This is a genomic window from Arthrobacter sp. UYEF20 (assembly GCF_040546335.1).
Taxonomy (GTDB): domain Bacteria; phylum Actinomycetota; class Actinomycetes; order Actinomycetales; family Micrococcaceae; genus Arthrobacter.
This window is the reverse complement of the sequence record NZ_JBEPNP010000020.1, coordinates 1-53,883: the sequence shown is the minus strand read 5'-3', so window position 1 is coordinate 53,883 and position 53,883 is coordinate 1. Positions and strand designations below refer to the sequence as shown.

At 67.7% G+C, this 53,883-nt stretch carries 57 protein-coding genes and 3 pseudogenes (1 of these 60 only partly in view); 29 read left to right on the top strand and 31 right to left on the bottom strand.

Going from position 1 to position 53,883, the window contains the following annotated elements:
• Positions 1–749: the 5' portion of a DUF445 domain-containing protein gene (locus ABIB26_RS18945; RefSeq protein WP_354246632.1), read on the bottom strand. It extends 556 nt beyond the left edge of the window; the window shows 749 of its 1,305 coding nt (coding positions 1–749); the start codon lies at positions 747–749; its stop codon lies off the left edge, out of view.
• A 51-nt stretch (positions 750–800) separates the two neighbouring features.
• Here ABIB26_RS18945 and ABIB26_RS18940 point away from each other — a divergent pair, with 51 nt between their 5' ends.
• On the top strand, positions 801–1,700 hold the full coding sequence (locus ABIB26_RS18940; RefSeq protein WP_354246629.1) for a glycerophosphodiester phosphodiesterase: 900 nt from the start codon (positions 801–803) through the stop codon (positions 1,698–1,700).
• Between the two features lie 46 nt (positions 1,701–1,746).
• Here the strand turns inward: ABIB26_RS18940 and ABIB26_RS18935 are convergent, their stop codons facing one another.
• Together ABIB26_RS18935 and ABIB26_RS18930 are read right to left on the bottom strand one after the other, a co-directional pair.
• On the bottom strand, positions 1,747–2,439 hold the full coding sequence (locus ABIB26_RS18935) for an efflux permease Rv1217c-related protein (protein ID WP_354246627.1): 693 nt from the start codon (positions 2,437–2,439) through the stop codon (positions 1,747–1,749).
• Positions 2,440–2,497: 58 nt separating this feature from the next.
• Positions 2,498–2,959: pseudogene (locus ABIB26_RS18930) on the bottom strand (ATP-binding cassette domain-containing protein); the annotation flags it as partial.
• Between the two features lie 116 nt (positions 2,960–3,075).
• Between ABIB26_RS18930 and ABIB26_RS18925 the strand changes: the two are divergent.
• The 4 genes from ABIB26_RS18925 to ABIB26_RS18910 all read left to right on the top strand — a co-directional run bounded on the left by ABIB26_RS18925 (position 3,076) and on the right by ABIB26_RS18910 (position 5,242).
• Positions 3,076–3,558 (top strand): DoxX family protein, encoded by a 483-nt coding sequence (locus ABIB26_RS18925; protein ID WP_354246624.1) that lies wholly within the window; start codon positions 3,076–3,078, stop codon positions 3,556–3,558.
• Complete coding sequence (locus ABIB26_RS18920; RefSeq protein ID WP_354246622.1) at positions 3,555–4,319, top strand: AzlC family ABC transporter permease; 765 nt, start codon at positions 3,555–3,557, stop codon at positions 4,317–4,319. Before ABIB26_RS18925 ends, ABIB26_RS18920 begins: the two co-directional genes overlap by 4 nt.
• Positions 4,316–4,627: an AzlD domain-containing protein gene (locus tag ABIB26_RS18915; protein ID WP_354246619.1), complete on the top strand. Its 312-nt coding sequence runs from the start codon at positions 4,316–4,318 to the stop codon at positions 4,625–4,627. The genes ABIB26_RS18920 and ABIB26_RS18915 overlap by 4 nt, the downstream gene beginning before the upstream one ends.
• A gap of 423 nt (positions 4,628–5,050) precedes the next feature.
• A complete protein-coding gene (locus ABIB26_RS18910; protein ID WP_354246618.1) occupies positions 5,051–5,242 on the top strand; it encodes a hypothetical protein in 192 nt (63 codons plus the stop codon).
• A gap of 43 nt (positions 5,243–5,285) precedes the next feature.
• Here the strand turns inward: ABIB26_RS18910 and ABIB26_RS18905 are convergent.
• A pseudogene (locus ABIB26_RS18905) lies at positions 5,286–5,393 on the bottom strand (DUF1232 domain-containing protein); the annotation flags it as partial.
• Between the two features lie 10 nt (positions 5,394–5,403).
• Positions 5,404–6,036 carry a TetR/AcrR family transcriptional regulator gene (locus ABIB26_RS18900; protein WP_354246617.1) on the bottom strand — a complete coding sequence of 211 codons (633 nt, stop codon included), beginning with the start codon at positions 6,034–6,036 and terminating at the stop codon, positions 5,404–5,406.
• Positions 6,037–6,192: 156 nt separating this feature from the next.
• On the opposite strand from ABIB26_RS18900, the gene ABIB26_RS18895 reads away from it, so the two are divergent.
• Together ABIB26_RS18895 and ABIB26_RS18890 are read left to right on the top strand one after the other, a co-directional pair.
• Positions 6,193–6,558, top strand: a complete 366-nt coding sequence (locus ABIB26_RS18895; protein ID WP_354246616.1) for a thiamine-binding protein — start codon at positions 6,193–6,195, stop codon at positions 6,556–6,558.
• A 69-nt stretch (positions 6,559–6,627) separates the two neighbouring features.
• On the top strand, positions 6,628–7,305 hold the full coding sequence (locus tag ABIB26_RS18890; protein WP_354246614.1) for an O-methyltransferase: 678 nt from the start codon (positions 6,628–6,630) through the stop codon (positions 7,303–7,305).
• A 134-nt stretch (positions 7,306–7,439) separates the two neighbouring features.
• Here the strand turns inward: ABIB26_RS18890 and ABIB26_RS18885 are convergent, their stop codons facing one another.
• From ABIB26_RS18885 to ABIB26_RS18860, 6 genes are all read right to left on the bottom strand, one after another.
• Complete coding sequence (locus ABIB26_RS18885) at positions 7,440–8,441, bottom strand: zinc-dependent alcohol dehydrogenase family protein (RefSeq protein WP_354246611.1); 1,002 nt, start codon at positions 8,439–8,441, stop codon at positions 7,440–7,442.
• A 73-nt stretch (positions 8,442–8,514) separates the two neighbouring features.
• Positions 8,515–9,459, bottom strand: a complete 945-nt coding sequence (locus ABIB26_RS18880) for a universal stress protein (protein ID WP_354246609.1) — start codon at positions 9,457–9,459, stop codon at positions 8,515–8,517.
• Positions 9,460–9,537: 78 nt separating this feature from the next.
• Positions 9,538–10,695, bottom strand: a complete 1,158-nt coding sequence (locus tag ABIB26_RS18875; protein ID WP_354246607.1) for a YihY/virulence factor BrkB family protein — start codon at positions 10,693–10,695, stop codon at positions 9,538–9,540.
• 81 nt (positions 10,696–10,776) lie between these two features.
• Positions 10,777–11,373 (bottom strand): DUF3618 domain-containing protein, encoded by a 597-nt coding sequence (locus ABIB26_RS18870; RefSeq protein ID WP_354246605.1) that lies wholly within the window; start codon positions 11,371–11,373, stop codon positions 10,777–10,779.
• A gap of 17 nt (positions 11,374–11,390) precedes the next feature.
• Positions 11,391–11,804: a phage holin family protein gene (locus tag ABIB26_RS18865; protein WP_354246604.1), complete on the bottom strand. Its 414-nt coding sequence runs from the start codon at positions 11,802–11,804 to the stop codon at positions 11,391–11,393.
• Positions 11,801–12,727, bottom strand: a complete 927-nt coding sequence (locus ABIB26_RS18860) for a hypothetical protein (RefSeq protein WP_354246601.1) — start codon at positions 12,725–12,727, stop codon at positions 11,801–11,803. Before ABIB26_RS18860 ends, ABIB26_RS18865 begins: the two co-directional genes overlap by 4 nt.
• Before the next feature lie 214 nt (positions 12,728–12,941).
• On the opposite strand from ABIB26_RS18860, the gene ABIB26_RS18855 reads away from it, so the two are divergent.
• Positions 12,942–13,850, top strand: a complete 909-nt coding sequence (locus ABIB26_RS18855; RefSeq protein ID WP_354246598.1) for a spermidine synthase — start codon at positions 12,942–12,944, stop codon at positions 13,848–13,850.
• A gap of 28 nt (positions 13,851–13,878) precedes the next feature.
• Here ABIB26_RS18855 and ABIB26_RS18850 read toward each other — a convergent pair whose 3' ends face one another.
• Positions 13,879–14,796, bottom strand: a complete 918-nt coding sequence (locus ABIB26_RS18850; protein ID WP_354246595.1) for a LysR family transcriptional regulator — start codon at positions 14,794–14,796, stop codon at positions 13,879–13,881.
• 139 nt (positions 14,797–14,935) lie between these two features.
• Between ABIB26_RS18850 and ABIB26_RS18845 the strand changes: the two genes are divergently transcribed.
• Positions 14,936–15,685, top strand: a complete 750-nt coding sequence (locus tag ABIB26_RS18845) for a 3-hydroxybutyrate dehydrogenase (protein WP_354246592.1) — start codon at positions 14,936–14,938, stop codon at positions 15,683–15,685.
• 109 nt (positions 15,686–15,794) lie between these two features.
• Here the strand turns inward: ABIB26_RS18845 and ABIB26_RS18840 are convergent, their stop codons facing one another.
• Entirely contained in the window at positions 15,795–17,294 is a 1,500-nt protein-coding gene (locus ABIB26_RS18840) for an amino acid permease (RefSeq protein ID WP_354246589.1), read from the bottom strand.
• Between the two features lie 207 nt (positions 17,295–17,501).
• Between ABIB26_RS18840 and ABIB26_RS18835 the strand changes: the two genes are divergently transcribed.
• Genes ABIB26_RS18835 through ABIB26_RS18825 form a run of 3 tightly spaced genes read left to right on the top strand, consistent with a single transcriptional unit; the run spans position 17,502 to position 19,125 of the window.
• Positions 17,502–17,930: a hypothetical protein gene (locus ABIB26_RS18835; RefSeq protein ID WP_354246586.1), complete on the top strand. Its 429-nt coding sequence runs from the start codon at positions 17,502–17,504 to the stop codon at positions 17,928–17,930.
• A complete protein-coding gene (locus ABIB26_RS18830; protein WP_354246584.1) occupies positions 17,924–18,157 on the top strand; it encodes a helix-turn-helix transcriptional regulator in 234 nt (77 codons plus the stop codon). Before ABIB26_RS18835 ends, ABIB26_RS18830 begins: the two co-directional genes overlap by 7 nt.
• Positions 18,154–19,125: an NAD(P)-dependent alcohol dehydrogenase gene (locus ABIB26_RS18825; protein WP_354246582.1), complete on the top strand. Its 972-nt coding sequence runs from the start codon at positions 18,154–18,156 to the stop codon at positions 19,123–19,125. Before ABIB26_RS18830 ends, ABIB26_RS18825 begins: the two co-directional genes overlap by 4 nt.
• 42 nt (positions 19,126–19,167) lie before the next feature.
• On the opposite strand, the gene ABIB26_RS18820 is transcribed toward ABIB26_RS18825, so the two are convergent.
• Together ABIB26_RS18820 and ABIB26_RS18815 are read right to left on the bottom strand one after the other, a co-directional pair.
• Positions 19,168–19,695 carry a tetratricopeptide repeat protein gene (locus ABIB26_RS18820; RefSeq protein ID WP_354246579.1) on the bottom strand — a complete coding sequence of 176 codons (528 nt, stop codon included), beginning with the start codon at positions 19,693–19,695 and terminating at the stop codon, positions 19,168–19,170.
• Between the two features lie 57 nt (positions 19,696–19,752).
• Complete coding sequence (locus ABIB26_RS18815) at positions 19,753–20,718, bottom strand: SDR family oxidoreductase (protein WP_354246577.1); 966 nt, start codon at positions 20,716–20,718, stop codon at positions 19,753–19,755.
• Between the two features lie 283 nt (positions 20,719–21,001).
• Here ABIB26_RS18815 and ABIB26_RS18810 point away from each other — a divergent pair, with 283 nt between their 5' ends.
• The 4 genes from ABIB26_RS18810 (at position 21,002) to ABIB26_RS18795 (ending at position 25,724) form a co-directional block, all read left to right on the top strand.
• Positions 21,002–21,787, top strand: coding sequence for an IclR family transcriptional regulator (locus ABIB26_RS18810; protein WP_354246709.1), 786 nt, complete (start codon positions 21,002–21,004; stop codon positions 21,785–21,787).
• Positions 21,788–21,997: 210 nt separating this feature from the next.
• On the top strand, positions 21,998–23,734 hold the full coding sequence (gene hutU / locus ABIB26_RS18805; RefSeq protein ID WP_354246575.1) for a urocanate hydratase: 1,737 nt from the start codon (positions 21,998–22,000) through the stop codon (positions 23,732–23,734).
• Between the two features lie 10 nt (positions 23,735–23,744).
• Positions 23,745–25,337, top strand: coding sequence for a histidine ammonia-lyase (hutH, locus tag ABIB26_RS18800; protein WP_354246573.1), 1,593 nt, complete (start codon positions 23,745–23,747; stop codon positions 25,335–25,337).
• A 150-nt stretch (positions 25,338–25,487) separates the two neighbouring features.
• Positions 25,488–25,724 carry a hypothetical protein gene (locus tag ABIB26_RS18795; protein WP_354246570.1) on the top strand — a complete coding sequence of 79 codons (237 nt, stop codon included), beginning with the start codon at positions 25,488–25,490 and terminating at the stop codon, positions 25,722–25,724.
• A 162-nt stretch (positions 25,725–25,886) separates the two neighbouring features.
• Here ABIB26_RS18795 and hutG read toward each other — a convergent pair whose 3' ends face one another.
• Both hutG and ABIB26_RS18785 read right to left on the bottom strand, forming a co-directional pair.
• Positions 25,887–26,861 carry a formimidoylglutamase gene (gene hutG / locus ABIB26_RS18790; protein ID WP_354246567.1) on the bottom strand — a complete coding sequence of 325 codons (975 nt, stop codon included), beginning with the start codon at positions 26,859–26,861 and terminating at the stop codon, positions 25,887–25,889.
• 162 nt (positions 26,862–27,023) lie between these two features.
• On the bottom strand, positions 27,024–28,469 hold the full coding sequence (locus tag ABIB26_RS18785) for an NCS2 family permease (protein ID WP_354246566.1): 1,446 nt from the start codon (positions 28,467–28,469) through the stop codon (positions 27,024–27,026).
• Between the two features lie 110 nt (positions 28,470–28,579).
• On the opposite strand from ABIB26_RS18785, the gene ABIB26_RS18780 reads away from it, so the two are divergent.
• Entirely contained in the window at positions 28,580–29,215 is a 636-nt protein-coding gene (locus ABIB26_RS18780; RefSeq protein ID WP_354246563.1) for a copper resistance CopC family protein, read from the top strand.
• A 5-nt stretch (positions 29,216–29,220) separates the two neighbouring features.
• On the opposite strand, the gene ABIB26_RS18775 is transcribed toward ABIB26_RS18780, so the two are convergent.
• Complete coding sequence (locus tag ABIB26_RS18775) at positions 29,221–29,850, bottom strand: FAD-dependent monooxygenase (RefSeq protein WP_354246561.1); 630 nt, start codon at positions 29,848–29,850, stop codon at positions 29,221–29,223.
• A gap of 525 nt (positions 29,851–30,375) precedes the next feature.
• Between ABIB26_RS18775 and ABIB26_RS18770 the strand changes: the two genes are divergently transcribed.
• From ABIB26_RS18770 to ABIB26_RS18745, 6 genes are all read left to right on the top strand, one after another.
• A complete protein-coding gene (locus ABIB26_RS18770; RefSeq protein ID WP_354246559.1) occupies positions 30,376–31,410 on the top strand; it encodes a universal stress protein in 1,035 nt (344 codons plus the stop codon).
• 58 nt (positions 31,411–31,468) lie between these two features.
• Positions 31,469–34,204, top strand: a complete 2,736-nt coding sequence (locus ABIB26_RS18765) for a PEP/pyruvate-binding domain-containing protein (RefSeq protein WP_502913711.1) — start codon at positions 31,469–31,471, stop codon at positions 34,202–34,204.
• Positions 34,205–34,282: 78 nt separating this feature from the next.
• Positions 34,283–35,002 carry a hypothetical protein gene (locus tag ABIB26_RS18760; RefSeq protein WP_354246556.1) on the top strand — a complete coding sequence of 240 codons (720 nt, stop codon included), beginning with the start codon at positions 34,283–34,285 and terminating at the stop codon, positions 35,000–35,002.
• A gap of 136 nt (positions 35,003–35,138) precedes the next feature.
• On the top strand, positions 35,139–36,269 hold the full coding sequence (locus tag ABIB26_RS18755) for a LolA family protein (RefSeq protein WP_354246553.1): 1,131 nt from the start codon (positions 35,139–35,141) through the stop codon (positions 36,267–36,269).
• A 42-nt stretch (positions 36,270–36,311) separates the two neighbouring features.
• Positions 36,312–37,343 carry an ABC transporter ATP-binding protein gene (locus tag ABIB26_RS18750; protein WP_354246550.1) on the top strand — a complete coding sequence of 344 codons (1,032 nt, stop codon included), beginning with the start codon at positions 36,312–36,314 and terminating at the stop codon, positions 37,341–37,343.
• Positions 37,333–38,202 (top strand): ABC transporter permease, encoded by an 870-nt coding sequence (locus ABIB26_RS18745; RefSeq protein WP_502913710.1) that lies wholly within the window; start codon positions 37,333–37,335, stop codon positions 38,200–38,202. Before ABIB26_RS18750 ends, ABIB26_RS18745 begins: the two co-directional genes overlap by 11 nt.
• Here the strand turns inward: ABIB26_RS18745 and ABIB26_RS18740 are convergent.
• Genes ABIB26_RS18740 through ABIB26_RS18730 form a run of 3 tightly spaced genes read right to left on the bottom strand, consistent with a single transcriptional unit; the run spans position 38,166 to position 41,678 of the window.
• Positions 38,166–39,038 carry an enoyl-CoA hydratase/isomerase family protein gene (locus ABIB26_RS18740; protein WP_354246547.1) on the bottom strand — a complete coding sequence of 291 codons (873 nt, stop codon included), beginning with the start codon at positions 39,036–39,038 and terminating at the stop codon, positions 38,166–38,168. The two genes, ABIB26_RS18745 and ABIB26_RS18740, sit on opposite strands and share 37 nt — an antisense overlap.
• On the bottom strand, positions 39,035–40,252 hold the full coding sequence (locus ABIB26_RS18735; protein ID WP_354246545.1) for a CaiB/BaiF CoA transferase family protein: 1,218 nt from the start codon (positions 40,250–40,252) through the stop codon (positions 39,035–39,037). The genes ABIB26_RS18740 and ABIB26_RS18735 overlap by 4 nt, the downstream gene beginning before the upstream one ends.
• Before the next feature lie 46 nt (positions 40,253–40,298).
• Complete coding sequence (locus ABIB26_RS18730) at positions 40,299–41,678, bottom strand: SLC13 family permease (RefSeq protein ID WP_354246543.1); 1,380 nt, start codon at positions 41,676–41,678, stop codon at positions 40,299–40,301.
• A 123-nt stretch (positions 41,679–41,801) separates the two neighbouring features.
• Between ABIB26_RS18730 and ABIB26_RS18725 the strand changes: the two genes are divergently transcribed.
• The 3 genes from ABIB26_RS18725 (at position 41,802) to ABIB26_RS18715 (ending at position 44,802) form a co-directional block, all read left to right on the top strand.
• On the top strand, positions 41,802–42,572 hold the full coding sequence (locus ABIB26_RS18725; protein ID WP_354246540.1) for an IclR family transcriptional regulator: 771 nt from the start codon (positions 41,802–41,804) through the stop codon (positions 42,570–42,572).
• Positions 42,573–42,712: 140 nt separating this feature from the next.
• Positions 42,713–43,417: a TetR/AcrR family transcriptional regulator gene (locus ABIB26_RS18720; protein WP_354246537.1), complete on the top strand. Its 705-nt coding sequence runs from the start codon at positions 42,713–42,715 to the stop codon at positions 43,415–43,417.
• 128 nt (positions 43,418–43,545) lie between these two features.
• Positions 43,546–44,802, top strand: coding sequence for an acyl-CoA dehydrogenase family protein (locus ABIB26_RS18715; RefSeq protein ID WP_354246534.1), 1,257 nt, complete (start codon positions 43,546–43,548; stop codon positions 44,800–44,802).
• 142 nt (positions 44,803–44,944) lie between these two features.
• Here the strand turns inward: ABIB26_RS18715 and ABIB26_RS18710 are convergent, their stop codons facing one another.
• The 10 genes from ABIB26_RS18710 to ABIB26_RS18665 all read right to left on the bottom strand — a co-directional run bounded on the left by ABIB26_RS18710 (position 44,945) and on the right by ABIB26_RS18665 (position 51,834).
• Entirely contained in the window at positions 44,945–45,502 is a 558-nt protein-coding gene (locus tag ABIB26_RS18710; RefSeq protein WP_354246531.1) for a catalase-related domain-containing protein, read from the bottom strand.
• A gap of 138 nt (positions 45,503–45,640) precedes the next feature.
• The gene (locus tag ABIB26_RS18705) at positions 45,641–46,135 is read right to left on the bottom strand and encodes an SgcJ/EcaC family oxidoreductase (protein ID WP_354246528.1); all 495 of its coding nucleotides are present in this window, start codon (positions 46,133–46,135) and stop codon (positions 45,641–45,643) included.
• Positions 46,132–46,701 carry a MarR family winged helix-turn-helix transcriptional regulator gene (locus ABIB26_RS18700; RefSeq protein WP_354246525.1) on the bottom strand — a complete coding sequence of 190 codons (570 nt, stop codon included), beginning with the start codon at positions 46,699–46,701 and terminating at the stop codon, positions 46,132–46,134. The genes ABIB26_RS18705 and ABIB26_RS18700 overlap by 4 nt, the downstream gene beginning before the upstream one ends.
• A gap of 247 nt (positions 46,702–46,948) precedes the next feature.
• Positions 46,949–47,602 (bottom strand): LysE family translocator, encoded by a 654-nt coding sequence (locus ABIB26_RS18695; protein WP_354246522.1) that lies wholly within the window; start codon positions 47,600–47,602, stop codon positions 46,949–46,951.
• Positions 47,603–47,798: 196 nt separating this feature from the next.
• Positions 47,799–48,563 (bottom strand): DUF899 domain-containing protein, encoded by a 765-nt coding sequence (locus tag ABIB26_RS18690; protein ID WP_354246520.1) that lies wholly within the window; start codon positions 48,561–48,563, stop codon positions 47,799–47,801.
• Between the two features lie 58 nt (positions 48,564–48,621).
• Entirely contained in the window at positions 48,622–49,188 is a 567-nt protein-coding gene (locus tag ABIB26_RS18685) for a copper chaperone (protein ID WP_354246518.1), read from the bottom strand.
• Between the two features lie 429 nt (positions 49,189–49,617).
• Positions 49,618–50,034: an SRPBCC family protein gene (locus ABIB26_RS18680; protein WP_354246516.1), complete on the bottom strand. Its 417-nt coding sequence runs from the start codon at positions 50,032–50,034 to the stop codon at positions 49,618–49,620.
• Positions 50,031–50,387 (bottom strand): ArsR/SmtB family transcription factor, encoded by a 357-nt coding sequence (locus ABIB26_RS18675; RefSeq protein WP_354246513.1) that lies wholly within the window; start codon positions 50,385–50,387, stop codon positions 50,031–50,033. The genes ABIB26_RS18680 and ABIB26_RS18675 overlap by 4 nt, the downstream gene beginning before the upstream one ends.
• Positions 50,388–50,641: 254 nt before the next feature.
• Positions 50,642–51,223: a dihydrofolate reductase family protein gene (locus tag ABIB26_RS18670; RefSeq protein ID WP_354246511.1), complete on the bottom strand. Its 582-nt coding sequence runs from the start codon at positions 51,221–51,223 to the stop codon at positions 50,642–50,644.
• Between the two features lie 179 nt (positions 51,224–51,402).
• Complete coding sequence (locus ABIB26_RS18665; protein WP_354246508.1) at positions 51,403–51,834, bottom strand: SRPBCC domain-containing protein; 432 nt, start codon at positions 51,832–51,834, stop codon at positions 51,403–51,405.
• A gap of 437 nt (positions 51,835–52,271) precedes the next feature.
• On the opposite strand from ABIB26_RS18665, the gene ABIB26_RS18660 reads away from it, so the two are divergent.
• The 3 genes and pseudogenes from ABIB26_RS18660 to ABIB26_RS18650 all read left to right on the top strand — a co-directional run.
• Positions 52,272–52,505: a sigma-70 region 4 domain-containing protein gene (locus ABIB26_RS18660; protein ID WP_354246505.1), complete on the top strand. Its 234-nt coding sequence runs from the start codon at positions 52,272–52,274 to the stop codon at positions 52,503–52,505.
• A gap of 5 nt (positions 52,506–52,510) precedes the next feature.
• Complete coding sequence (locus ABIB26_RS18655) at positions 52,511–52,936, top strand: Clp protease N-terminal domain-containing protein (RefSeq protein WP_354246502.1); 426 nt, start codon at positions 52,511–52,513, stop codon at positions 52,934–52,936.
• Between the two features lie 169 nt (positions 52,937–53,105).
• Positions 53,106–53,790: pseudogene (locus ABIB26_RS18650) on the top strand (AAA family ATPase); the annotation flags it as partial.
• Positions 53,791–53,883 lie beyond the last annotated feature (93 nt).

The following is a 53,883-nucleotide window of genomic DNA, read 5'->3' as shown; positions in this document are numbered from 1 at the left end:
TCGCCCACGAGCCCGTCCACGAACGACGGCACCCACGTCGGGGAACGGTCGGTGACCAGTCTGTTGACCGTCTCCTGGTTGTCCCGCACCCAGTCCACCGTGCGGTCCACCAGCAGGTCCACCAGTGCGTGGTGGTGGCCGTCGTCGAAGATCCGCTCGGCGAGCCGGCCTACCGGCGGTCCCCATGGCGGTGTGAGCAGGTGCTTGCGGACCATGGACTCGATCACCGCCTGGACGTCGTCGTCGTTGAGGACCTTGAACGCGCCGCGGATGACGGCGGCACCTTCCTTGGCGACGCGCTCGGCACCGCCGGGCCCGGACAGCCAGGCGCCCGCCTTGCGGGCGATGTCCATGGAGGCCAGCTTCTCCTGGACCACCTGTTCGGAGAGGAAGTTGGTCTCCACGAATTCGCCCAGCGAGGCGCCGATCTGGTCCTTGCGGCGCGGAATGATGGCGGTGTGCGGGATCTTGAGACCCATCGGGTACTTGAACAGGGCCGTGACGGCGAACCAGTCGGCGAGGGCGCCCACCATGCCGCCCTCGGCTGCCGCCCGGACGTATTCGAGCCACGGATACTGCTTCTGCAGGGCGAAGGCCGCCACGAAGATGACGGCCATGACGATCAGCAGCGACACCGCCAGCCGCTTCATCTTCCGCAGCGCCACGGCCTTCTCGGCGTCTGCCGCGCTGAGCCGGTGTTCGGCGGCGGCGGACCCGGGCCGGGAGGATCGATCAGTGTTCACCTGCATGTGCCCAGCCTAGCCGGGCTTGAGGCAGGCCCGGTCCGCTAACGTGGCACCATGACGACTGACGAGTCACGCGCCGCCCGTCCGCTGGTCTACGCGCACCGGGGCTCCAGCGAAGCCTTCGCCGAGCACACCCGCGCCGCCTACCTGCAGGCCATTGCCGAGGGCGCGGACGGTGTCGAGTGCGACGTGCACCTGACCCGTGACCAGCACGCCGTGCTGTTGCACGACGCCAACCTGGACCGCACCTCGGATGGCACCGGGCCCGTCGCGGACCGGACCCTGCAGGAGCTCCGCCGGCTGGATTTCTCCTCCTGGCGGGGCGCCAGGATACCCGCCGAATACGGTGGTGTATCGACCCAGTTCCTGACCCTTCCCGAGCTGCTGGACATCCTCCGGGAGGTGGGCCGGGAGATCGGCCTCGCGATCGAGCTCAAGCACCCGAGCCCCTACCAGCTCAAGCTCGAGGACCGCGTCCTCGAGGTCCTGAGGGCCGAGGGGTGGAATCCCGCCACCTCGATGCTGGGCAACATCAAGGTGTCCTTCATGAGCTTCAGCCCGGACGCGGTGAAACACCTGCTCAAGACCGTCCCGGCGGAGGCCGTCTGCCAGCTCATCGACGACGTCGACGTGGAGGAAATCCGCGAAGAACTCGGCCTCGGGGCACTCACCGGCGGTGCGCTGGCCAACGTCATGAAGGCGGCCCAGGCCGAGGGCGTGCGGATCCTGGACGACTGCGAGGTCGGCATGGCCGGACCCGGCATCGACTACGTCCGCCAGCACTCGCGGACCGTCCGGCGCTGGCTCGCCTCCGGACGCCGGTTCCGGGTCTGGACCGTGGACTCGGACAACGACGTCGCCCTCTGCCAGGGTCTGGGCATCCAAGAGATCACCACGAACAGGCCCGCGCAGGTCCTCGCCCAGCTCTCGGCGGGCAGCCAGCGGCTTCGCTGAGCGTCCGCACCTGTGCGCCGGCTTCCCTGAGCGCCGGCACCCGGGCTCAGGCGGCGAGGTCCCGGCGCCGCCAGCCGAGGTAGCCGAGGGCGGCAAGCACCGCAGCGGCTGCCGTGAGACCGGCCAGCTCACCCATCGAGCCGGACCCCACGGGGAGCAGCGGGGAATGCCGGAACGGGGAAAGGTCCATCAGCCATTGGGGTGCGTTCCAGAGCACGCCGAATTCACCGAGTGCGACGAAGGCGAACAGCAGCCCCCACACAGCGCCGGCGAATCTCGGCGCCCAACCGAACACGGTCAGGGGGGCGCTCGTCATGACCCAGGCCGCCGGGATCTGGGCCAGGGCAGCCGCCGTGGACCTGCCCAGCTGGTCGCCGTCGAGGAGGACGGAGGCGGCTCCGGCTCCGATTGACAGCCCTGCGAGCAGCATCAGGGCGCTGACTCCCGCCAGGGCAGCCGCATAGTGGCTGCTCGCCCAGCGGACGCGGGTGGTTGCGGTGCCGAGGAGAGCTTCGGTATGGCCTGCGGCCTCCTCGCTGCGCAGGTGGTTCGCTGCGGACACGCCATAGACGGCTGCGAGGAGCCCCATGATGCTGATCTCGGCGGCCAGGAAAGCATCGTTAAGGGCCTGCCGCCCGCCCAGCTGCGTGATCAGGTCCTGGGCAGTGGGGGAACTCAGAAGCTCCGCCACGTTCCCTACCAGCGAGCCGATCAGCACGCCGAAGAGCACGAACGCCACGGCCCAGGCAACCCAGATCCGCAGCTGCAAGCGGACCGCCAGGTCCCAGACACCGGACGAGGAGGAAGCGTTCGGCGTCGGTGACGAGCGCGGCGACGAGCGCCACCTTTTGCCGGTTGCCCTTGGAGTAGGTGCGCGATTTCTTGCCCTGATCCAACTCGAAGAGCTCCAGCAGCCGGTCCCGCCGGGCCCGGTCCTGGCCGCCCTGCAGCCGGCCGAGCAAATCGATCACCTCGCCGCCGGTCAGGTTCGGCCAGAGGGCGACGTCACCGGGGACGTAGGCGAGCCGGCGGTGCAGCGACGCCACCTCGCGCCAGGGGTCCATCCCCAGCACCCGGATGGAGCCCGCATTGGCATGCAGCAGCCCCAGAAGCAGCCGCAGGGTGGTCGACTTCCCGGCCCCGTTGGGGCCGAGGAAACCGTGCACCTCGCCGGCGACGACTTCGAAATCCAGGCCGTCGAGGGCAGTCACGGTTCCGAAACGCTTTACGACGCCGGTCATCTCCACCACACTGCTCATAGTCAACAAGGTACGCCGCATTGGGGCGCAGGACCCCGGCCCTAAGACCCGGCTCAGACCCGTCCGTGGAGCACCCGCGGTTTCAGCGGGGTCCGTGGCTGTGATTGAGTTGTTCCATGCCATTTCGCTGGTCCGGCCGGGCCACCCAGACGCTTGCCGCGGCTGCCCTGAGCGCGTTGCTGCTGGCCAGCGCCGGAAAGCACTTCCGGGAGCCGGAGTTCTTTGACCAGGTGGTTCCGGACTTCCTTTGCCGCGACGACTCCGGTGCCAGGCCCAACGGTCCGCTCGCCGTGCTGTCCCGGCAGGAATGGGTTGCCGTCAGCGGGCTGCTGGAAGCCGGCGCCGCCGTCGGACTCCTGATCCCAGCCACGCGCCCGGCGACGGCCGGCTGCGTCACCGCCCTGTTCACGCTCTTTCTGGCCGGGCACGTCGACGCCCTGCGCCGGGCCTACGGACCGGACGGCACGCCCCGCCAGCGCCGGGTCCACGCCCTGCGCCTCCCGCTGCAGGCACCGCTGATGGCCTGGGCCTGGAGCCTCACGAAGCCGGGCGCCGGCCAACCGGCCCAGCCGGAAACCGTCCCGGGGCGGCGGCCATGAAGTTCCTGCAGTCCCCGGCCGTGCGGGTGGGACTCTCGATCAGCATCGCCACGGGCCTCTACGGCGTGTCTTTTGGAGCCTTGTCGGTCACCTCGGGGCTCGACTTCTGGCAGACCATGGCCCTGAGCCTGCTGCTCTTCAGCGGCGGTTCGCAGTTCGCCTTCATCGGCGTGGTGGCCGGAGGCGGCTCCGGCGTCGCCGCGATGGGGGCCGCCACGCTGCTGGGCATGCGCAACGGGATTTACGGCATGCAGATCAACGCCCTGCTCCGGCCGCGCGGCTGGCTCAGGTTCGCCGCCGCCCACGTGACGATCGACGAGTCCACCGCCACCAGCACCGGGCAGACGGATCCGATCGAACAGAGCCGCGGCTTCTGGACGGCAGGCCTCGGCATCTTCGTGCTGTGGAACCTGTTCACCGCGGTCGGCGCGCTCGCGGGAGCCGCGCTGGGCGACCCCAAGCAGTGGGGTCTCGACGGCGCCGCGGTGGCGGCGTTCCTGGGCCTGCTCTGGCCGCGGCTGAAAGGCCGCGAACCGGTGGCGATCGCCGTCGTGTGCGCGCTGGCCACGGTGCTCGCCGTCCCGTTCGTGCCCGCCGGGGTGCCGATCCTGGTGGCCGCCGTGGTGGCAGCGGGAATCGGCTGGCTGAGCCACGGCCGCAGTGACGAAGGCCTGGAACCGGATGTGGATCCCTATGCGGCGCATCACCCCGCCCACCCCTCGTCCCGTCCCTCTTCCCGTCCCTCAGGGGATACCCCATGAGCCTGTGGCTGTGGCTGCTCCTCGCCTGCCTGCTGGGCTATGCCTGGAAACTGCTCGGCTATCTGGTTCCCGCCAGCCTGCTCCGCGATCCCCGGATGTCCAGGATCGCCGGCACCATGACCATCGGGCTGCTGGCATCCCTGACCATCGTGAACGCGGTGGCAACGGGCCAGTCGTTGGCGCTGGACGCCCGGCTCGGGGCGCTGGCGGCGGCCGGCGTCGCCTTGTGTTTCCGGGCGCCGTTCCTTGTGGTGGTCCTCGCCGGGGCCGGCGCCGCCGCCGGGCTTCGGCTGCTGGGCTGGGGCTAGCGGGCATTTTCGTTAGTTCGTCGGGGTCAGGTCCAGACGGTGGGGTGGCCGGGCTCAAGGACATGCCCCGCGCCGGGGCCGGGGAATGGACATATTCCGATCATGCCCTGTCCCCGGCGCGAGGAATGGGCATGTCCTCCCGGAGAGTAGCCGATCCCCGCAGCGGAGCCACCCTCAAATGCCCCCGGGATACGGACGGTGATGCCCCGCGCCGGGGTCGGCGGATGGACATATTCCGGTTCTGTCCGGACCCGGGCGCGAGGAATGGGCATGTCCTCCCGACCCGAAGAGGTCCGGGCCACTAAACCCCCGACGAACTAACGAAAATGACCACTAGCAGGGCGGCCGCATACCGCCGTCGTACCGGGCCGTAACGGTCTTTAGTCCCTACTGACCCCGGATGCCCCATGGGAGCATTCGGTTATGAGCGACAACGACGTGCCGGAGCGGGGTGCAGCCGGCAAGGGGCAGCACCCCAAGCCGCACGAGCCTTATGTCCCCCCGGGAGCTGAGTCCACCCGGGAACTGCGCGAGATGGCACGCCGCCGGCGCGAGGCCGAGGAGAAGCTGCAGCACCATCTCCAGGAAGCCAAAGAGAAGCCGGCGGAGGACTAAAGCGGAGAATCCGGCTTTCGGAACGCAGGACCAGGGCCATCACGACGACATCGCCGGCGTAGCCGATCACGGGCAGGACGTCCGGCACGGGGTCGATCGGTGACAGCAGGTACGCAGCATACCGCCGACAATTCCGCCGATGGTCTCCCACACCACCGGCGCTAGCCGAGCACGGCGTCGAACGCCGTGCCGGACAGCGGCCCCTGCGGCGGCAGCGGCCGGTGCGGCCGTTCCGTGCGGATGGCGTCCTCGACCAGGGCCACGGGGCGGCGCCAGGCGTCCGAGCCGGCCTCCATGGTGTCCACGACGCCGATCAGCATGGCCAGGAGCCGGATCAGGTCCGTCATCGAAATGTCGCTGCGCAGGGTTCCCTGGCCCTGTCCGCGGCCGAGCAGCACGGCTACGGATTCGATCAGGTCACCGGTGATGCCGGTCAACAGGCCACGCCGGCCGGCGACGGCGCCGAGCAGGTTGGCCTCCTCGCTGGCGACACCCATCAGCGCGTCGATCACGCGGAAGAGGCCCTCGGCAGCATCCGGGTTGGCCAGGGCCTCCTCGATGACCGGATCCACCAGCCGTCCGAGCTGCCGGTGCAATGCTGCGAGGACCAGTTCTTCCTTGTCCGCAAAGTTCCGGAACAGGGTGGCCGGGCCCACCCCGGCGGTCACGGCGATGGTCTGCAGCGGGACTTCCGGGCCGTGCTCGCGGAAGCATTGCCGGGCCGCCGTGATGATCTTGTCCACATTGCGCGCGGCGTCCGCACGGAGCGGCCTGCCTTCTATAACCCGGTTCATTTGCTTAGGGTAGCAACGCAAAGGTTGAGTAAACCTGTTACCGACGCGTAGTGCCCAAGATGTCGATTGGCGGACCGAAACGGGCCCCGAGACGGTTCCGAAACCGGTCCCGGAACGGGTGCCGAAGGTCTCCTGGCGGCATGAAAGACTGGGACCATGTTGCTTGCATTTTCTGTCGCCCCCTCCGGCCGGCCCGCGCCCGGCGCCCCGTCCGGCCCAACAGATTCCTCTGCCGCGGCGGATGAGGCCTCGGTGCACGACGCCGTCGCCGAGGCGGTGCGGATCGTCCGGGAGTCCGGGCTGCCCAACCATACCGATTCGATGTTCACCACTCTCGAAGGCGATTGGGATGAGGTCTTCGCGGTGGTGAAGCGCGCCACGGAGGCCGTCGGACGCTACGGCAGCCGCGTCTCGCTCGTCATCAAGGCGGACATCCGCCCGGGCTACTCGGGCGAACTTACCGGCAAGCTGGAACGTCTCGAAGCTGCGATCGGCGAGGCCATGGCACCCGGCCAGGGCTAGAACACCGGACGTTGGGAGGTTCCGGGCCGGACGCTACCGCCCGGCCCGGCCAGCTGGAAGACTGGGGGCATGATCGAGCATCAGCCCACCGCCCGCTGGATCGCCGTCGAGGACTTCCTGTCCGGCGTCGTGGTCCATCCGGACAGCTCCCTGCAACGCGCCGTGACCACCGCCCTTGAAGCGGGCCTGCCACCCATCGAGGTGACGCCCAATGCCGGTAAGCTGCTCAAGCTGCTGGTCCAGCTCTCCGGCGCCCGCCGCGTGCTGGAGATCGGTACGCTGGCCGGCTTCAGCACCATCTGGATGGCCCAGGGACTACCCGACGGCGGCAAGCTGGTCACCTGCGAATTCCTTCCCCAGCATGCCGACGTGGCCCGCGCAAACGTCGACGACGCCGGACTCGGCCACAAGGTGGAGATCCGCGTCGGCGCGGCGCTGGACACTCTGCAGGCACTCCAGGACGAGGGTGCCGAGCCGTTCGATTTCGTCTTCATCGACGCGGACAAAGAAAACGACGCGCAATACCTTGACTGGTCCATCAGGCTCGGCCGGCCCGGCACCACGGTGGTCATGGACAACGTGGTCTGGGAAGGCGCCGTGCTGGACCCGGCCCTCGATACCGTCAACGCGCCCGGCATCATCAGTGCGCTGCAGATGATGGGCGAGGACCCGCGGCTGGACGCAACCGTGATCCAGACGGTGGGCTCGAAGGGTTGGGACGGCTTCGCCCTGGCGCTCGTCCGGTAGACCGTGCGTCCGCATCCGGGGTTCTGCGCGGCTGCCCGGCGACCGGCACCGGCCGGCCGCCCAGCCCAACTGACTCGCAGTTGTTGTCGTTTTCGGCGCCCAAAACGACAACGAGTGCCAGCTACTTCACGCCGTCAGGTCATGACCAGCACGGCGGCCCCGGTGATCCGGCCCTCCGCCAGATCCAGCAGCGCTTTGTCCGCGGAGGAGAAGGGATACGCCACGGTGGTGGGGCGGAGCGGGATCTCGGCGGCGATGCGGAAGAACTCCTCGCCGTCGGCACGGGTGTTGGCGGTGACGCTTCGGAGTTGGCGTTCCTGGAATAGTTCCCTGGCGTAGTTCAGCGGCGGAATGTCGCTTAGGTAGATGCCGGCGACGGCGAGGGTCCCGCCGCGGTCCAGGGCGCGAAGCGCCACCGGCACCAGGCCGCCCGCCGGTGCGAAGAGGATCGCGGAGTCCAGCGGGTCCGGCGGACCCTCCTCCGCGCCGCCGGCGAACGTGGCGCCCAGCTCGAGGGCAAGGCGCCGGGCGTCCTCTGACCGGGTCATGACGTACACGCGTGCACCCCGGTACAGGGCGATCTGGGTGGCCAGATGCGCGGACCCGCCGAAACCATAGATCCCCAGCCGGCCGCCGATGGGCAGCTCCGCCCGGGCCAGGGCACGGTAGCCGATGATCCCGGCGCAGAGCAGGGGCGCTGCCTCCTCGTCCGTAAGGACGTCCGGAATCCGGTAGGCGAACTGCTCGGCCACGGTGATCAGCTCGGCATAGCCGCCGTCGCGGTCCCACCCGGTGAAGGTGGGGGACAGGCAGAGGTTTTCTTCGCCGCGCAGGCAGAACCGGCAGGAACCGCAGGTCCCGCCCAGCCACGCCACACCGACGCGCTCCCCGGGCCTGAACCGCCTGGCCCGCGTGCCGCAGCGGAGTACTTCGCCGACGACTTCGTGGCCGGGAATGGTCCCGGCGTGCCTCGGCTCCAGCTCGCCCTCCGCCAGGTGGAGGTCCGTCCGGCACACCCCGCAGACGCGCACCCTCAACAGCACCTCGCCGGGGCGGGGCCGGGGATCCGGGCACTCGCCTGCAACCAGGGGGCCGCTTCTGATCGGTCCCGGCTCAGCAACCCGCCAGGCTCGCACGGCGCTCTCCTTTCCTCGCGCTTCCGGTCCCGTACAGCCGTGACCGCCGAGGCGGCATTCGGGCGTAACGGGATCAGCGCGTGATCAGCACGTTGCAGCGTGCTTTGTGCAGCACTGCGGAGACGGTGTTGCCGGGACCGCCCTCGCGATTGTGGGTTCCAATCACCAGTACGTCCGCGTCGCTTGCCGCTGCCAGCAGTTCCTTGGACGCGGAATGGCCTTGAACCAGCTTGCCGGAGACCGCCAGCTCCGGAGCCAGCTTCACAGCGTCAGCCAAGGCATGGTCCAGCAGCTCCCGACCATGGAGCGGGGCATGGCGGCCATGCTCTTCGCGGCCAGGCTCTTCACGGTCCGCTCCGCGTGACTGGTCGATGTGGATCAGCTGCAGGGAGGTGCCGAGCGCGGTCGCGAGCCGGAGGGCGCCGGCCAGTGCCGCCGAACCCCGGGACGTCGCGTCGATCCCCACCACCACGGGGCTCCCGGGGCTGCGCGGACGCCGGATGACCATCAGCGGGCAGGGGGAGGAACCGGCCAGATCCAGGCAGACCGAGCCGGCCAGCTGGCCCAGCACGCCGCCGATGCCGAGGCTGCCCACCACAAGGAGGCGCGCGTCCCGGGCAGCGCTGCGCAGGACCTGCGCCGGGAGCCCGGCTTCCATGACGCCGTCGACGTCGGCCCAGCCGCCGGCCGCGGCTCCGGACCCGCCGCTGACTGGAGTCCCGCCGCCGGCCGCGGCCCCGGCGTCGGTCGTGGCGAGCGAGCGGTAGGCCTGGCGCCCCAGTTCTAGGCCTTCGGCCAGGACGGTTTCGGCGGAGTGCCGCAGCCCGCTGCCTTCCACACCCTTGACCGGGCCGAGGTTTTTGGTGAACACCGGCCAGACCCAGGCGTGGATGACGCGGAGCGGCGACCGTACGGTGGCCGCGTATTCGGCGGCCCACCTCACGGCCTGCTGCGCGGCCTCGGACCCGTCGTAGCCCACAGCCACGGTACTGCGTCCCTGCCCTGCTGCGGGTGCCAAATGCTGCCTCCCGGGTCGTCGTCCCTACTCCGCCCCCAGCGTTACTTGCCCCAGTAGAGCGCAGGACGCCCGGCAGGGCTAGGGGCTTTGGTCCCGCGAGGAGCCCTGATCGGCGGCGTTGTCCCTGCCGTGATCGCTGTCGGCGTCGCCGTGTTGTTCCCGCAGCTCGCGCCCGCGGCGGATGTCTTCTTCTTCACGGGCCTGGAGCTTGTCACTCTGCTTGGTGTCCCGGGGCGGCAACTGGATGGTCTCTTCGGCCTCGATGCCGGCCTGGAGCTGGCGGCCGCGTTCCATTTCGGCGTCGAACTCCGCGCCGAACAGCAGCGACATGTTCAGGATCCAGAGCCACAGCAGGGAGATGATTACGCCGCCGATCGCGCCGTAGGTCTTGTTGTAGCTGCTGAAGTTGGCCACGTAGAACGCGAAGGCCACGGACGCCAGGAGGAAGATCACCAGGGCGATGAAGGACCCCAGGCTCATCCAGCGGAACTTGGGCTGCTTCACGTTGGGCGTGGCGTAATAGAGGATCGCGATCGCCAGCACGACGAGCAGCACCATGATGGGCCATTTCGCGATATTCCACGCGGTCAGGAAGACGCCGCCCAGGCCGATCGCGTTGCCGACGGACTCCGCTACCGGCCCGGTCAGGACGAGCATGGCGGCCAGCACGGCGACGATCAGCAGGTTGACGATGGTGACGCCGAGCACGGTGCCCCGGAGTTTGAGGAACGGCCGGCCTTCGTCGATTTCGTAAACCCGGTTCATGGCCCTGGCAAATGCCACGGTATAGCCGGAGGCGGACCAGAGCGCGATCAGGATACCGATGACAAGTGCAAATCCGGCAGTGGAGGAGCTGCTGAGCTCCTGAACCGGCTGGCGTATGGCCTTCACCGTATCGGCCGGGGCGAAACCGCCCACGATCTCCAGGAGCGCCGAGGTGGTCTTCTCGGCCTGCCCGAAAATCCCCAGCAGGGACACCAGGGCGAGGAGCGCAGGGAAGAGTGAGAGGACCGAATAGTAGGTCAGGGCGGCGGCGAGATCGGGGCACTGGTCCTTGGTGAATTCGCGCAGTGTCTTCTTCGCGATGTACTTCCACGAGGGTTTGGTGACATCGGTGGGGCTGTCCGGCTTGCGGGAATCGTCCGGGGCAGGCGCCGTGCGGGCCTTGGCGGTGCTGCTCTCCTCGGTTTCCGCGTCGGTTGTGGTGGGGCGCTCTGCGGAGTCGTTCTCTGCCATGGGGATCTTCCTTCGTGGGGTTAAGTGCAGCGGCCGGCCGGCCCGCACGGATGCGGGGACGGCCGGCCGGTTCCGGAAGCCTCAGGCCTGCTGGACGTTGTCTTTGGCGTCCGCAGCCCGGTCCTTGACGTCGGCCACAGCGCCCTGGCCTTCGGCCTTGACGTGTTCGGTGGCGTCCGTTGCGCTTGCCTTGACGTTCTCCATGGCTTCCTGGGCGGGCTCCTTGAGCCCTTCAGCGACGCTCTTGGCGGCCTCTGTCAGCTCCGCGGTGAGCGGTTCGGCTGCCGTCTTGAGGGCGTCGGCAGCTTCGCGCTCCTTCTGGCTGGCCGGGATCAGGGAGGACACCAGCAGGCCGGCGCCGAACGCGATCAGCCCCGCTGCCAGCGGGTTGCCCTGCGTCTTGGTCTTGACCTGGGCCGGCGCGTCCCCGATCGCGGAGCCTACATCACCCAGGTGCGCGCCTCCGCTACCGGTGGCGGGGTGCGCGCCGCGCGCAGTATGGTCGGCTGCCCCCATGACTTTCTCCTTCACTCCGAATACCGCGTCCTTCACCTTGTCGCTTTGCCGCTGGACGATGTGGGACGGGGTGACTTTGTCCGCTACAGCATCGACATTCGTGCCCAGCCGTTCGCGGGTTGCTTCGATATCTGCTCGGATGACATCCGGGTTTTCACTCATCGTGTTCCTCGCTGGATCTAGGAGTTGGGTTTAAGCGTGGGCGGGATTTCCTGCAAGGTTTCGGCGGTCTGGGGCATGCCCTTGATCGCCTTGAGTTCCTTGCGGCCGATCGAGGCCAGGACGGCGGCTACGATGCCCCAAACCACGGCAACGACGACGCCGGACCAGCCCAGCCCCATGAGGGTCCCGAGCGCCCACCAAAGCGCCAGGGAAAGGAACAGGAGCACGAAGTAGCCCGCGACGCCGGCGCCGGCGAGCATTCCGCTGCCCTTGCCGGCCCGTGTGGCCGACTGTTTAAGCTCGACCTTGGCCAGTTCGACTTCCTGGCGCATCAGGGTGGACATGTCCCGCGTGACATCGCCCAGGAGGTCGCCGAGGGAGGAGGTTTCCGCCTTGGCGTGGGCGGCGTCGGGAGGTATTTCGCTGCTCATCGCCGGCCCCCGTCAAAGGGCTCATCGCGCAGCGGATCAACCGGCTGCGGGGTGACCGCCGGCTCGGAGGCCCCGCGGTCTTGCCGGCCGGCGTCGCCCCGCGCGTCAGGGCCCGGCGGGTTCGGCGGGTAGGTGTCCGCGAAGCCCGCCGTCGTCGTTTCCGGAGCAGGCAGCTGTACCGGCGGCGGCGGAACCGCCATCCCGGTGTCGGGAACGCGGGTTACCGGCGGCGGCGGAACCGCCATCCCGGTGTCGGGAACGCGGGTTACCGGCGCGGCCGTGCCGCTGAGGGCGGGGCCGCTGGCTGCCGGGGTGCCCGCCGAGTCGGGGGCGCCGGCCGCCAGGCTGCGGCTGAGCCGGCCTGCCAGGACGCCGGCCCCGGCCGCCAGCAGCAGGAAGGTGCCGGGCCGTTGCCGGGCGAAGGACTTCACCTCGGTCAGCAGCGAACCGGGGTCCCGTCCGTCGAGCCACGATGCCACGGCGGAGGACCGCTCGGCGGCCTGGCGCACGAGGTCGGTGGCGACACCGGGCTGATCGGAGGCAGCGGCCATGGAATGCAGTTCGGTCGAGACGGAGCGCAGGCCCTCGGCAAGCTTCTGCTGTTGCGCGCCGGCCTGGTCGGTGAGATCAGACCTGGCCTGGTGCAGCAGATCCCGGGCGTTCGTCTTGACCTCGGCCGCAACGTGGGCCGCTTCGGACTTGGCCGTATCCGCGACGTTCTGGGCCGAGTCGGCGGCCTGCCGGGAAACATCCGCGGCCTCGTCCTTGGCTGCATCCTTCTTGGAGACCCCGCCCTCCGACGGGGTTGCGGACGTGCCGCCGATTGAAGCCGGCGGGAACGTCGACTCCGGCCGGACGGGATTCTGCTGGGCAGCCGCCGGGGTGCCGAGGCTCCCATCCTGGGGCCATTGGTTCTCTGTCATCTTCGCTCTCTTTCCAAGAAGATCGGCTGCTGATCACAAACCAGCAATACTGGCGTACTAATACTAAGCATGATTACTATCGGATGGTAAGGGTCCTTGTTGTAGTTTTTGTTGTCGTTCCGGGCAGCGCTGAAATCGGCGCTATTGACCGAGAACCCAGCCGCTGCGGCCCCGTGAACTAGGCTTGAAACATGAGCAAAACGGTGGACGACTGATGGCGAAGCGGGGCAGGGCGGCCGGCCGGAACACCGGAAGCACGACGCCGGGAGTCGTGGAGGTGCCCAAGGGCAGCCGCCCGGACGGTCCGGTTGAAGGCATCTACTACATCGACACCGGTGACTGCGAGCTGATCGCGGACCAGGACAACTCCACCGGCTGGCTGCTGCGCATCAACGGCGTGATGAGCTCCCACATTGACCTCGCCGATCCGCTGTTCCTCGACTTCGAGTACATGCGCTGGATCTCCGCGCTGGTGGAATCGCGCTGGCCCCGGGAGACGAAGCCGAAGCTGCGCGCCCTGCACCTCGGCGGGGGAGCCTGCTCCCTGGCCCGTTACTTCCACGCCGCCTACCCTGAGGCCCGCCAGGTGGTCGTCGAACTGGACGGCAGACTCGCCGAATACGTCCGCGGCTGGTTCGACCTGCCCAAAGCCCCGCTGCTGCGCCTGCGCGTGGGGGAAGCCCGCGTGGTCACCGAGAGCCTCACCCCGCAGACCCGCGATGTGATCATCCGCGACGTCTTCGCCGGCTCCGTGACGCCCCGGCCGCTCACCACCCGGGAGTTCAACGAGCACGCCAGGGCTGTCCTGGCCCCGGGCGGGATCTACGTAGTGAACTCGGGTGACGCCCCGGACTTGAAGAACGCCCGCGAGGACGCCGCCACCATCGCTGCTTCCTTCGCGCACACCGTGATCATTGCGGACCCGGCAATGCTCAAGGGCCGGCGCTACGGAAACATGGTCATGGCCGGCAGCGACGTTCCGTTCGACGACGACCCCCAGTTGGCGAGGCGGCTGCTCGGCGGAGCGGTGCCCGCCCACATCTGGGACGATGTCAAGGTCCGCGCCTTCGCCGCCGGCGCCCCGGTCCGGCAGGACCCGGTTACCCCGTCGATTGCTCCGTAGCGGCCCTTTTGCGGCCTCTGAACGGCGGTTACGGAGCAGTCGATGAGTACCCGCCCCGGCCCATGAGGGCCTCGCGATGCTCCACGGTCTGTTGCCGCAGCGCCTGCACCACGGCCGCCACCGCCGGACGGCGCATGGAATCGGGACGCAGCACCATCCAGTACGGCAGCAGCTCCGCGAACGCTTCGGGCAGCAACCGGACGAGGTCCGGGTGCAGATCCGCCGCGAAGCACGGCAGGAAACCGATCCCGGCGCCGGCGCGCGTCGCCTCCACATGGACAAAGACGTTGGTGGAACTCAGCCCGTCCCGCATGGCCGGCACCAGCCGGCGGGGCGCGTCCAGATCGTCCACCTGGAGCATGGAATCGACAAAATACACGAGGGAATGGGCCGTGAGCTCCTCCACGGTTGCCGGGGTGCCGTATTCGGCCAGATAGTCCCGGGAGGCATACATCCCGAGCATGTATTCGCCGAGCCGTGCCGCGGCGGCCCGGTGCACCTGGGGTTCGCCCACCACCACTTCGATGTCCAGGCCGGAACGCTGCTGGAGCGCCCGCCGGGTCACCGTGATGATCTCGACGCTGAGGCCGGGATGCTCGCGGCGCAGCCGGGCCACCGCGGGGGCGGCAACGTAGGCGCTGAAAGCGTCCGTAGCGGTCATCCGGACCACTCCGGTGATGGGGTCCGGGGTGCTGCCGGGCTGTTCGAGGGTCCGGATGGCGGCTTCCACCCTCTCCGCAACCAGCACGGCTTCAGCGCCGAGGTCCGTGAGCTCCCAGCCGCCGGAGGCGCGGGACAGCACCCGCCCGCCCAGGGCCTTCTCCAGGGCCGCGATCCGCCGGGAAACGGTGGTGTGGTTCAGCCCCAAAGCCTGGGCCGCCGTCGTGAACTTCGCAGAACGGGAGACCGCCAGCAGTACCAGCAGGTCATCGGGGTTTGCATTCATATCTGCAATTCTGCACACAAGGAGTGCTGCTTTGACTATTGAATCGCCCAGTATGTGCGGCAATACTCAGTGAAGCTGCTCAGTGCCGTGCATCACGCCTCGCCTGGGCCGTTAATGACGCGAACTGAGGAGTGCAGACATGGAGAGCAGCTTGAGCGGGCGCAAGGCCCTCGTCACCGGCGGGGCCGGCGGGATCGGCGCCGCGAGCGTCCGCGCCCTGGCGGCGCGGGGTGCCAAAGTGGTGATCGCCGATGTCGATGAAGCCGCGGCGACTGCCCTTGCGGACGAAGTGGGCGGAATGGCTTGGGCTGTCGACCTGCTCGACGTCGAGGCGCTCGAGGCCCTCAGCCTGGACTGCGACATCCTCGTCAACAACGCCGGAATCCAGCGGATCAGTCCCATCGAGGACTTCGATCCGGCGGACTTCCGCCGCATCATCACCCTCATGCTCGAGGCGCCGTTCCTGCTGATCCGGGCCGCCCTGCCGCACATGTACGCCAACGGCTTCGGCCGGATCATCAACCTGTCCTCCGTGCACGGCCTGCGTGCCTCGCCGTTCAAGAGCGCCTACGTCTCCGCCAAGCATGGGCTGGAAGGGCTGAGCAAGGTGACGGCGCTGGAGGGCGGCGCCCACGGCGTCACGTCCAACTGCATCAACCCGGGCTATGTCCGGACCCCGCTTGTTGAGACCCAGATCGCGGACCAGGCCAGGGTGCACGGCATTCCGGAATCCGAGGTGCTGGCGACGATCATGCTGACCGAGTCCGCGGTGAAGCGGCTTGTGGAGCCGGAGGAGGTGGCGTCCCTCGTGGCGTGGCTCGCCTCGGACGACGCCGGTATGGTCACCGGCGCCAGCTACACCATGGACGGCGGCTGGTCCGCAAGGTAGATTGCTGCACGCTTCAACGAAGCCGAGGTGACAGTTGGCGCCCGTGTTCTTCCTGAACATGGGCGCCAACGGTCACCTCGGCGCTAGTCCTTGTTGCCGAAAAGGGCCCCTACGGTGCCGCCGGAACCTGCGGGGTCGTGTCCGCGGTCTCGTCCGCGAGTTCGGCCCGGACCCGGCCGTGGCCGCGGACCCAGAGACGGTACGCAACCACGAGCAGTCCGAGCCAGACGGCGCCCACGTAGAGCGCCACCCGGGTGTCCTCAAATGCGCCGAGGATTCCGATGACGAGGGCCATGAAGACGATGGTCAACACGGAAGCCGCAGGCCACCACGGTGAGGGGAATTCCGACGCCGGCAGATTCTTGCGGGCGATCTCGCGCTTCATCGCGACGTGGGAGGCCAGGATCATCACCCAGACCCAGACGGTGGCAAAGGTCGCGATCGAGGCGATCAGCAGGAACACATCCTCCGGGATGACGGCGTTCAGGACCACACCCACCAGCAGGATGCCGGCCATCATCACCACGGTCATCCACGGCACGCCATGGCGGGAGACCTTGCCGAAGCTTGCGGGGGCGTGCCCCTGCCGGGCCAGGCCGAAGAGGATCCGGCCGGCGCCGAAGATGTCGCTGTTGATGGCGGAGAGCGCGGCGGTGATCACCACGGCATTGAGGATGTGGGGCGCGGCGGGCATGCCCAGGCCGCTGAAGATCTGCACGAACGGGCTGCCGCTGGTGCCGATCTCGTTCCACGGGAACAGACTCATGAGCACGCCCAGGGTCAGCACGTAGAACAGCAGCACCCGCACGGGGACGGTGTTGACGGCCTTCGGGATGACCGACTTCGGATCGGCTGCCTCACCGGCGGTGATGCCCAGAGTCTCGATCCCGCCGAACGCAAACATCACGACGGCGAACGAGGCCAGGAGCCCTTCGAAGCCGTTGGGGAACAGCCCGCCGTGCTCTACGAGGTTGCCCAGGCCCGGGGCCACCGTGGCGCCGCCTGCCTGGAAGCCGAAGACGATGATGGCGGCGCCGCCTGCGATCATGGCGATGATCGCCACCACCTTGATCAGCGAGAACCAGAATTCGAGTTCGCCGAAGACTTTCACGCTGAGCAGGTTCAGGGCGGCCAGGAAGAAGATGATTGCCAGGACCCAGATCCAGCGTTCCACCGCGGGGAACCAGAAGCCCATGTAGATGCTGAAGGCGGTGACGTCCGCGATGGCCACGATCGCCATCTCGAACACGTAGGTCCAGCCGGTCACGAAGCCGGCCAGCGGGCCGAGGTAGCGGCTCGCATACTGGCCGAAGGAGCCGGACACCGGGTGCCGCACCGCCATCTCGCCCAGGGCCCGCATCACCATGAAGACGGCGGCACCGCCGATGATGTAGGCGAACAGCACGGCCGGGCCGGCCTTCTGGATCGCCGAGGCGGAGCCATAGAACAGCCCCGTGCCGATGGCCGATCCCAGGGCCATGAAACGGATGTGCCGGACGTTGAGCCCCCGGCTCAGGACGGTCTCGGCGGCGGCGCCGACGGTTCTGCCGGCGGTGCGGCCCGGTCCCGGAGTGGGCGTTGGCTTGATGTCCGTGGTGGCTTGTTGCATGCGAATACCTTCTCGTCTTTGGGAGGGGGATCGCTATCCAGCAGACCATGTCCGGCGGAGCTGTGATGAGCCTCACGAGCAATACGTGTCTTTGATTTCAGAATGCGAGGCCGGTACCCGGACCGGTCCCGACGTCGAAAACCATTGACACCATGTCAAAGTTTCTTTACCTTGATGATGTCAGCTTTGTTTTACATGGGAGCGGAAATGTCGGCCGAAGAGAAGAGCGCCTGGATCATGGGGATGGTCGCGGTCGCGGCCTACGCGGTGTATCTGGCCGTCGTGCTGGGACTGGCCGGCGCCATGCCGTTGTCTGAGGTGCCGTACGTGGCGCCGCTGCTGTGGACGGTCGGGGGCTCGATCGCGGCGTCCATCGTGCTGCACACTGCGATCCGGACTTTCTCGGCCCAAGATGCCGGCATCAAGGATCAGCGGGACAAGGAGATCCACCGCTTCGGCGAGTACGTGGGCCAGTCCTTCCTCGTTATCGGGGGAGTGGCGGCCCTGGTCATGGCAATGGCTGAACTGGAGCACTTCTGGATCGCCAATGTCATCTGCCTTGCCTTCTTCCTCTCGGCGATCCTGGGCTCCGTGGCGAAGATTGTGGCCTACCGCCGGGGCTTCCAGCCATGGTGAAGCCGACCAGGGTCACGAACTCGATCCGCCGCCTGCGGTTCGAGCGTGACGAGCTGACCCAGGCGGAGCTTGCGGAGCGCATCGGCGTGACCCGCCAGACCGTCATTGCCATCGAACAAGGCCGCTATTCGCCCTCGCTCGAGCTCGCATTCCAGATTGCCCACGTCCTCCGGGTTCCCCTCGACGACGTGTTCCAGTACCCCGACCCTGAAGGAGAAGCACCATGAAAGCGATCATTCAAGACGTTTACGGTTCCACGGAGGTCCTGGAGCTGCGCGACGTCGACGAGCCGGTGCCCGGCGACGACGAGGTGCTGATCCGGGTGCGGGCCGCCGGCGTCGACCAGGGGGTATGGCACCTCATGACCGGGCTGCCGTACCTGACCCGCGCTGTCGGCTTCGGGCTGCGGGCGCCCAAGAACGGCATCCGCGGGCGAGAGGTTGCGGGGGTGGTGGAGACGGTGGGGCGGAACGTCGTCGGATTCCGGTCCGGCGACGAAGTCTTCGGCACGTGCGAGGGTTCCTTTGCCGAATATGCGTGTGCCAAGGAGGGCAAACTGGCGCAGAAGCCGGCGAACCTCAGCTTTGAGCAGGCGGCCGCCGTGCCCATCTCCGCCGTCACGGCGCTCCAGGGGCTCCGCGACAGCGGGCAGGTCCAGCCCGGACAGGAAGTCCTGATCATCGGCGCGGGCGGCGGCGTCGGAGCTTACGCCGTGCAGCTGGCCAAGGCGTTCGGGGCGCAGGTCACGGGCGTCTGCAGCACCGCGAAGCTGGAGCTGGTCCGCTCAGTCGGCGCGGACCACGTCATCGACTACAAGCACGACGACTTCGCCGACGGCCGGAAACAGTACGACCTCATTCTCGACACGGCGGGCAACCGCCGGCTCTCGGTCCTCAGACGGGCACTCAAGCCCCGCGGAACCCTGGTCATCGTCGGCGGGGAAGGCGGCGGAAAGTGGACCGGCGGCTTTGAACGATCGCTCCGCGCGGCAGTGCTGTCCCTCTTCGTGGGCCAGAAGCTCAAGGGGCTCATGGCCGTCGAACGCGCCGGGGACCTCCGCGCACTGGCCGAACTCGTCGAAGCCGGCACCGTGAAGCCGGTCATCGACCGGAGCTTCGCCCTGGCTGACGCCCCGGCCGCAATCCAGTACATGCATGATGGCAAGGCCCGCGGCAAGGTGGTTGTCACGGTCTGAGCGGCAACCCGTCCAAGGGTCTGGACGGAATGAAGCGCGCTCCTAGGCGCCACCGCCGGACTGACGATCGAGATCGGCCAGATAGGCCGCGTTGCCGCGCAGTGCGGGCTCGTACCTGGTGACGTCCTCGCTGCGGATGCGGTCCGCGGCCAGCTCGAGGAGCTCGGCGACTGCGGCGTCGCTGCGGGACGCGGCGTGCAGCGAGAGTGCCAGGAAGAGGCGGACCGAATCGGATTCGGGGAACTCCGCCCGGGCACGCCGCAGGGCGGTGAGGGATTCGTCGAAGAGCCCGAGGTTCCGCAGCGTGCTGCCGTACTGCAGCAGGCAGCGGCGCAGGGTGTCACCCTCCAGCCCGGCGTCCATCGCCTGCTCGTAGTAGCGGCGGGCGCGCTCCTCCTCGCCGGCGGTGTCGTAGGATCCGCCCACCTCGTAGAGGACGAAGGGGTTGCCCGGGTTGTGTGCCAGGAGCTCCCGGAAGTAGTCGATGGTGGGCTGCATGTTATCGCGGTCGCGGTTCCGGAAGCCTTCCCGGATGGCAGTGTCGAGTTCGGGTGTCTGGAAGTGGGTCATGGGCCTTTTCTAGCCGACGGCGGGCTGATCGCCGTCGGGACACGCGGGGCCGGCAACTCACCGGTACCCGGAGGCGTCCGCCGGAAGCCCGGCATCCTGCACTTTCACCAGATACCGCCAGCAGTCGGGCTGCGAGCCGTCGACGTCGGTGAAGCCGTACTCGCGAGCCAGCCCGCCGGAGGAGAAGGAGCCGCCGCTGCGTCCGAAGACGCCGGGATCCGCGGCGAGGGCTGCGACCGCACGACCGACGAACCGCGGGCTCTCCGAGATCGCGGCAAAGTGCGGCTGGACCGCGGCGGCGTCGCGCCAGTTCGCCTCGGTCACGCCGAAGTGCTCGAGCATCATCTCCGAGCGCATCCAGCCGGGCGTCAGGGCCACGGCAGAGCAGCCGTAGGGCTTCAGCTCCTCGGCCTGGCTGAAGGCGAGCCGGAGGACGGCTGTCTTGGCGAGGTCGTAGAACACGGACACCCGGTAGTGGGCCGCGTTGTAGTCGCGGGTCCCGTCGGTCATCTCCACCACCAGGCCGCCCGGGCGCCGGACGAGCAGCGGGAGTGCGAAATGGCTCGTGATCAGGTGTGTGTCGACGCCCGTGTGCAGCATCCGGAGCCCGGCCTCCAGGTCGTGGGACCACAGCGGCGTGTTCCACTCGATCAGGTTTTCGCCGCCCCAGATGTCGTTGACCAGGATGTCCAGCCGGCCCTGCTCGGCGTCGATCCGCTGGACCAGTTCCTGCACCTGGCCGCGCTCGCGGTGGTCGACGGCGACGGCGATCCCCGCGCCACCGGCCGCGGTCACCAGCTCGGCCGTCTCTTCGATGGTTTCCGGTCGGTTGTAGTCCGAGCGGCGGCCCAGCGCCGACCGGCCGGTGCAGTACACCGTCGCGCCGGCCTCCCCGAGGGCGACGGCGGTTCCGCGGCCGGCACCCCGCGTGGCCCCGGCAACGAGGGCCACTTTGCCGGAGAGGTCCGGATTCATGTCTTCCCCCATCCCGTCGCTCGTCAGCCGCGACTTCTTCAACGGCAATCGAAGCACCCCTGGGTCCGGGCGGCTAGGGGCGGAAGGTCCCACCGGAGTCGACAATATGTCTGGGATTCCAGACACTTGGAAGCTGGGCGGTCTGTCCGATTGCGCCGCCGGGGCGCATGCTTAAGTACGGGATACCGGACGCTGCCCAATTCGAAGAGGACCGATGCCAGCCACCAGCACCACCTTCAGCGGCACTGCTTTGAGCGGCTCTGCTTTAACCGGCACTGCCGCGGAAGCCGCCGTCGTCGATTCCCCGCCCCAGCCGGCCGCCGCCAGGACCATGCCCAGGCAGGCATCCAAGGTGCCGGCGGCGGAGAACACCCTGCGCATCCTCAAGCTGCTGGCCTCCAAGCGGGGGCCGATGGCGGCGTCGAACATTGCCACGGCGCTGGGACTGCCGCGCTCCAGCGTCTACCACCTGCTCGGCGTGATGGAAGCGAACGGCTTCGTGCTGCACCTGAACGAGGAGCAGCGCTACGGCCTGGGCATCAGCGCCTTCGAACTCAGTTCGGCCTATTCGCGCCAGGAACCGCTGTCCAGGCTGGGCCGGCCCATGCTCGCCGCGCTCGTGGACGTGATCGGCGAAAGCGCCCACCTTGCGGTGCTGCACGGCCGGGATGTGCTCTACATCGTCGAGGAACGGGCCAAGAACCGCCCCTCGCTGGTGACCGACGTCGGCGTCCGGCTGCCCAGCCACCTCACGGCGAGCGGGCGCGCCATCCTCGCCGCGCTGCCGAAGTCCCAGGTGCGGGCGCTGTACCCGAACGCCGCCGCGTTCACGGCCCGGCACGACATGGAAGGTGCCATCATGAAGTACTCGGCGCTGTCCTCGCACCTGGACCAGGTCCGGCAGCGCGGGTACGCCACCGAGCACGGCGAGGTGACGCCAGGCTTCGGGTCGATCGCCGCGGCCGTCACGGACCACGTGGGCTGGCCGACGGCGGCCGTCGCCGTGACCTTCCTGGAGGACAAGCTGCCGGCGGAACAGTGGCCTGCCCTGGCAGCGCGGGTGCAGAAGGTCGCTGACGAGCTCTCGGTCCGGATCCACGGCCGCCCGGCCCACTGATAGCCCCGCCCCACCCTCCCGCCCGCCCCGGCCCAACTAGGTCGCAGTAGTTGTCGTTCTGGGGCCTCAAAACGACAACTAATGCCAGCTAGTTGGGTCTGGGATCCCGGACAGCACCCGCCCGCGGGCCCTGTTTCCGCGGCCGCACACAGGCTTTAGTTGATATAGAACTTCATCCCCCGAACCACCAAGAAACTAAAGGAGCCCCTCATGGCACCCGCCGATTTCACCACCGGTGCCCGCCCGGTCAAAGCAGCCCGCGGCACCACGCTCACCGCCAAGAGCTGGCAGACAGAAGCCCCGCTGCGCATGCTCATGAACAACCTGGACCCCGAGGTGGCCGAACGCCCCGATGACCTGGTGGTCTACGGCGGCACCGGCCGCGCCGTCCGCAGCTGGGCCGCATTCGACGCCATCACCCGCACCCTGGAAACCATGGAGAAGGACGAGACCCTGCTGGTCCAGTCCGGCAAACCGGTCGGCGTCTTCCGCACCAACGAATGGGCGCCGCGCGTACTCCTGGCCAACTCCAACCTCGTGGGCGACTGGGCAAACTGGCCCGAATTCCGCCGGCTCGAGGCCGAAGGCCTGATGATGTACGGCCAGATGACCGCCGGGTCCTGGATCTACATCGGCACCCAGGGCATCCTGCAGGGCACGTTCGAGACCTTCGCCGCGATCGCCCGCAAGCTCACCGGGGACGAGGACGGCACCCTCGCCGGCACCCTGACCCTCACCGGCGGCTGCGGCGGCATGGGCGGTGCCCAGCCTCTCGCCGTCACCCTGAACGACGGCGCCTGCCTGATTGTCGACGTCGACGAAAGCCACCTGCGCCGCCGGGCCGGCAAGCGCTACCTCGACGAGGTGGAGACCGACCTCGACGCCGCCATCGCCAAAGTCCTGGCGGCCAAGGAAGAGCGTCGCGGCTGGTCTGTGGGCTACGTCGGCAACGCCGCCGAGGTGTTCCCGGAAGTCCTGCGCCGCCACAACGCCGGCGAGCTCACCGTGGACATCGTCACGGACCAGACCTCCGCCCACGATCCGCTGAGCTACCTCCCCGAGGGCATCACCGTGGAGGAATGGCACCGCGAGGCCGCCGCCGATCCGGAGGGCTTCACCAAGAAGGCCCAGGCCTCGATGGCCAAGCACGTCCAGGCCATGGTGGAGTTCCAGGACGCCGGCGCCGAAGTGTTCGACTACGGCAACTCCATCCGCGACGAGGCACGCAAGGGCGGCTACAACCGCGCCTTCGAATTCCCCGGCTTCGTCCCGGCCTACATCCGCCCGCTGTTCTGCGAGGGCCTCGGCCCGTTCCGCTGGGTGGCGCTCTCCGGCGACCCGGAGGACATCGCCGTCACGGATGCGGCCATCAAGGAACTGTTCCCCGAGAACAAACACCTGCACCGGTGGATCGACGCCGCGCAGGAGCGCGTGGAGTTCGAGGGCCTGCCGGCCCGCATCTGCTGGCTGGGCTACGGCGACCGCGCCAAGGCCGGGCTGCTGTTCAACCAGCTCGTCAAAGAAGGCAAGGTCAAGGCGCCCATCGTGATCGGCCGCGACCACCTCGACTCCGGCTCCGTGGCCTCCCCGTACCGCGAGACCGAGTCCATGGCCGACGGCTCCGACGCGGTCGCCGACTGGCCGCTGCTCAACGCCCTGCTCAACACGGCCTCCGGCGCCACCTGGGTCTCCATCCACCACGGCGGCGGCGTCGGGATCGGCCGCTCCATCCACGCCGGACAGGTCTCCGTCGCCGACGGCACCGACCTCGCTGCCGAAAAGCTCGAACGCCTGCTCACCAACGACCCCGGCATGGGCGTCATCCGCCACGCCGACGCCGGCTATGACCGCGCCGTCGAGGTCGCCCAGGAACGCGGCGTCCGCATCCCCATGTCGGAGTCCGCAGACTCCAACGACTCCGCAGACTCCGCCGCAGAAAAGAAGTAGGAACACCATCATGACTCTCACCACCCACGAACCGCTCACCGTCACCCTCGGCACCAGCGGCGTGACCCCCGAGGACGTCGTCGCCGTCGCCCGCCACGACGCCAAGGTGACCATCGCCCAGGACGCCCTGGACGCCGTGGCCAAGGTCCGCGCCCACATCGACGACCTCGCCCACAGCGAGACTCCGGCCTACGGCATCTCCACCGGCTTCGGGGCGCTGGCCAACCGGCACATCCCCAACGAACTGCGGACCCAGCTGCAGAAGTCGCTGATCCGCAGCCACGCCGCCGGCATGGGCCCGGCCGTGGAACGCGAGGTGGTCCGCGGGATCATGTTCCTGCGCGCCAAGACCCTCGCCTCCGGCCGCACCGGCGTCCGCCCGGTGGTGCTGCAGACCATGGTGGATGTGCTAAACGCCGGCATCACCCCGGTGGTCCGCGAATTCGGCTCCCTCGGCTGCTCCGGCGACCTCGCCCCGCTGTCGCACTGCGCCCTGGTCCTGATGGGCGAAGGCGAGGCCACCGGCCCCGACGGCACGCCCTACGGCGGACGCGGAGAAAGCACTGTCGCCGAGCTCCTCGCCGCGCACGGGATCGCCCCCGTCACCCTTGCCGAGAAGGAGGGCCTGGCGCTCGTCAACGGCACCGAAGGCATGCTCGGCATGCTGCTGATGGCCATCGCGGACATCCGCCAGCTGCTCACGACGGCGGACATCACCGCCGCGCTCAGCGTCGAGGCGCTGCTCGGCACGGACCAGGTCTTCCTGCCCGAACTGCATGCGGCGCTCCGGCCGCACCCGGGCCAGGCCGCCTCGGCGGACAACATGCTCCGGGTGCTGTCCAACTCCCCGATCGTGGCCTCGCACCGGATCAACGACACCAAGGTGCAGGACGCCTACTCGCTGCGCTGCGCCCCCCAGGTGGCCGGCGCGGTCCGCGACACCGTGGACCACGCCGCCCTGGTCGCCTCACGCGAGCTGGCCGCGGCGATCGACAACCCGGTGGTCCTGCCGGACGGCCGGGTGAGCTCCAACGGCAACTTCCACGGCGCACCGGTGGGCTACGTGCTCGACTTCCTGGCCATCGCCGTCGCGGATCTCAGCTCCATCGCCGAGCGCCGCACGGACCGGATGCTGGACCCGGCCCGCTCGCACGGGCTGCCGGCCTTCCTCGCCGCGGACCCGGGCGTCGATTCCGGTCTCATGATCGCCCAGTACACCCAGGCCGGGCTGGTCTCGGACAACAAGCGGCTGGCCGTTCCGGCCTCGGTGGACTCGATCCCGAGCTCCGCGATGCAGGAGGACCACGTCTCGATGGGCTGGCACGCGGCCCGCAAGCTCCGCCGGGCGGTGGAGAACCTGCGCCGCGTCCTGGCGATCGAACTGGTGACCTCGGCCCGGGCGCTCGACATCCGCACGCAGCTCTCCGGCGGCGAGCTCAGGCCGGGTCCCGCCGGCGCTGCCGTGATCGCGGCACTGCGCGACGTCGTCGACGGTCCGGGGACGGACAGGTTCCTCTCGCCGGAACTGGAGGCGGCGGATCTGCTGCTCGCCTCGGGCAAGGTCCGCGCGGCGGCCGAATCCGCCGTCGGGAATCTCGCCTGAGGGAAAACAAAATGCAGTTTCGGTGCACATTTTCCGGCGCCCCCGAAATACTCGGCAACACGGCCAGCGGGGGCCCGGGAACTGTAGTACAAATGGAAAGTCACACCAATGAAGTTGTGGCGAAGAACATATACAAAGGGGTAGAAGTTCATGAAAGCACGCGAGACGGTTCTGTCCAGGCGCCTGGCATCGGCCGCCACGGTTTCCGACTGGAGAAGCCTCAAGGCCGGTGATCGGGTCGAAATCCTCAAGCACGCACAGGTTTTGGCGGCCGGTGAGGTTGAAGAAGTCTCGGTGAGCGGCAATGTCCTCTGGCTGGTCCCGGTGGGCCCGTCCGAGACGCAGCTTTTCCTGAAGTCCGACGGTGTCCAGGTGCGGCGCAGCTAGCGGCCCAGCGTCGCTGCAAGAAGTCCCCGTCCCCCGGACCGGTCCCCGCAGCCAGCGGGAACGGTCCGGGAGGCGGGGACTTTTTGCGTTCCGGCGGCCCGGCATTCCGGCGGCCCGGGGTTCCGGCGTTCCGGCGGCCCGGGACGGGGCCGGTGAACGGGCCTACCCCAGCAGCGTGGTGATCAGCCGGGCAGCCACCTTGGCCGTGCGGCCGTCAATGTCGAACTCCGGGTTCAACTCGGCCACATCCAGGTGCAGGAGTTTCCCGCTCGCTGCGACCTGCCGGCACACGGCGCTGATCACGGGCAGCGGCACACCGTACGCGGCCGGAGCGCTCACGCCCGGGGCCACCGATGCCGGCAGCACGTCCAGGTCGATGGTCAGGTAGAGCGCGTCCACCTGCGCCAGGAACGCCGCCACAAAGGTATGGGCGGTCTCCGCCGAGCAGTCCTCGTCCAGCAGGTAGTCCACGCCGAGGTCCCCGGCAGTGCGGAACAGCGCCTTGGTATTGTTCGGCTCGGAGATCCCGACGACGGCGTACCTCAGTTCGCGGCCGGCGGCGGCTTCCGCGCGGGCCATCTGCAGGAACGGGGTGCCTGAGCTGGGGACGGGCTCATCGCGGAGGTCGAAGTGCGCATCGAGGTTCAGCACGCCCACCCGCAATCCCTCCCGGACCGCGGCCGAGCCGGCCACGCCGAGGTAGCTGGCGTAGGCGGTCTCGTGCCCGCCGCCCAGCACCACCGGGAGCCTGCCGGCGTCGAGCAGCCTGCTGATGGCGAGTCCGGCACGGGCCTGGCCAGCCTCCAGCGCGTCCCCGGCCACGGTGACGTCACCGGCGTCGTGCACGTCCCGGGTCAGGTGGAAGGCGAGCGGGCCCAGCGCGGCGCGGATGGCGGCGGGGGCGGCGGCGGCGCCCGTGCGGCCCTTGTTGCGGCGCACCCCGGCGTCGCTGCCGAAGCCAAGGATCACGGCAGGGCGGGCGGATCCGGCCGCGGCCGGGACAGCCGGCGCCGGGAGGGCGCGCCCGGAGCACGGGGTGACGGCCTGCCACCAGCGGCGGTGCTCGGCGCCGTCGCCGTCAAACCTCCCGGTCCAGGGCTGCGGCGGGTTATCGACGGAGAGCGCGGGAGAATCCATGGTCCCAGCTCACCGCAGCGGGGACCCGAAAGCCAGCCGCGCCGCCGTCGGGCTGTCCGGAATCCCGGAAATCCTGCTTAAGCGCCGCCGAGATGGCACTTCACGGCAGTGTTTTCGGGAAACACTGCTGCGAAGTGCCATCTCGGCGGACGGGACGCGGCGTCAGTGCATCCCGAGGGCGGCCTCGATCGGGCCGATGGCGAAGAACAGCAGGAACGCCGCGGCCACGGCCCACATCAGCGGGTGTACTTCGCGCGCGCGGCCCTGGAAGGTGCGGATCAGGACGAAGGCGATGAAGCCCGCGCCGAGGCCGTTGGCGATCGAGTAGGTGAACGGCATCAGGGTGAAGGTCAGGAAGGCCGGGATCGCGATGCCCCAGTCCTGCCAGTCGATCTTGCCGACCTGGGCGACCATCATGAAGCCGACGACGACAAGGGCCGAGGCGACGGCCTCGAACGGCACCAGGTTGATCAGCGGGGTGAAGAACATGGCGACGAGGAACAGCAGGCCGGTGACGATCGAGGCCACGCCGGTGCGGGCGCCTTCGCCGATGCCGGCACCGGATTCCACGTAGATCTGGTTGGAGGAGACCGACGCGCCGCCGCCGATGATCGCGCCCACGGCGTCGACCATCAGCACGCGGTCAACGTTGGGGATGTTGCCGTCCTTGTCGATGGTGCCGGCCTCCGTGGCCAGGCCCACCATGGTGCCCATGGCGTCGAAGAAGAAGCTCAGCAGGATCACGAAGGCCAGCAGGGCCGCGGCGATGAAGCCGAGGTGTTCAAACGCGCCGAAGGGGTTGGCCTTGCCGATCAGGGACAGGTCCGGGGCCGCCCAGTCCGTGAACTTCGGGGCCACGAGGGACCAGCCCTGCGGGTTGAAGGGCTTGTCCTTCTGAATGCTGGGACCGATGTGTAGGGTGAATTCCAGGACCACGGACAGGATCGTGGAGGTGACGATGCCGATCAGGATCGCGCCCCTGACCTTGCGGACCACGAGGGCGATCGTCAGGATCAGGCCGAAGACGAAGACGAGGGTGGGCCAGCCCAGGAGCTTCCCGTCGAAGCCCAGCCCGACCGGGACCGTGGTGCCGGCGGCGTCCGGGATGCGGCGCACGAAACCGGCGTTGACCAGGCCGATCAGGGCGATGAACAGGCCGATGCCGACCACGATCGCGGTCTTCAGGCCCTCCGGGACGGCCTTGAACACGGCGGTCCGGAAGCCGGTGAGGACCAGGATCAGCATGGTGATGCCGGAAATGACCACTACGCCCATGATGTCAGGCCATGTCAGGCCCGGGTTGGTGGCCACCGTGACGGCGACGAACGCGTTGACGCCCAGCCCCGTTGCCAGCGCGAAGGGGTGCTTGGCCCAGGCTCCCATGAGGATGGTCAGGATCCCGGCCACGAACGCGGTGACCGCGGCGACGGCCGGGAAGCCGAGGGTGGCGCCGGAGGAATCGGGACCGGAGAGGATCAGCGGGTTCAGGACCACGATGTAGCTCATGGCGAAGAACGTGGCGAAGCCTCCACGGATCTCGCGCGAGAAGTTCGAGCCCCGCTCGGAAATCTTGAAATACCGGTCGAGCGCAGAGCCCTGCTTGAGCATTGGTCCTCCGGGAGATATGGGTGGTTACCTGAATCCTATTGGGCGCGGACCCGCCGGCCCAGCGATTTCGCCTAGTCTGTTAGCAAGCCAACACGAGGAGTAGTCAGCCCATGCGCCTGATCCGACACCTGCTGAGCGCCCTGCTCGGTGCCATGATCCTCGCCTCCGCCTTGTTCGCAGCCGCCGCCCCGGCGTCGGCGCACGACGTTGCCGAGTCGACCACCCCCGCCGCCGGAGCCACCGTGCCGACGCCGCCGGACAAGGTCTCGGTCACGTTCAGCAAGAACCCGCTGGCGATCGGTTCGCAGATCGCCGTGACCGACGCCGCGGGGACAAACTGGGCCGACGGCGCCGTGGAGATCGTGGACAACGTCGCCTCGGAGAGGCTCAAGCCCGGCGCCCCGGCCGGGGTGTTCACCGTCGCGTGGCGTGTGGCCAGCTCGGACGGCCACCCTATCGAGGGCAGCTTCACGTTCACCGCGACCGCAGGGGGAGGGTCAGCGGCAACGGGCGCGACGGCGGCGGGTTCGGCGCCGGCCGCCGCGGTCCCCACGCTGGGGACGCCCCAGCCCGGCCTCACGGCGACACCGGCGCCTCTGCCGGACGCTTCCGAGCCATTCCCCTGGAGCATCGTGATCTTCGTCGGAACGGCCGTAGGCATCCTGGTCGTCCTGGGCCTGATGGCCAAGCGGCGCCTCGACCCGGGCACCCAGGACAGCCATGGCTACCGCAAAACCAAAGAATAGGTCCCTTAGGCAGGTGCCGCCAGGGCAAAGCCGCCGGACAACCTGGACGGAAAGCCGCCCGGGTGGACCTTGGCGGAGATCGCGTGGCCCACCACCTTGGCCTGGCGCAGTACTTCTTTCGGCGTGGGAGTGATGAGCTCGCCGACCCCCACCAGGTACATTCCCAGTGCGTGCATTGCTGCCATCACGTTCTGCCCGGCGGCCACGCCGAGTTCGGAGAGCATCCGGCGCAGCTGGCTGTGGGCACAGCGGGTCAGGACAAGATGGTCCGCCAGGAGGACGCCGCCCGGGGTGCGGACGGCCCACTGCTTTGCGGGGGACCCGGGACCGCCGGCGTCGAGGTGGTCCAGCTGCAGGGCCCGGATGTTGTTGCGGACGTCCAGCTTGTGGCTCGCGGCGTAGTTCCTCAGATGCCGCAGGATTTCGTTGCGTTCCCGGAGCGTGGCGGCGTCTGCCGCATCGCAGCGCTGCAGGGACGACGTGTTGGCCGGATAGCCCGCGCCCAGCAGATCAAGCCCGTCCACAATGATGGAGTCCACTCCGCGGCGCTGCAGTTCGCTGGCCACTGCGAGTCCGGAAAGGCCAGTGCCGATGATTACCGCGGTGGTCCGCTCGATCCCCCCATGCACAGGCATGTTCGACACTTCTAGGGTCCCTTCTCGAATGGTGCCAGTCACGGGCCCGTACCCCGGACGCGATCGCTGACCTGGTCCGGCCGCCGGCTCCGGTGCGGAGCCGCGTCCTGAACACAAGTTCTGAAACACAAGTTCTGAAACACAAGTTCTGAAACAGAAGTCTCGTTTCAGCGACGCCTCGAAGACTACCCAAGAATCTCTGCCGTGGATAGAGCCAGCCACACATTCCCTTGCGCGGTCATTTCCGGGCAGGACGCCCCGGACGGAGGGCCGAAAACCGGGGGATCCCGCCCCGCCGGACAGCCTGTTAACACTGCGTAAAACCTTCGCCTGCCTGCCGCCGCGGGGTGCCCGGCGGCCAGCTTGCCAGCTGCCGATTAACCGAGAATAGTGAGGAAAACCAGGGGTTGTAGCGCGCAGATTCCGGGGCGCGACGCCGGTGGACGGTGCACCCGGACCCCGCACACCGACACCTCTGGCAGAATAGCCGCAACATCAGGCAAGAATCGCGAGGAGGCGGACCCCATGGACCGTGAACAGGTGCATCCGGACCCGGCAGGGGAAGCCGACGGCGGGCCGTCGACTCCGCGGGGGATCGTGGTCGGGGTGGACGGTTCGGACCACAGCCAGTGCGCCCTCGTCTGGGCCGCCCGCGAGGCCGAGCGCCGGCAGCGTCCCCTGCATATTGTGACCGCCTACTCCGTCCCGATCTTCGCCGCCTCAGGGCTCGACGGCGGCTACGCCACGGTCGACGACTCGGTGATCCGCGAAGGTGCGGAAGCCATCCTGAAGCAGGCCCTGGACAAGGTCGCCGGCTACAACATCGACGTCGACGCCTCGGTCGAGAACGGCGACGCGTCCGGTGTGCTGCTGGAAATGACCGGGACCGCCGAACTCCTCGTCTTCGGCACCCGCGGCCGCGGCGGCTTTGTCGGCCGGCTGCTCGGTTCCGTCAGCAGCGCCCTGCCGGCCCATGCGAAGTGCCCCACGGTCACCGTGCCGCTGATCTGTGCCGACCGCCTCGGCGAAACCACCGATGACAAGCACGTCCTGGCCGAACGGGCGAAGTCCGGCCGCCAGCCGGTCGAGAACGTCGTCGTTGTCGGCGTCGACGGCTCCGAACAGGCCCGGGTGGCTGTCCTGGAGGCGGCGGCCCAGGCCGAGCGGTTCTCGGCGCCGCTCCGGGTGGTGTGCGCCGTGCCCCAGTACAACGGGTCGCTGGCCTGGGTTCCCGCCCCGATGGACCGCGAAGCCCTCTTCGCCGACATCAAGGTCCAGCTCGACGCCGGCGTGGCCTGGCTCAAGAGCCACTTCCCCCGGCTGGCGGTGGAGACGCAGCTCGTGGACGGTTCCCCGGTTGACATGCTTGTCGAGGCCAGCCGGCACGTGGAACTGGTGGTGGTCGGCACCCGCGGCCGCGGCGGGTTCGCGGGAATGCTGCTCGGCTCGACCTCGGACGGCATCCTGCACCACGCCAAGGGCCCCGTCATGGTGGTCCCGGACCGGGATGATCCGCGGCTGGCAGACCGGGCAAGCTTCGGGCCCACCCTCGGCAACTGACAGCCCCGGATTCAACCGACAGACCCGGATTCACCCGCGCCGAACGGAGGGCCAGCCGATGGAGCAGCTCCGCAGCCCGGGCACGCCGGGGCATGAGCCGCGGGATGAACCGCGGCACCACCTGGTGCTCGGGCTGGAGCTGGTCAGGAAGGACATGCTCCCCGAGGTCGGCGGGAAGGCAGCCAACCTGGGCGAGCTGCTGCGCGCCGGGCTGCCGGTGCCGCCCGGGTTCTGCGTGACCACGGAGGCCTACCCGCAGGCCATGGCGCCCGCCGGGCTGGAACAGGTCCACCGCCGACTCGCCGCGACCGACGCCGATGACCTCCCGGCGCTGGCCGGGCTGGCCGCAACCGCCCGCGGCCTGGCCCTGGACGCCGCCGTCCCTGCCGGAATCGCCGACGCCCTCCGGGCCTCCTATGCGGCGCTCGGGGCGGACGTCCCGGTGGCCGTGCGGTCCTCCGCCACGGCCGAGGACCTGCCGTTCGCCAGTTTCGCCGGCCAGCAGGACACGTTCCTGAACGTGGTCGGCGCCGAGGCCGTTATTGCCGCCGTCCGCCAATGCTGGGCCTCGCTGTGGACGGACCGGGCCGTGAGCTACCGCGCCTCGCACGGAATCAGCCCTTCGACCGTGGCCCTGGCAGTGGTGGTGCAGCGGATGGTGGACGCCGCTGTCGCCGGCGTGCTTTTCACCGCGAACCCGGTCACCGGGAGGCGGCACGAGGCGGTCATCGATGCCAGCCCCGGCCTCGGCGAGGCGGTGGTCTCCGGGGCGGTCAACCCGGACCACTTCGTCGTGGACGGAGCAAGCCGGAGAATCCTGGAGCGCCGGATCGGCAGCAAGGCCCTGGCCATCCGGTCCCTGCCAGGCGGCGGAACCGAGCGGATTGAACAGTCCGACGGCGCTTCCGCACCCTGCCTGACCGACGCCCAGCTCGCGGCGCTGGAACTGCTCGGCCGCCGCGCGGAAGTGCACTTCGGCTCGCCGCAGGATCTCGAATGGGCCATCGACGGGGACGGCACCGCATGGCTGACCCAGTCCCGCCCCATCACCACGCTCTACCCGCTGCCGGACAAGCCTCCTTCCGGGGAGGGGCTGCGCGTCTATCTGTGCTTCAGCCTGGCCCAGGGCCTCACCCGCCCGCTGACCCCGATGGGGCTGGCCGGCTTCCGGCTGATAGCCTCCTCCGTGGCCACGGCCGCACATTTTGACGTCCCGGAACCGTCCGGGGGCCCTTCCCCCTATGTCCAGGCGGGACAGCGCATCTTCTTCGACCTGACCCCCGTGGTCCGCAGCTCCACGGGCCGCGCCATTGTCCCTCGGGTCTTCGACGTGATGGAGACCCGCTCCGCGACGGTGCTGCGCCGGCTCTTCGAGGACCCGCGGTTCTCCCTCACCGTCAGATCCCCCTGGCCGGTCCTGAAGCACATCGTTCCCGTGGCCGCCCGCGCCCGGGTCCCGGAGTCCCTGCTCCGCGCCTTGTTCCGCCCGGAGGCGGCGCTGCGCCACGTGGAACGGTTCGGCGAGCGGTTCAGGGCCGCCCTCGTGGTGCCGGCGGACTCGACGCCGGTGCAGCGGCTGGACCACGCCGAGCGCATCCTGGGCCGGGAGCTCTTCCCGGTGGTCCCCAACGTCATTCCCCTTCCCGCCCTCGGCTTCGCCCTGCTGGCCGCCGCCGGCAAGCTGCTCGGACGCCGCCCCCAACCGGGGGAACTGCAGGCCGTCCTGCGGGGGCTGCCCAACAACGTGACCACCGAGATGGACCTGGCCCTCTGGCAGCTGGCCGCCGCCATCCGGGCCGACGCCGCCTCCGCCGCGGTGTTCGCCGGCACTGCGCTCCCGGAGCTGGTCCGCCGCTACCGGGCCCGTGAGCTTCCCGCTGTCGTGCAGTCCGGGCTCGCCGGTTTCCTGAGCCGCTACGGCCACCGGGCAGTGGCCGAAATCGACCTCGGGATGCCCCGCTGGTCCGATGACCCGGCGCATCTCCTCGGTGTCCTGGCCAACTATCTGCGGCTGAACGATTCCGCTCTGGCCCCGGACCGGCAGTTCGGCAAGGCAGCGCGCGAGGCGGAGGAGCAGGTGGCCAGGCTCGTCGCCGCGGCGGGGAAGCGGAGCCGGCTGCGGGGGGCGCTGGTCCGCGCGGCCCTGAAACGGACCCGCCTGTTTGCCGGGCTGCGCGAGCTGCCGAAGTACCACCTCGTGGAGGCCCTGGCCTCGGTGCGGCAGCAGCTCGCCCTGGTCGGGACGGAACTGGCAGCGGCCGGACGCATCGGCGAAGCCGATGACGTGTTCTTCCTGGAGCTGGCCGAGGCCCGCGCCGGGCTGGGCGGAAAACTGCTGAACGGCATCGTGGAGCAGCGCCGCGCCGCCTATGAAGCGGAACTCGGCCGCCGGCACATTCCCCGGGTGCTGCTTTCGGACGGCACCGAGCCCGAGGCGCTGCAGCCGGCCGGCGGCCCAGGCGCCACCGCGGCGGACGAGGGGACCTTGTCCGGCACCCCGGCCTCGGCCGGCACCGTCACCGCCCGGGCCCGCGTCATCCTGGACCCGCAGGGGGCCCACCTGGAACCCGGCGAGATCCTCGTCGCGCCGTCCACGGATCCGGGCTGGACGCCACTGTTCCTGACCGCCGGCGGACTCGTCATGGAGATGGGCGGACCCAACTCCCACGGCGCCGTCGTCGCCCGTGAATACGGAATTCCCGCCGTGGTAGGTGTGCCGGACGCCACCACCCGGATTCTCACCGGCCACAGCATCACGGTCGACGGCGCCGCCGGCACCGTAGTGGCGGGCTGACTCCCGTGGCACCGGCGGCGTGAAGCCCTTCCCCGGAGCCGGCATCTCGCTACAGTGGGGCCATGAGTGAGTGGCGCCATGAGTGAAGAGCGCAGCCCGGGCATCCGGACGCCGGCCGACTGCGGACCCCCTCCGCAGCCGCCGGAGCCCGACGTCGACGATCCCTGGCTGCCCGGGTGGCTGGTGCGTCGCCCGCTGACGGCCGGCTGGGTCTGGGCGGGAATCTGGGCGGCGCTGATCGTCGCCGATGAATTCCTGGACCTGGCGGGCTGGCTCTGGTACGTCCTGGTAGGGATGGCTGCGCTTCCCACCCTGCTGGCGACGCTGATGCTGCTGCACGCCACACCGCGCAGATTCCTCAAGCCGCGGCGGGAGTCGGTGCTGGGGCATTTCTTCGTCCGCTTCCTGGCCCTGATTGCGGCGTTCCTCGTCTGGGGGCTTTCGGTGGTCATGAGCGCCTCGGTCTCGACCACCATCCAGTCGCTCGTCGGCGCCTCGGAACGGGAGGTCACCTCGCTGGGATTCAACCTGCTGCTGGCAGCGATTCCCCTCGTGGTCTCGGTGCTGTGGCTGGCTTTCATCATCCGTTGTGCCTGGTTCCTCCGCCGGATCCGCGGCTGGAAGCAGGATCCGGCGGAGGCCCGCGTGCCGAAGAAGTTCCTGCGCAGCAGGCCACGGCTCAGGCGGGTGGTGCTGGGGCTCGCCCATCCGGGGCTGCTGCTCGTCGCCGGGCTGGGCACCTCCGTCCTCGCGCTCCTGCTGGGAGCGGTCGAGTTGACGCTGTCCGTGCTGCAGTAGCAGTAGCAGTAGCAGTAGTCGTAGCAGTAGCAGTGCCGCCGGATCGCTGCCGCACTGTCATTCCCGGAAGGGGTGAAGCCGTGATGTTCCAGGGGTACTGTTGAACCATGAGCTGCAACGTTGGAGTGCGGTCCCTGTGACCGGTAAATGGCTGCGCTGGATTCCGGCCGTGGCCGTCCCCGCCGTGATCGCCGGGGGCGTGCTGGTGGGTTCCCTGCCCGCGAGCGCCGGGGATCCGCTGCCGGCCAAGACCCCCCAGCAAGTGTTGCTGATGATCGCCCAGCGCCAGGAGAAGTCCCTCTCGGGAACCCTGGAGCAGAGTTCCGAGATGGGCCTGCCCCAGCTGCCGAAGGCCGGACCGGACACCGGGTCCCCGGACACCGCGTGGCTGGAGCTGCTGACCGGTCCGCACACTGCCCGCGTCTACCTCGACGGACCCGAGAACGCCCGCGTCCAGGTCATGGACCGGATGGCGGAACGGAATGCCATCAAGCACGGCAACGAACTCTGGTTCTACAACTCCAAAGACAACACCGCCGCCCACGCCCAGCTTCCGGCCGGCAGCGCTGAGCACCACCGGACCGGGCCAGGCACCATGCGGGCCCCGGAGGAGCTGGCCGACACGCTGCTGGCCAAACTTGACGAGACCACGGACGTGAAAGTCGGCCCGGACGTCCGGGTGGCCGGCCGGCCCGCGTACAACCTCGTGCTCACGCCCAAATCCACGGTGACCCTGATGGGTTCCATCGCCATCTCGGTTGACGGCGCGAGCGGACTGCCGCTCGGCGTCGAACTGAGGGCACGCGGACAGTCCGAACCGGCCTTCCGGGTCGCGTTCACCAACCTCTCGCTGGAAACGCCTGACGCTTCCGTCTTCGAGTTCAGCCCGCCGCCCGGGGCCACGGTCAAGGAAATTCCGGTTCCGGAGCACACTTCGGAAGGCCCGATGGCGCGGCCGGACAAGGCCCACGAACCGAAGGGCGCCACGCGGCCTGCCGTTACCGGAACCGGCTGGGAATCCGTAATCGAGCTCCCGGCCGGGGCGCTGGCGGCACCGCCGACATCGTCCGACCCACAGTCGCCTGACCGCGGGGTTCCCGGCGGGTCCTCCTCCGGCGCTGCCGCGTTGCTTGAGCAGGCGGCAACCCCCGTCCCCGGCGGCAGGCTCGTATCCACCGCACTGGTGAACGTCCTGATCCTCGACGACGGGCGCGTCTTCGCCGGCGCCGTGCCCCTGGAGCGGCTCCAGTCCGCCGCCAGGGGTTGATCGCCCGGTGACGGCGTGCGGTGACGGTCCGGTGGGCCTCCGGTGACCGCCGTCGTGCCGGATGCTGAGCTGAGCATCGAGACCCGGGGTCTCAGCAAACGGTTCGGCCAGCAGCTGGCCGTCGACAGCGTCGACCTGGCCGTGCCGAAAGGTTCGGTCTTTGGTTTCCTCGGCCCCAACGGCTCGGGCAAGACCACCACCATCCGGCTCATGCTCGGCCTCGCCGCGGCCACCGGAGGTTCCGTGCGCCTGCTGGGCCAGGAGATGCCCCGGCAGCTGCATGAGGTGCTGCCCCGCGTGGGCGCCCTCGTCGAAGGGCCTGCCTTCTACCCTTTTCTGTCCGGCACGGCCAACCTGCACCGTTTCGACGCCGCGGACCCGCACGGTTCGGCCGCCACACGGAAGGCCCGGGTCCGGTCAGCCCTGGAAAAGGTAGGCCTGACACACGCCGCGGACAAGAAGGTCCGGGCCTACTCCCTGGGGATGAAGCAGCGGCTCGGCATCGCCAACGCGCTGCTGGCTCCCCGCGATCTCCTGGTCCTGGACGAGCCCACCAACGGCCTCGATCCGCAGGGGACCCGCGAGGTCCGCAGCCTGGTGCGTTCGCTCGCGGCCGACGGCGCCACGGTGTTCGTCTCAAGCCACCTGCTGGCCGAGGTGGAGCAGATCTGCACGCACGCGGCGATCATGAGTGCGGGCCGGCTGGTGGCGCAGGGGACCCTTGCGGAGCTCCGCCAGGCCGGGCAGGCACGGCTCCGGGTACTGACGCCCGACGCCGGGGACGCGGTCCAGGTCCTGGCCCGCCTGGGTTTGACGGTCGACGGCGGCGGCGGGTTCGCCGGTGGCCGTTCCGGCGCGGGAAACTCCGGCAACGGAATCTCCGGCGACGGTTCGAGCGGCGAAGTGCTCTTCGCGCCCCTGCCGGCCGGGGCCGACGGCGGCGTGGAACCCGAGACGGTGGTGGCCGCCCTGGTGGCGGCCGGTGTCCGGGTCCGGGGCTTTGCGACCGAACAGGTCAGCCTCGAGGATCGTTTCGTGGCATTGACCGGGGAGGGCTTCGACGTTGTCCAGTGAATCTTCTGGTGAATCTTCCGGGGCAGCCCGGGTCCGGCGCCGGCCGTGGGGCGGCGGCCTGCTCGCGTCCGAACTCGGTGTGCTGTTCCGGCGCCGCCGGACCTGGGCGATGCTCTGCGCGCTGGCCGCCATCCCGATCCTGGTTGCCGTGGCGGTGCGGGTCTCCTCCAACGTGCCGTCGGGCCGCGGCCCGGCCTTCCTGGACCGCATCTCCCAGAACGGGTTGTTCGTCGGCCTCACCGCCATGCTGGTGTCCGTCCCCCTGTTCCTCCCGCTGACCGTGGGGGTGGTGGCAGGGGATACCGTGGCGGGTGAGGCCGGGCTGGGGACGCTGCGCTACCTGCTGGTGGCGCCCGCCGGCCGGGTGCGGCTGCTGCTGGTGAAGTACGCCGGTGCGGTGGCATTCGCGGTTGTGGCCCCGCTGGTTGTGGCGCTGGTCGGGGCGGGAATCGGGGCCGCGCTCTTCCAGGTAGGCCCGGTGACGCTGCTGTCGGGGGACACTGTCGGGGCCGGCGAGGCGTTCGTGCGGCTCCTGCTCATCGCCGCCTACCTCGCCGTCTCGTTGATGGGGCTCTCGGCGATCGGTCTCTTCACGTCCACCCTCACGGATGTTCCGGTGGGGGCCATGGCGGCCACCGTGGTGCTCTCGGTGGTCTCGCAGGTGCTCGACGCCCTGCCGCAACTGGAGTGGCTGCACCCCTGGCTGTTCAGCCACTACTGGCTGGATTTCGCGGACCTGCTCCGCCAGCCCGTGTCCTGGGACTCGTTCGCCACGAATGCCCTGCTACAGGGCGGGTACGTCGCCGTCTTCGGCGCCCTCGCCTATGGCAGGTTCGTCACCAAGGACGTGCTGTCCTGAGGGCGCCGACCGGCCGCCGGATGCTCGCTACCGGATAGCTCAGGGCTCCAGGTAAACCGCGGCTGCTCCCGGTTCAGGAATGCGTTGATGCCGATTCCCATGTCCGGGCTCTCTGGCATGGCTGCCCAGGCGTCCTCCCATTCTTTGTCGATGCCAGAGTGATTCGTGTCCGTGAGGTTCACCAGATGCTTCATGGCATGCATTGAAAATCGGGAGTGGTTCCGGAGGGAGCTGACAATGGAGCTGCACCGCTCCTCAAACTCATCGTCGGGAACGGCCTCGGCCACCAGGCCGAGGGCCTGGGCCCGGGCTGCGGTAAACGCCTGGCCGGTGAGGAGAATGAACTTCGCGTTGGCGTGCCCGACCTGGCGCACCAGCCGCTCGATGCCGGGCCGGGGGTAGATGATGCCGATCTTGGCCGGGGTGATGGCGAATACGGAGCGTTCGCTCGCGATGATGAAATCGCAGGCCGAGGCGATCTGCCAGCCCCCTCCCATGCAGGCACCATCAACCAGTGCCACGGTGGGTTTCGTGATCGATGCGATGGCCTGGTCGGCCCGGCTCAGTTGGTCGACGCTGGTGTCATCGTCGTGCCGGTCCAGAAGCACCGAGGACAGTTCGCCGATGGCCGCGCCCGCGCAGAACGTATTGCCAACGCCGCGAAGTGCCACGACAGTGACGTCAGGATCGGCATCAAGCCGTGGCATCAAGTCCTGGATCTCCAGGCACATGGCCTTGGTCAGGGCGTTCCGCTGGGTGGGATTGTAGATCTCAACCGATGCCACGCCGTCGGTGATGCTGACGTTGATTCTGGGGTTTCGTGCTGAATTGCTCATCGCCGCGCTTCTGCCGTTTCCTTGTTGGTCTTCAAGTGGCCATTGGCCTCAAGCCGCTCGATGTCGTCGTCGGAGAAGCCAATCTCCCGCAGGACCTCCGCGGTGTGTTCGCCCAAAAGGGGAGGCGGCGACAGAATCTCGCTGGCCTCGCCGTCGAGACTCAGAGGCCCCCGCAGAAGCGGCAGTGCGGAACCGTCGCGCCGCCGGCTCTGCTGGACCAGGCCCAGAGCGGCCACCTGCTGGGATGCCAGGGCTTGCGTGTAGTCGTAGATCGGACCGCACGGGATGCCTGACTGGCTGATCATCGGGACCCACTCCGCGGCGGCCTTTGAAGACAGCGCCGATTCAATAAGCTCCGTCAGCTGGTCTCTGTTTGCCGAGCGGTCCGCGCCGGTGATGAACCGGGGATCATCCACCGCCCGTGGAACTTGGAGCAAATCGCAGAACGCCCGCCACTGCTTGTCATTGCCGACGGCGATGTTGATGGGTTCCGTGGCGGTCTTGAATATGCCGTACGGGGCGATCACCGGGTGGTTGTTTCCCTGCGGAAAGGGGGTCTCGCCGAGGCTGAGGGCTCTCTGGCCCTGGAACGCCGAAAGGTTCAGGGCCGTTTCCAGCAGGGACGTTGATACGCGGCTGATGGAGTGGCCGTTGCTCCGTCCCAGCAGTGCTGAGACGATACCGAACGCGCAGACCATTCCCGAGGTGATGTCCACAATCGGTACGCCGACACGGTAGGTGTTCCCGGGATCGGCGCCGGTAACGGACATGAGCCCGGACATTCCCTGGATCACCTGGTCCAGCCCGGCGTCGTCCTTGAGCGGGCCGGCCGTGCCGAATCCGGTGACGGACCCGACGACGAGCCGGGGGTTGAGCTCCTCGAGGCGCTCGGCGGTCAGCCCCATTTTCTCCAGGGTGCCGGGCTTGAAGTTCTCCACCAGGACGTCTGCCCCGGCGATCAGCCTGCCCAGGATCTCCCGTCCCTCCGGGGAGTAGAAGTCGAGGCAGACCGATGTCTTGTTGCGGTTCACAGAGTCGAAGTAGAGGCTGTGATTGTCCTGGAACGGCGGCCACTGGCGGGCTGTGTCGCCGCCGTTGATGCTTTCGACCTTGATGATCTTGGCGCCCATGTCGGCAAGCAATGCGGTGCAGTACGGGCCGGCAAGCGCCCTGCTGAGGTCAACCACGGTGACTCCGTGGAGCGGCTTGATCATGATGGATTCCCTAATTCGTGTGGCACGGAAGACGGTTGAGCGATGTTCACAAGCTGGCAGGGATGACGAGCGCGCCGACCAGCATGAGCGGGCCTACCGCCACCATTGAGAGGCCCCAGCGCGTGAGCAACTTGGTGATACGCGGCCGTTCGTCCTCATCGACGGTGGCCACAAAGGTGGCACCGACCGTGGAGAATGGCGAGACGTCCACGATGGATGAACAGACGCCCAGGGCGGCGATGACTGCCCACCCGGCAATGTCCCCGGACGCGACCAGCGGCAGGGCCAGCGGCACCAGCGCCGCGAGCATTCCGGTGGTGGAGGCAAAGGCAGAAACAAGGCCCCCGATGGCGCAAATCACGAGCGCGGCAAGAAGCGGTGTCCCGGCGCCGGCGGCTGCTTTCCCGAGCAATGCGACGGCGCCCATGGTCTGAAGCACTCCGACGAACGTGATGATGCCGCCGACCAGAAGGACGGTGGACCAGTCGATCTTGGAGACGGCCGTCTTGCCCGACTTTGGATCGCAGAGCGTCAGGACGGAGGCGAAGGCGAAGCAGAGGATGCCGATGTCCGGATTCCCGCCAAGGAGCGCCATCACGATGACCGTTAGGACCAGGCCGGCCATGCAAAGAACGGTGATGAGCTGGTTCCGGTTCATCTTTTCCGCCTCCGGCGCCACCGCACCCGGCTCGTCCAGAACCTGCACTCCGTGAGCCACCACTTGCTGGCTCCGGGCGGCATTGCCGTCGCGCTCAAAGGGGTGCGAGGGATTCGGGCGGCGTGTACTGAACCGCGGCAGATTGCCGAAACCGTTGGCGGTGCGGGTGTTCAGCAACTTGAAGCCGCCAAAGAGCACGTAGGCGGCAGCGAGCAGGAGCAGGTTGGCGCCAAGGGCGACCGTGAACAGCACCAGCGGGTCAAGACCGATTCCCGCGGCGCGGGCCGTTCCATATGTGACGATGCCGAACAGGCTGGTGGGAGCGAAAGCTCCAGCACTCAGTCCGGAGCCCATCGCGATGGCCATGAGCATGCGGTCGATCTTGTATTTCTTCGCCAGCGGCATGCCGATGGGAGCCATGACGAGACCGGCCAGGGGCGATCCCATGGCCGAGATCCCCGCGGTGAGCGCGAAGAACGCGAGGGGAAGGAGGAATGCCCTGTCCCCGACCTTGGTAATGGCTAGACCGATAATGCGGTCGATGGTGCCGTTGGCCTGGGCAATGGCAAAGAAATAGGTCACTCCGACCAAGAGGACCAAGATCCCGACCGGGAAGCCTGCCACCACCTTCTCGATGGTCATGCCTGCCAACCAGATGCCGACGGCGGCGGCTGCGGCAAACATGAGCACGCCGATGTGCACCTTGCGCAGAGTCGCCACCACAAATACGCCAATAAAAATGGCTAAAGCCGCAATTTGAATACCCATAGGATCTTTTCCAATCAAACATCATCGGTTCACTGGTTGAACCATCGGTTCATTTCTGGAAGCTGGCTGTAATGTAGATCACGAAAGTGGGGCGGTCAAGGCCGGCGATGATCAGGAGGTCGAATGAGCACTCAAAGCGTCGTTACGGCAATGAGGGTTCTCGAAGCCGTATCGGATAACCAGCCGGCGGGCCTGTCCGAAATCAGCCGCGAGGTCGACGTCCCCAAAGCCACCGTGCTGCGCATGCTTCGAACGCTCGGCGAACTTGGCTGGGTGGCGCAATCGGAGGGGCAGGCCGGCAAGTGGTTACTGACCAACCATGCCTTTGCCGTGGCCAGCCGCGGCAGCAGCGGATCCGCGATCCGCGACGCTGCGATGGGGCCGTTGAACGGTCTGCAGCTGGACACCACCGAGACGGTGCACCTGGCCGTACCGGACAGGCGCTTCATGTTGGTACTCGAACGGCTCGACACCCCGCACGTCCTTCGCGCCTTCCTGCCCCTGGGCTCGCGTGTGCCCATGCACGCTTCGGCCACAGGGATCGCCTACCTGGCCGCCGCCGAGGAGAGCTACGTTGAGGAATACCTGTCCGTCCCCTTGGACGCCGTTACCCCTCAGACAGTGGTGGATCCGCCGTCCCTTCGACAGTTAATCGCGGACACCCAGGTCCGCGGATTCTCCATCAACGAACAGGGCCTGAGTACCGGAATCACCTCCATCGGCGTCGCGTTCCTGGGACCGGGCCAGGCGCCGGCCGGATCGATCTCGATCTCGGGCCCTTCGAGCCGGATTGTCCGCGAAAAATTCGATGAATACGGCCAAGCGGCCATTGGAGCCGCCCGGGATATCAGCAGGGCGCTCAGCGCGTACTCGACCAAGCTACATCCGGCCTGAGGACCAGGCTTGAGGCGTGTCCCGCGGCGCACCGCCATAGTCACACGGGCCCCGACCTACATCTGGAACCAAGTCACGGGCCGGTAATGGCCATGGTCCCGGTGCGGGCCGAACCGGTTCCACGTGCTAAATTCACGCCCATGGTGAAGAACCCCGCGGCGCAGGATCCTGGCCCTACTGTCGCTGCGGCCATAGAACTGCTGATTCGGCAAGGCTATGACTCGACTCCGGTGGAAGAGCTGGCCGACGCCGCCGGAATCAGCCGAAGCACATTCTTCCGCAAGTTCGGCTCCAAGGAAGACATGGTCTTTGCCGATCACGAACGCATTCTGGCCCGGGTCGAGGCCGACCTTGGGGACTCGACAGTGGATCCGCTCACTGCGGTTGCAGAGGCAGCCCGGATGGTCTTCGACCAGCATGTGCGCAACCGGGAGACCTCTCTTCTCCGGAATCAGCTGCTGCACCAGGTTCCGGCTTTGCGCGATCGCGAGTTGGTGACAACCCACCGCTACGAGCGGTCGTTCCGCCGGCACCTGCAATCCACCCTTCCCGAAGCGGACCGGGAGTACGCCACCGTCGCCTTCGCCGCAGGTGTTGTGGCCGTCCACAACAGGGTCCTGCGCCACTGGCTGCAGGACGCCGAGCGGGGTTCCGATGACCGGCTGGACCGGACAATGGCTTCCCGGCTCGGCCGCGAGCTGCGGGCTGTGGTGAATATCTTCCGGCCGGCCCTTTTCCCGTCGGCAGTTCCGGAACCGCGCCGTCCTGCTGTCCTCGTTACCGTCCTGGAACCGGGGGTTGCCACCGAGGAGATCCTCGAGGCCGTCCGGGAGGCCTTAGCCTAATCGACGTGGAAAAATGAAACTGAGTGCCTTGACTTGATACTCAGTGTCACGCATTCTTGATTCCACGTGGGCCTGCCACGACTTTCCGCCCGGGCGGGAAGAACTTTGGAATTCCTAAGGACTGCCTGATGACAATCTCGGCCCCCGCCCCCACGGCCAGCCCCACCGAAGTGCCGGAAGGCTTTCCCGCCGGAACCGTTGAACCCGCCTACATCCTGACGGAGGCTCTGGACCCGGACCCGGCTGCCGTGTTCGAAGGTCTCAGCGCTGAGGACCGCGCGTACCGGGACCGGGCACGGGCGTTTGTCCAGGACGAGGTGCTGCCGGTGATCACCGGGTACTGGGAACGGGGTGAGTACCCGTTGCACCTGGTCAAGCGTCTGGGAGAGCTTGATCTGCTGCGCGACGGCATCCCGGTTCAGGGCTTTGCCCCGATGTCCACGATGGCCTCAGGCTTGGTGAATATGGAAATCAGCCGCGGCGACGGCTCCATCGGCACCGTCATCGCTGTGCAGGGCGGACTGGCGCTGCGTTCGGTCGCCCTGTGCGGCTCCGAGGAACAGAAACTGCGGCTGCTCCCGGCACTGGCCCGCGGCGAGGAGTACGGCGCCTTCGCGCTGACCGAACCCACGCACGGTTCGGACTCGGTGGCGCTGGAAACCACCGCCGTGGCCGCGGCTGGCGGCTTCTTGCTTAACGGGGAGAAGAAGTGGATCGGCAACGGCTCCATCGGCGGCCTGACAGTAGTCTGGGCCAGGGCCGAGGATGGCCAGGTGCACGGCTACCTGGTGCCCCAGGACTCACCGGGGTACCAGGCGACAACCATCGAAGGAAAGTCCTCTCTTCGGGCCATCTGGCAGGCCCACATCCGGCTGGAGAACGTCTTTGTCCCGGCCGAAAATGTCCTGCCGGGCGCCAACTCCTTCAAGGACACCGCACGAGTGCTGCTGGCCACCCGGTTGGGGGTCGCCTGGTCCGCCGTCGGCCACGCCACCGCCTGCTATGAGACCGCTGTGCAGTACGCGGCGCAGCGCCAACAGTTCGGCCGCCCCCTGGCCGCCTCGCAGATCGTGCAGGAACGGTTGGCCCGGATGCTCTCCGAACTGGCAACGATGCAGCTGATGGTAGTCCGGATGACCCGTCTGGATGAGGCTGGAAATCTCAGCCCGGTTGAGGCATCGCTGGCAAAGTACACGTGCACCCGCACCGCACGGTCCATCGCCTCGAACGCGAGGGATCTGCTCGGCGGCAACGGCATCCTGCTGGCCAACCGGGTGGCCCGGCACATGGCGGACATCGAGGCGATCCACACCTACGAGGGCACCGAAACCGTCCAGGCCCTGATCATCGGCCGCTCCATCACCGGCATCTCCGCGTTCGCCTGACCCGACGACCGGCAACCGCAGGCGCGACTCTTTCCTTTAACTGATTCCGTCCGAAAAGGCCATCTCCCATGAGTCCAGAAGCCATAATCCCCGGCATTCTCGGCGGGGCACGCACTTAATCCACCTGCGCTGGAACGGCGGCCTACCGCTCCACGGTCACGCGCCCGTTCGGGACGCAGTGGGTCATAGCCAATCCCTGCACATCGCGCAGGCCGTTTTTGCCCAGGTTCTTCATCCTCTCCTGTTCGGCTTCAGTCAACGTCTGCGATGCCAGCGGGCCCAGGTCCTTCACATCGTCCAGCCCGATGCCAAGGCCCTCGCTTACGCGGGAGCCGAGCTCGTCGTCGGCCATGTAGAAATGCCAGAGCATGCGCTCCTGGACCTTCCGGTCCGCCTGCGAGATGAGGGTGGTGAAGTTGAGCACCAGGTCATCCTTTTCCCACGGTTCCAGCAGCTGGTAGCGCTGTCCGGCCTGCAGATAGTCGTTGGTCCGCGGTATCCGGGCGCGGGTCAGCCGGCCGGCGAGCTCGGGGCCTTCGATGTCCTCCGTCTGGTACTGGCCCTCCCGGAGGCCCCCGGTGATCGAGGGCTCAAAGTTCACGTGCGGGTTCTGGCCCGGGCCCAGGTCCCGTCCGTAGGACATCTGCCCGACGGACTGGTTCGTGGCCAAGGGGACGTGCTGCGGCGAGTTGATCGGCATCTGCAGTAGCCGACGATGGGATGGGCGCGCTGCACTGGGGGAGCCCGCCGCGGGATTACTGCGCCGCGCACACTCCCCGGATCTCCGACTCACTTGGCAACCTCGTGAGTCGGAGCCCAACACATGACTTACCCTCACTCAACGCAGTTTGCCGAGGTGCAGCATTTTGGCTGCGCGGGTCATGGTTCTCGATGCGCGGGAGGGCATCGAGTCGGGACTTGGGACCTTGACTGTTCGGACGCGTCCGTTGTGCATAGCAGCGACTTTCCAACCTTCCTCGGAGCGTACTGCGACGATCGTCTGTCGTGACAACCGTCTTTTTGGAAGAGTCGAACGCCAAGACATGAGAACGGAGCCGGTCGCATGCATCAAAGCGACGTCAGGTCGCAGGTACCGGATCGACTCGACGCTTCCGACAAGGGCCGAGCCGGTGAGTACCCCCTTGAAGAGTTGATCGTGGCTTTCGACCATGGCCGCGCGCCCCTTGGCGTGGGAGCTGTCGTAGGAGACGTAGTCACTGTCCTCGGTGAAGCAGGCGCCATAGGCTTTTGCGTCACCTGCGGTCCAGGCGGCGCACATACGGTTGAAGAGGTCGGACACCTCGACGTCGGAGGCCTGGTCAGAAATGGTCATAGTGGAGCCTTCTGATCTTGGGTTTGGGTCGGATCGTGCCTGGGAGCGCTCTTATTATCAGGTTCAGGCCTCCGGCCGAGGTTGTGTCTGGGCGCATCCGCCCGGAGCGCGGTCGCGTGCTGCTCGAGGTGCTCGGTGGCGCGCGTGAGGAAGGTGACAACCGCTGAGATCTGGACGGCGTCCATCCCTGCCAGCAGACTCGCAAGGTCGGGCCCGTACTCGGCAAACATTTTGCTGACATAAGCAATGCGTTCAGGGACGGGCTCAAGTCTCTGGCGTCGTCCGTCTGACGGATCCGACTGGCGCCGCACGTACCCGGCCTTCTCGAGTCGATTCACGACGCCGGTTATCGCTCCGGTGGTGAGACCTGTGATCGCGGCCAGTCGGCTTCCACTCATGTCTTCATGCTGTAGCAGCAGGTCAAGGCATTTGTGATCGGTTGGGCCCAGGCCCAGCCGATCGGCCATGGCGTGGTGGAACAAAACGGTGGCCGTGCTGTGACGACGTGTCAGCAGCGTCAACTCTTTCTTAACCGCTCGATCGGGCTCATCGGCGCGTTGCTTCACAAGCCAAACCCCCTTAGTTGATCGCTTAGAAGCTAAGGTATAACGGTAGGCGTCAGCGCGTCAAATGATTTTGAGAATCCATCCGTCGAGTCGGCGACCAAGTTGATCAAGCTTCCCGCAAGGGGGACGGTCTGCGAAGCAGAATTCTGGCTTGTCTTGAGCTGACAAATGTTGTGTCCGAGTGGATGGCCGACCGGTTCTTCTGCTGGATAGTGCTCCCACCGAGGAGGCTGCCGAGCCTGACCCCTTAGTTGCTCGACTCCGTTACGACACGTAGACCAAATCCGAGGAACACGACAGCGGTCAGGCGGTCGAGCCAGCTGCGTACCCGGGGCCGTGCCAGGGTGCGGCTGGCGGCGTGGGCCAGCCGGCCGAGGAGCAGATACCACAGCACCGCTTCGGCCGCCTGGAGGGCGGCCAGCGCGAAGGATACCTGGGCGACGGGCGCGCCGGCGGGAATGAACTGGGGCAAGAACACGACGAAGAAAACACCGAGTTTCGGGTTCAGCACGCAGGTCAACAACGCACGGCGGTAACCCCAGCTGAGCGCCGGTAGGTTCCGCCACCGCCTGGTGGACGCGGTGGGCGGCTCAGCGACAGCCGCCCGCCGCGACGCGCGCAGGGCCTGCACGGCCAAAGCCAGGAGGTACGCCGCGCAGCACCACCGGAACAGCTCATAGACGATGGCGCTGCTGCGTAGGGCGGCGGCCAGGCCGAGCGCAGCTGCGGCGCCCCACACCAGCAATCCGGTGCCGACACCCCATGCCGCCCGGACCGCAGCCGCCGGACCGCCCTTGAGCGCGGTCGTCAGCACCATCGCCGTGTCTGGGCCCGGCAGCATCGTGATCAACGCCGCGGGAAGCGCGTACGCGACCAGCGGATCCAACACCGTCATGCTCATCGCCGCATCCCCAGCTCGGTCGAGCAGCACAGCTCCTCGCGTGTGCCCCGACGCGAGTTGACCGAGAACGTCTCCTCCGTCTGGTACTGGAGGGGACGCATCCCGCGCCCCAAGCCCAGGCTAGCGCCAATGACGACAGTGGTCCTGCCCGACAAGTCACTCATGAGCGTCGTCCTTTGCGTGTCGATGCTTCTCGTTACTGGCTGTCGTATTCGTCGTGGCGGCGGAACCACAAGCCGGTCTCGTTGCGGCCAAGTGGAGCACGGTCGAGCCACTGATACATGCCCCAGAGGCCGTCCACTCCACGCTCGTACGCCGAGTAGGTGTGGTAGACAACGCCATCCTCGAGCGCGAAGGCGCTCACGCCGGGCCCTTCTCGCCTGTACGTCTCCCAGTCCGTTCCGACGCTCGACGCGAACTCGGCGAGCATTGGATTCTCATGGCCGGCCGGCGGCCGAAAGTCCGTCCTGCGGAAGTTGTACTCGACCGCTCCCGAGTCCCACTCCTCCTTGGTATGCGCGGTGTGGAAGTCGTAGTTGAAGTCGCTGTCGAACGAGGACGCCCAGGGGAAGCTCCAGCCCATCCGCTGCTTGTACGCTTGCAGTTTCGCGAGCGGAGCCCGCGAGACCGCGCACAGCGTGACGTCGTGATTCGCAAGGTGGACGACGGTGCGGTCGAAGCCGTCCGCGATCGCCGAGCAGGACGGACATCCGGCCGCGTACTCGGGTGCGAACATGAAGTGATAGATGAGGAGCTGCGAGCGTCCTCTGAAGAGATCGGCGAGGGACGCTGTGCCATCGTCGGTCTCGAAGCGGTACTGCTTGTCGATTCGAACCCAGGGCAGTTCCTGCCGCTGCCGGGCCAGTTCGTCGCTGCGCCGCGTCAGCGCCTTCTCGGCCTCAAGCAGCTCCAGCCGGGCCGCAAGCCACTCTTCACGTGTTCCTGTCTTGTGATCGGTCATTTTTTCTCTCCTTCGTGTTGTAACAACGGCTTGGTGTGGGCCGAGCGCCGGTGACGTCTCACATCGACAGCATGAGTCCGGGAACCGACGAGGGCGCGATGACGATCAGGATTCCAAGTCCGACGATCGCCAGCCCCAGTGGCACATCGATGACGGCTTTCGCGGGCAGGAGCTTCTGGACGAGGACGAGGACGGCGATCACGGACATCCAGGGGACGCTCATGATGCTGAGCGCCACCAGCATCAGCATCAGTCCGATGCCTGAGCCGACGCAGTAGAGCCCGAACTCGACTCCAGAGCGGACGCTCTCACGGCAGCGCCGGCGGAAGTGCCGCTTGAGCGGTGTGAACTCGTAGACACCTGCCGCGATCACAACTGCGCCGGCGGCGAAAGACCCGAGCGGCCGGTACAACGGATACACGGCGACGCCCACGAGCGTCCAGACGGCAAGGTAAGAGCCGACGAAGAACGGCACGGCGCGCACGCGGCCGGTGGCATGGGCGTGTCTCAAGACTGCCGGAGCCGCGCCCGGCAGCATCATCGCCGCCATCATCGACACCCACACAGCGACAAAGAACGCGAACGAACCGAGCCGGGTCGTCACGCCCATGTCCATCCCGTTCATCTGCCAAACTGCAACGACCCAGGATGCGGCGGCGAGCCCGAGCGTCGCTGTCAGCGCGGCTGCCGTCGTGGTTGTCCTAGCGCTCGTCATCTGACTAGAGAAAGCCGGCGGGTGCGCACCAACGCGAGGGTGAGGTTGCTGCTGCGAGCCGAAGGAAAAGATGATTGAGCGGTTACTGCGGACATGACAAGACCTCCAGTGTTCAGCCGATAGCTATCGGGCCGCAGGCGGGCGGCCGGGCCCTGGTCGCTTGTGGTACGGGGACGTGGCAGGCGTTCCCTCGACGTACGCGCGCCCAGCCACGTTGCCGAGCGTCCGACCACGTCACACACGTGGACAAGTCGACACGAACCAGCGTCCACCTGGCCAAGAAATCCGTTTGACCAATGCGGGCTGTTCGGACATGGGCCCACAGCTTCCGTCTGCCGTTCAGCTCACGGGATCGAGGAAGGCGGTCACGCGGAGGGTGTCCAGCAACGAGGTCCAGCCGGCGAGATGATCCGGTCGCAGGTCGGCGGGGAGGCCGCGGTGGATCAAATCGAGAACTGTGCCGTCGCCGTCGGCAGTCAGGAGAATTTCGACGGTCGAGGCGCCGGGTGGCAGCGCGTCGTTGCCCGGCAATCCCCAGGTGAACACGACACGATGCGGCGGCTCGACCGCAATGTAGGTGCCCCGGATGGGTTGGTCGCCGATATTGACAGCGAAGTTCCCTCCAGGCTCGGGGTTCACGTCCACCCAGGCACCCATCCATTTGACGAGCAGCGACGCCTCGGTGAGGTAGGGAAACACATCGGTTGGGGCGGCTGCGATTCGGATGGACGCGGTGACGGGGTCTGGTTGGTTCATCGCTGTTCCTGCTTTCGGTTGCGGTTGAGGTCTTGTTCGACGACGTCCTTGAGTCGCGCCAGCGCGTCGGGCCAGAGATCGTCGAGAAGGGTGCGAACCACGTCCAACGGCTCGGGACGCAAGGCGTAGAGCCGTTTGGTGCCTTGTCGCCGCTCGGTGAGCAGGCCCGCACCTCGGAGCATCTTGAGGTGCAGGCTGACGGCCTGCTGAGTCATCTCGAAATGCTTGGCGACCTCACCTGCGGCGAGGCCCTCGTTGCGGACCAGCCGCAGGATGCGCCGACGATTGGGGTCGGCGAGTGCTCGCAGGACCGCATCCGGTCCCGACGCACGATCGGCCTCTGTGACAGTCATCGTCGTGTCTCTCTCTGTGTTGGCGGGATCCGCCGGACTCGCCAGTTACAAGGTATCCCTTGTACAAGGGATACCTTGTACGTTAGAAGGCATCGCGGCCGAAGTCAACCCTGCGAATCGCGGGGTCCCTTGGCAAGGGAGCGAACCGGGTCCCAGGCGGGCCCCTCCGCGGACGCGGCTGACATTCTTCCGCAACGGATGGTGGCACTTGCTTCGCCACCCCGAGTCCGTCTCCCGACCGTCGGCGGCTGCCTTCAGACCGCCTGGTAGGTCGCGATCACCACGCCGGTGGTCGTCGTCACGCTGCCGGCGAGCCGGAGATCTGCCGGCGGGGCGCCGTCCGGGAACAGACGTCGCCCCGAACCGAGAACCAGTGGATGGATGAGGAGCACGTACTCGTCGATGAGATTGCGGTCCCTCAGCGACTGGATCAGCTCTCCGCTGCCCAGGATCGCGATATCCGGGCCCGGCTGCTGCTTGAGGTCGGCCACGGCGTCTGCTGCGTCACCCTTCAGCAGTGTCGAGTTCTTCCAAGGCAGTGGTCCGGCCAGTGTCGTCGACGCGACGTATTTCTGGATGTTGTCCAGCACATTGGTGAAGGGGTTGTTCTTCTGGTGGGGCCAGAATCCCGCGAAGTCCTCGTACGTGCGGCGCCCGAGAAGAAGGGCGCCGGTCTGCGCCATTCCCTCTCCCATTACGCGGCCCATGATCGGGTCGTTGTATGGCAAAGCCCAGCCGCCGCGCTCGAAGCCACCACGGACGTCCTCGTCGGGCCGCCCCGGTGCCTGCATCACACCGTCGAGCGACAAGTTGTTGGTCACGACAACTTTTCTCATGGCCATTTCCTTTATAAGGCGTGTCGGCTCCGTACCGACCTCGTACCTATTAGACGAACCGCGGACGATGAAATCGACAGGAGACGGCCAAATTCAGGAAGATTCCTCCACCTCACGTGGACAAACTACACGCCAAGAGCCGAACGCTGAACGGGCGCTTCCGCGACCGGCAATATTGCCTAGTCTCGCTCGGCGATCGCCTTCACGCCCTTCACAAGACTGTCCCACATACCCTTCGAGTGCTCGGCTCCTTCAACGCTCGCGTTGTTATCCTGCGACAACGTCAGCTCCGTCATTCCGGCCTCACCCTCCAGCGTCCACGTGAGCGTGTGGTAATTCTCGGGCATGTCATCCTGGCCGCTCAGCGGACTGAAATGCGTGTTCACGAGTCGCCGGCCGGGTTCGAGCTCGAGGACCACGCCCTTGTCCTCATACTCCTTGCCTTCCCAAACGCCGCGCCAGACGATCGGGGCGCCGATTGTCCAATCGGTCTCGACATCCGTGCCGAACATGAACTCCTTGATCGCGTCACGGTCGGTGAGTACGGCCCACACCCGATCTGTTGATGCATCGATCGTGATCGTCGAGATCGCGACATACTTCCCAGTCATGGCTTTCTCCTACTTCCGGATCCGGTGGCGTCCACTCTCATTGGCCCCTACGGTATCTTGAACGAAGGCGATGGAACAGAGTCGCGCAGCACCTGGCCGCGCTGTTGTCAGCGAACGCCAGCAGGGCAACTCAGCCGAAAGCCACCTTGCCGTCCTCATCGATACGCTCCTCCGCCAGAGTAGTAGAAGTTCCAAGGGTGGTCATCCCGGATACCGTTCATCTGCCGGACGTCTGCCGGGCGGGCGATCAGGGACGCAGAGCCCACGAATACCCGGTTGCGCCTGAGTGCTCCGGTGGCGCCGACCGGGGCGGCAACTGTTGGGTAACAGGGCGCGAACGCGGTCCTTGACGGAAAGGACCCAAAGAATCATCCCCCACCCCGAATTTCCTGGCAGCACACGTTGACGACGCTGTGCCGTCAACATATGCTGACGGCATGTCTGCCAGCCAACTTGTCGACTCCGGAGTCAGCCCCGATCCGGCCGTCGGCCTGCGTGCGGTGGCTGCTCTTCGCCGCCTGGTCGAGCAGCTGGAGGAGCTCCAGGTCCGGAACGCACGCGACCACGGCTGGTCCTGGGCGGACATTGCGCGCCAGATGGGGGTCTCCAAGCAAACAGTGCACCGGAAGCACTCCCGGCGACCAGTGTCCGATGCCGACCCGGGACAGTGATGATGATGTTTGAACTATTCAACGAAGCAGCGCGCCAGGTTCTCCTTCATGCGACCGAGGAAGCATCCGCCCTGGGACACCAGGCGATCATGCCCGAACACCTCGTCCTCGGCGTCATGAAAGACGTCGACGGCATCGCGGCGACCGCCCTGCGGGAGCACGGCGTGGAACGCCGGCCGCTGGCGGACGCGATAGCGGGCACGGGAACTGCCGACGCTGAAATCCTCCAATCGATCGGCATCGACCTTCAGTCCGTCCGGCGCCAGGCGGCAGCGAACTTCGGGCCGGGCGCGTTGGACCGGCCCCGGCCGCGCCGCACCGGTTTTTTCCGGGCACGGCCCAGGGGCGGCGCCATGCCCCGGAACTCGCCGCCGGTTCAGTCACCTTCAAGCAGCTCAAGGCGGCCAGATCAGCACGCCGGAACGAACTGAAGAAGCAGCTGCGCACCAGACTCAGCCTCGCCGATGCCCTCCCCGCCGATGACCGCTACGCGCCGTCGGCACCCGCCGAACCTGCCCAAACCGGCGGGCAACCCGCGGATCCGAAGCAGCGCCGGCTCCGCACCTACGCCGAAGACTGACCGCAAAGATCGGAACGCCCATGCCCGCCACGAACGAGAATGACGACGGACGCCGCTTCCTCTTCAACGACCTCGGCGAGATTTCCCTGGCCCCGCCACCGGTCCCGCCCGACACACCGGCACTTCTCATCACCAAGGAGCACCGGCGCTTCACCGAATTCGCCACCGCGGTGCGCACCAACCGCCACATCGGCGTCTGCTACGGACCGCCCGGCGTCGGCAAAACCCTCTCCGCACGCGCCTACGCCGGCGCGACCGAATGGGAACAATGGCAACGGACCGGCGAAACCAACACCGAGCCCATCCCTGCCCGCGTGCTTGAGGCCAGAACCGCATTCTGGACCCCCACCGTCACCATCAGCCCCCGAGAGATCGACCGGCAACTACCCCGGACCTGCCAAAGATCTCCTGGGCAGTCGAATACGCCCACGACGGCAACATCGACGTCTTCGAGCACCGCGACTCGCGGGCATCCGGCCTGACCGAACTCCTCATCATCGACGAGGCCGACCGGCTCAAACTTCCAGCGCTCGAGCAGGTCAGGGACTACTACGACCGCCACACCATGGGCGTCATCCTTATTGGCATGCCCGGCATCGAAAAACGCCTCGCCCGCTACCCCCCCAGCTCTACAGCCGCATCGGCTTCGCCCACCACTACCGGACCCTCAGCACCGACGAACTCACCTTCGTCCTGGCAAACCGTGCGGCCGTATGGTTTTGTGAGACAGCTTGTTAGGAGCCCTTCTTCACAATGACCGACCGTAAGATGTATAGCCAGAAGTACAAGGACGACGCC

Excerpts from the sequence above, each read along its gene's own strand:
- ABIB26_RS18740 (WP_354246547.1), bottom strand. The coding sequence starts at position 39,038 with ATGAGCAATTCAGCACGAAACCCCAGAATCAACGTCAGCATCACCGAC.
- ABIB26_RS18925 (WP_354246624.1), top strand. The coding sequence starts at position 3,076 with ATGCCATTTCGCTGGTCCGGCCGGGCCACCCAGACGCTTGCCGCGGCT.
- ABIB26_RS18710 (WP_354246531.1), bottom strand. The coding sequence starts at position 45,502 with ATGCCGATCAACTCGCCGCAGCACGTCCCCTTGGCCACGAACCAGTCC.
- ABIB26_RS18940 (WP_354246629.1), top strand. The coding sequence starts at position 801 with ATGACGACTGACGAGTCACGCGCCGCCCGTCCGCTGGTCTACGCGCAC.
- ABIB26_RS18715 (WP_354246534.1), top strand. The coding sequence starts at position 43,546 with ATGACAATCTCGGCCCCCGCCCCCACGGCCAGCCCCACCGAAGTGCCG.
- ABIB26_RS18865 (WP_354246604.1), bottom strand. The coding sequence starts at position 11,804 with ATGAGCAGCGAAATACCTCCCGACGCCGCCCACGCCAAGGCGGAAACC.
- ABIB26_RS18855 (WP_354246598.1), top strand. The coding sequence starts at position 12,942 with ATGGCGAAGCGGGGCAGGGCGGCCGGCCGGAACACCGGAAGCACGACG.
- ABIB26_RS18785 (WP_354246566.1), bottom strand. The coding sequence starts at position 28,469 with ATGCTCAAGCAGGGCTCTGCGCTCGACCGGTATTTCAAGATTTCCGAG.
- ABIB26_RS18830 (WP_354246584.1), top strand. The coding sequence starts at position 17,924 with ATGGTGAAGCCGACCAGGGTCACGAACTCGATCCGCCGCCTGCGGTTC.
- ABIB26_RS18820 (WP_354246579.1), bottom strand. The coding sequence starts at position 19,695 with ATGACCCACTTCCAGACACCCGAACTCGACACTGCCATCCGGGAAGGC.
- ABIB26_RS18870 (WP_354246605.1), bottom strand. The coding sequence starts at position 11,373 with ATGAGTGAAAACCCGGATGTCATCCGAGCAGATATCGAAGCAACCCGC.
- ABIB26_RS18900 (WP_354246617.1), bottom strand. The coding sequence starts at position 6,036 with ATGAACCGGGTTATAGAAGGCAGGCCGCTCCGTGCGGACGCCGCGCGC.
- ABIB26_RS18655 (WP_354246502.1), top strand. The coding sequence starts at position 52,511 with ATGTTTGAACTATTCAACGAAGCAGCGCGCCAGGTTCTCCTTCATGCG.
- ABIB26_RS18765 (WP_502913711.1), top strand. The coding sequence starts at position 31,469 with ATGGAGCAGCTCCGCAGCCCGGGCACGCCGGGGCATGAGCCGCGGGAT.
- ABIB26_RS18920 (WP_354246622.1), top strand. The coding sequence starts at position 3,555 with ATGAAGTTCCTGCAGTCCCCGGCCGTGCGGGTGGGACTCTCGATCAGC.
- ABIB26_RS18690 (WP_354246520.1), bottom strand. The coding sequence starts at position 48,563 with ATGACCGATCACAAGACAGGAACACGTGAAGAGTGGCTTGCGGCCCGG.
- ABIB26_RS18685 (WP_354246518.1), bottom strand. The coding sequence starts at position 49,188 with ATGAACGGGATGGACATGGGCGTGACGACCCGGCTCGGTTCGTTCGCG.
- ABIB26_RS18850 (WP_354246595.1), bottom strand. The coding sequence starts at position 14,796 with ATGAATGCAAACCCCGATGACCTGCTGGTACTGCTGGCGGTCTCCCGT.
- ABIB26_RS18730 (WP_354246543.1), bottom strand. The coding sequence starts at position 41,678 with ATGGGTATTCAAATTGCGGCTTTAGCCATTTTTATTGGCGTATTTGTG.
- ABIB26_RS18735 (WP_354246545.1), bottom strand. The coding sequence starts at position 40,252 with ATGATCAAGCCGCTCCACGGAGTCACCGTGGTTGACCTCAGCAGGGCG.
- ABIB26_RS18665 (WP_354246508.1), bottom strand. The coding sequence starts at position 51,834 with ATGACTGGGAAGTATGTCGCGATCTCGACGATCACGATCGATGCATCA.
- ABIB26_RS18770 (WP_354246559.1), top strand. The coding sequence starts at position 30,376 with ATGGACCGTGAACAGGTGCATCCGGACCCGGCAGGGGAAGCCGACGGC.
- ABIB26_RS18675 (WP_354246513.1), bottom strand. The coding sequence starts at position 50,387 with ATGACTGTCACAGAGGCCGATCGTGCGTCGGGACCGGATGCGGTCCTG.
- hutG (WP_354246567.1), bottom strand. The coding sequence starts at position 26,861 with ATGGATTCTCCCGCGCTCTCCGTCGATAACCCGCCGCAGCCCTGGACC.
- ABIB26_RS18760 (WP_354246556.1), top strand. The coding sequence starts at position 34,283 with ATGAGTGAAGAGCGCAGCCCGGGCATCCGGACGCCGGCCGACTGCGGA.
- ABIB26_RS18775 (WP_354246561.1), bottom strand. The coding sequence starts at position 29,850 with ATGCCTGTGCATGGGGGGATCGAGCGGACCACCGCGGTAATCATCGGC.
- ABIB26_RS18840 (WP_354246589.1), bottom strand. The coding sequence starts at position 17,294 with ATGCAACAAGCCACCACGGACATCAAGCCAACGCCCACTCCGGGACCG.
- ABIB26_RS18780 (WP_354246563.1), top strand. The coding sequence starts at position 28,580 with ATGCGCCTGATCCGACACCTGCTGAGCGCCCTGCTCGGTGCCATGATC.
- ABIB26_RS18660 (WP_354246505.1), top strand. The coding sequence starts at position 52,272 with ATGTCTGCCAGCCAACTTGTCGACTCCGGAGTCAGCCCCGATCCGGCC.
- hutU (WP_354246575.1), top strand. The coding sequence starts at position 21,998 with ATGGCACCCGCCGATTTCACCACCGGTGCCCGCCCGGTCAAAGCAGCC.
- ABIB26_RS18910 (WP_354246618.1), top strand. The coding sequence starts at position 5,051 with ATGAGCGACAACGACGTGCCGGAGCGGGGTGCAGCCGGCAAGGGGCAG.
- ABIB26_RS18720 (WP_354246537.1), top strand. The coding sequence starts at position 42,713 with ATGGTGAAGAACCCCGCGGCGCAGGATCCTGGCCCTACTGTCGCTGCG.
- ABIB26_RS18810 (WP_354246709.1), top strand. The coding sequence starts at position 21,002 with ATGCCCAGGCAGGCATCCAAGGTGCCGGCGGCGGAGAACACCCTGCGC.
- ABIB26_RS18725 (WP_354246540.1), top strand. The coding sequence starts at position 41,802 with ATGAGCACTCAAAGCGTCGTTACGGCAATGAGGGTTCTCGAAGCCGTA.
- ABIB26_RS18845 (WP_354246592.1), top strand. The coding sequence starts at position 14,936 with ATGGAGAGCAGCTTGAGCGGGCGCAAGGCCCTCGTCACCGGCGGGGCC.
- ABIB26_RS18860 (WP_354246601.1), bottom strand. The coding sequence starts at position 12,727 with ATGACAGAGAACCAATGGCCCCAGGATGGGAGCCTCGGCACCCCGGCG.
- ABIB26_RS18875 (WP_354246607.1), bottom strand. The coding sequence starts at position 10,695 with ATGGCAGAGAACGACTCCGCAGAGCGCCCCACCACAACCGACGCGGAA.
- ABIB26_RS18895 (WP_354246616.1), top strand. The coding sequence starts at position 6,193 with ATGTTGCTTGCATTTTCTGTCGCCCCCTCCGGCCGGCCCGCGCCCGGC.
- ABIB26_RS18705 (WP_354246528.1), bottom strand. The coding sequence starts at position 46,135 with ATGACCATTTCTGACCAGGCCTCCGACGTCGAGGTGTCCGACCTCTTC.
- ABIB26_RS18890 (WP_354246614.1), top strand. The coding sequence starts at position 6,628 with ATGATCGAGCATCAGCCCACCGCCCGCTGGATCGCCGTCGAGGACTTC.
- ABIB26_RS18835 (WP_354246586.1), top strand. The coding sequence starts at position 17,502 with ATGTCGGCCGAAGAGAAGAGCGCCTGGATCATGGGGATGGTCGCGGTC.
- ABIB26_RS18825 (WP_354246582.1), top strand. The coding sequence starts at position 18,154 with ATGAAAGCGATCATTCAAGACGTTTACGGTTCCACGGAGGTCCTGGAG.
- ABIB26_RS18670 (WP_354246511.1), bottom strand. The coding sequence starts at position 51,223 with ATGAGAAAAGTTGTCGTGACCAACAACTTGTCGCTCGACGGTGTGATG.
- ABIB26_RS18915 (WP_354246619.1), top strand. The coding sequence starts at position 4,316 with ATGAGCCTGTGGCTGTGGCTGCTCCTCGCCTGCCTGCTGGGCTATGCC.
- ABIB26_RS18695 (WP_354246522.1), bottom strand. The coding sequence starts at position 47,602 with ATGAGCATGACGGTGTTGGATCCGCTGGTCGCGTACGCGCTTCCCGCG.
- ABIB26_RS18680 (WP_354246516.1), bottom strand. The coding sequence starts at position 50,034 with ATGAACCAACCAGACCCCGTCACCGCGTCCATCCGAATCGCAGCCGCC.
- hutH (WP_354246573.1), top strand. The coding sequence starts at position 23,745 with ATGACTCTCACCACCCACGAACCGCTCACCGTCACCCTCGGCACCAGC.
- ABIB26_RS18795 (WP_354246570.1), top strand. The coding sequence starts at position 25,488 with ATGAAAGCACGCGAGACGGTTCTGTCCAGGCGCCTGGCATCGGCCGCC.